Below are 54,288 nucleotides of genomic sequence, written 5' to 3'. Positions count from 1 at the left end.
ACCAATCATTTTCGACGAGCTTATTCTCAAAATCTACTTTGCGAGAGCTCATATCGTTTAGTGCCAAATCATTTACAGCGTTGAAGTCGGAGATTAGTTCCTTACTGAACTTATCTTTGGGCTGCGCCAGCGCTTGCCTGAAGGGGGAGCTATTGGCAGCCTTTAGTTTTGAGTAATACTCCCAAATCACTGCCCTGTAGGATAATAAAAAGCATTGCTGAGGGCTTCCGGTAAATTCCTTATCCTCCAAAGGAGAAAACACTGATTTATCATGATGAGCGCAAAATCCTGGAAACGTTGACGCCGTTTTCCAACCAGTTAAATGGGGCTCGATCCGACCGCCCTGCGCTTGCAGGTTTTGCACGCTTACCTTGAAAGAATAAACGTGTCCATTTTTTTCAATTAAACCTAAACTACCGCTCCGAGAAACTGTATGGGAGGATATTATTTTTCCTCGACATTCTAATTTAAGAGAATTCGGCACCAAGCAAACCGGATTAGGAGCCAATTTTCTCATTCTCGAATCGAGCGCACCCGGATTTTCAACGGGAACTGGATCAGTCCCACCGTGACAGCGCTTATATTTCTTCCCTGACCCACAAGGACATAAATCATTAACCCCAATTTTACTTTTTTTAAATTTCATGACCTGATAATTTCAATATAAATCGACGTAGTTAAATAATCTATTTACATACTAATTTTTCGACGAGTAGCACATCCGCCGTAAAACCGACTTTCGATGCAAAATTTATTTTTAGGCACTCTTCTAAGCTTTGGGTACGTCGGAAGTAATTGTCGCAATCCCTAACTAGCCTCACCTCGTTATACACAAGTCCCCGGTTGGCCACGTTGACGTAGCAGCCGCATAGTTTTTACCGCGACATGGACATCCTTCAGCCCAAGCCAGATTGTTTTGACGCCTGGTTCACCATCGCTCTTGCGGGCCAGGAAACCGCCGACGCAGGCGATCTGTCGCAGGACATCGTTGAGGCGCGGCTGAGCAGGCGGCGTCTTTTCTCGCAGCATATAGGCAGCCTCGATCTCGTCCGGATCGAAGAACAGCACGGCATCGAGGTCGGGACAGGTCCGGCCAAGCCGCATCAAATGGGCGATGCGCCACGCCACCACGAGGTACAGTGCCAAGGCGCGTTCAATGCGTTCGATGGCGCCCAGTTGCAGCGCCTCGACCCGGCACGCATTTTTGAGTACGTCAAACAAAATCTCGATTTCCCACCGTGCGCGGTACCAGTCGATCAGCTCGGCGACGTCCGCGGCCGTGTCGGCGCGGCGATTGGTCAGCAGTCGCCATTCGATGGGTTTCACACCAGCCGGGGCGTCGTATTCGCGTGCCACGATGCAGGTCGCGCTCACGCTCTTGCCTCTCCCCGCCGGCAGTTCGACGCGGCGCGCCCACAACTGCTGGCGCACCGTGCGCGCCTGTACGCCTGGCCTGGCCGACAACGCGAACTCGATCTGGCCCACGGGGTCTGCGGCGCAGGTATGCGCCCACAACTGGTTGCCGTCCGGCAGGCAGCGATTATGAGCGGCGCGCACCAGCCAATCGGCCGGACTGCCCAGCGCCTGAGCGTCTGCCATCAGCGGCAGCATGTCGGCCTCGCGGTCGGCCACGTACACCAGTCGCGTGGCGGGCAGTTGCGGCGCCAACTCGGCCACCCGATCATAGCCTTCAATCCAACGCAGGCTTTCCTTCGGCCCATCGCGTTTGCCCGAGACATCCTTTTTCTCGCGCGCCCACATCCAGCAATCGAGGATGCCCAGCGGCTCGCGCTCAGGCGTAACGGCATAGGTCGGATGCAGATACATGCCACGCCGGACCTCGAAGGTCAGCGGCCCCAAGCCGCGCGCCTGCTGGCCGTTGAAATCCAATTCGGTCGTGTCCTGCAGGCACAGCACAATTTGCTCTACGCCCATGCGCTGTTGCGTTTGCTGCCAGTGCGGCTCCAGGATGTCACGCCAGTCCACGCCCGCGTTGTCGAAAAAGCAGTAGGCCGCCACCGTCTCGCCCCAGCCGTTACACGCCTTGGGCACGCTTGCCGTCGGATCGGCCGCCAATCGTTCCATCAATATCCTCGCTCGCTTGTTCAGGCGCGCATCGCCCAGATCAAGTTGCTCGAATTCCGTCTCCGCCCAGCCTGCCGATCTGTTTGCCAATTGCGCCATGCAAAAGATGAGAGTAAACGCGATTTCGTCTCAGTTTACAAGGGCTTGCCTAACTCATTGAATGTAAACGGGAATTTTCGGGGCCATCAGCTTGCTGTCAGACTTGTGTATAACGAGGTGAACTAGCCTACAGACTCAACGATATCAATTTTTTCACCTTGAAAGCTCACGCATTATCACTGGAAAATTTTTTGGTGCCCTCCCCCGCCCCACTTGAGGCCGAGGACAAAGTCGTTGCTAGGCATTTTTCCCGGTTTTACAGTGGCAACACCATCTGGGAGCGCCGGTGCTTCGTTGCTAGGGCGGCCTTGCTGGAGCTGCTGCCTGGGAGTCGTCCATCTGGCTGCCCCCACCGAGGGATCAGCTGCGGAACTTGCAGCGTGGGTACGAGCGTGGGTAGATTTTGAATGGACGAAAAAAACCCTTGAAATCAAGGGCTTACATCATTTATTGGCGGAAGCGGTGAGATTCGAACTCACGAACGGCGCAAACCGTCGGCAGTTTTCAAGTCTTTCGATTTATCAAAATAAATCAAGCACATACTTCAAAATTCCTTCCGCAACACTCGAAAAAATCTTCTCTTAAGCACTTGTTTCGACTGCAAATTTTCAATGGTTGCGGAAATCATTTCATAGCGTCCGCCAGTTAGCACGCGCACAATCTTTTCCTGTGTAGATTGTTTCCACAAAGCATCTATGTATCATAAAAGCAACAAATAGACTTATTTACTTATGTTTAAGGATATACATATTGATATCCATTGGGAAATAGACGATGCTCTACGTTGCTCTAAGCGACTTTTAAAAGAAGAAATTTTTATGGTCAAAAATTAACCGGGAAAAGATATGGCACTTTACAAATACCCTCAGGCTCTACAACAAAATCAACACGCCAATTTTGATAAAATTTACCCTGTTGGTTCCTCTACTCCGGATCCTGGTATTTATCGCTGCACCTCCTGCGGTGACGAAATAGGGATTGCGAAGGGGCACGTTCTTCCGCCTCAGAATCATCACCAGCATGCCGCCGGATCTGGACCAATCCAATGGCAACTTATCGTTTGCGCCGTATCAAAATAACAATTCGTTAAAAATCTGTGGTTTGTTTCATGTAGCTCTCTCCTCCTTAGGACAAGGCAAAACGGCCTTGATGGAGCCGCCGCTACGCAGAAAGGGAGAGAATGAAGGTATTCATGAGTTGGTCTGGTGCTAGAAGCAAGGCGGCCTCAGAGCTGTTATTTGAATGGACAAAATGCGTCATCCAAGCGGCCCGTCCTTGGATATCTACGAGAGGAATTGGGCGTGGGTCAGTATGGTTTACCGAAATCAATAATGAGTTGCGGGATACCAGTGTGGGAATTATCTGTTTGACCCATGAAAATAAAATTAGCCCGTGGATATTATTCGAGGCTGGGGCGTTAGCGAAGGGATTACCTACAAATAAGGTATGCACCTTTTTAGTCGATCTTGCTCCTCACGATATAAAGGATCCACTTGCCCAGTTTAACCATACAATGCCGACAAGAGATGGGCTTATGAGTTTAGCGGAAACGCTCAATTCCTCTCTCGAGGTACCACTAGACTCCGCTATATTAAATGCAGTTTTCGAAGCGTTTTGGCCCAAGTTTGAGAAAGATTTCGCGAAGATTCTGGAGGATTATCCTCAAGAAGCAGTGATCGAGGCCCGCACCGAGAGCAGCATGCTCGAAGAAGTTTTAGCGATCACCAGAGGATTGAGTCAGCGTGTAAGAATGATCGAAGAACTAAAAGAGGTATCCCCATCCAATAGCGTTGTACCTGCGATTGCAATCGCACTCGCAGCAGCGAGGAGAGCTTCACGCAAACCCGGTGAGTTACCCGGACCAGGAGCAGAGCGGGATGCCCAGCGAATAAAAAATTTGCTCGCTGACGGCCTAAATTTGAATGAGACGATTTTAAAAGTAGCTCAGTCTATCGGCAGAGAACGCGTAACAGCAGCGCTTGAACTTTTGGGCCCGGAGGATCGACTAGGGGGGCTTTAAGGCGAGCAGCAGCTTAGAAGTCAGATAGTCGCTTTAGACTTTGGACTTGAAAATCATAGACTTGCGGAGCAAACACTGGGTTATTCATTATAGAATGCCTGCTCTGTAAGTCGTTGATTTTGCTATGCTTGGCTTACCTCAATAACCCACGTCAGCGGGTCAGAAAAGACCGGCGGGCTCAGCGTCCCTATCCCAACTGTAGATGATAAGCTCGCTGCGCTCTGCGCCCTTCCCACCCCCGACCGTGTAATTGATGCCGGTGGCGTCCATCTGAAAGGCCGCGAACACACGGCGGATGTCAGGATGATCATTCAGGCTAAGAATGGCCTTGCCCTTCAGACGTGACATTAAATCAGCCATTTTTTCGTACTGGTCGAATTCGAAGTCCACACCGTAGCCTGCTGTCTGCCAATAAGGCGGATCGAGATAGAAAAGCGTATGGGGCCGATCGTAGCGCTCCATGCACTCATACCAGTCCAGATTCTCGATATACGCGCTTGCCAGGCGAAGGTGCGCAGCGGATAAGTTCTCTTCGATGCGCAGCAGGTTCACCGGTGGCGCGGTCGTCGCTGTGCCCCAGCTCTGCCCCTCAACCTTCCCGCCGAACGCCTGCTGCTGCAGGTAGAAGAAGCGCGCCGCGCGCTGGATGTCGGTGAGAGTATGCGGCGGCGTGGCCTGCAACCACTTGAACACATCCCTGCTCGACAAAGCGTATTTAAACTGCCGAACGAACTCTTCCAGGTGGTTCTTCACTACTCGATATAGATTAACCAAGTCGCCGTTGACGTCGTTGATTACTTCCACATCTGCCGGCGGCCGCATGAAGTATAAGGCGGCGCCGCCGGCGAAGACTTCGACGTAGCAACTGTGCTTAGGAAATTGCGGGACGATTCGATCAGCCAGACGACGCTTGCCGCCGATCCATGGAATTATTGGCATTGCCATGAGTTATCCTAAATACTGTATGAGCATACAGTATAACAAGGAGCTGACCACCCGCGCGCCTCTGCACCGTGCGTTGACCAAAATCAAGTATCGCAAACGAGGCGAGTCTAAAATTTCCTAATGATGGTATTTTCCGAACGACGCTCACGCCCCGATCGTGCCACCGCCCATACCGTAATGGTGGGCCTGATCTTAGCAGAACAGGATGGCCGCCCCGCCGCTGCCGCCTTCATGGATCGCGCGGGCGTGCCGTTCCGCGTCATCGTCCGCGTGCTGTCGGAACCACTCGATCAGCGACGGTCACCGCCCCCTTGAAGCCCCTTCTGCACAGAGCGCACATAGGCCACCTGCTCAGGCGTTTTGATGTCGAAATCGATTAGCCAACCCTGGCGCAGTAGCCGGGCCGGATCATCGCCGTAGGCGTCGTAGTGCTGGAACCCGGACAACTGGAATCGCTCCTCGCTCATCCATTCGAGCTCACAGTCGAGCAGCGTGCCGACGTGCCGGCTGGCATTGGTGAATTCCGCCCGCGTGGCGTTGCGGCCAAGGCGCTCGTCCATGGCGCCACCAATCCTCAGCTTTCCTTCGCTGACATAGGATGGTCGATCCATAAGCTGGCGGCGCGGTAGCTCCAGGCCACGATCGTAGATGCCGCGCATGCGGTACCCGACCACGTGGAGCGGCTCGTCGAGCTTGCACATCCAGGACTGGGCCGCGTGGACCGGGCCGCGCTCGTTGGCGATGATGTCCACGCCATGCAGCACGAACTCAAATCCTTTCAGCCACAGCAGCTGCACGCTGGCCAGCTCTGCCACGATGCTCTTCGTGCCGGGCGCATAGAGGCGCGCGACCTTCGACGGCCTGCGCTTGCCCTGATCCGTGACCTCGACCACCAGCAGCTCGAACGGCGCAGGCGTGCAGCCCACCCGGAGCGGTTCCGGCAGATAGGCACCGCCCTCTCGCCTGCGCAAGATCCGCACACGCATTTCACCCTCCAATAATACTGTATATGCGTACAGTATAGCGAATTCAGGGTGCTGCGTTTAGACCGGCAAAGACTTCGAGATGCAGTAATGTGACAGCAATCCAGGGCGTGGCGAAGACGACTCCTATCATAAGATCAATAAAATATTATATCCGCGAGGCAACATTAGAGCAAAAAGAAGTACAATGTTTCCGTACGAACACAACATGGATATTTTATGAAACTTATCTCGACAATTCTGGCCCTTTTCAGCATCGCGGCTTCCTCCTCGGTCCAAGCCCAAGCTGAATCCCAACTTGCTAGCACCCGAATAGTTTATAACTGCGGGGCAAGTGGCTGCGTCGTCAATTGCGCTAGCCCCTCCGGTGCATGGTACCAACTCGATCGCGCCTATAACAAAGTGTTCATGGACACTTACTCGAACGGCAATGTTCAATATGTCTTCGAGGATGGCGCCCGTGGCGTGCGCGCAGCGATGCTGTCTCCGGCCAGCCTACCCTGCAAGATAAGTGGCTTGTCGGGCTAATTCGGCATTTCTATTTCACCGGCAGCCAGCCATTGCCGCCTCCACCAACCCCTCATATTTCCGTCCGACTGTCCAGTCGCGAGCCAGCGCCAGAACCTTGGCGCCAGACGGCGCATCCTTCGGCAACTTGTCGAACTCGTACACCGGCGCCACTGGCACGTCCTTCAAACACGGCGTGTGCACCGGCACGTAGACGGTCTGCGTCGCCGGTGGCGCGGTGCCGCAGCCGGCCAGCAGCGCGGTAAAGCTCAAACTTGCGAAATTTCGATATATCGCAAGTTTCTGGTTCATTCGCGTCATCGAACATCCTCCAGCAGCTGGTTCACGAACGGCATGGCCTCGTCGCAGGTGGTGGCGCGCGCTCCGGCCAGTTTGGCCTGGGCGCCATCGTAGCGCCGGCCGGCGGCAACAGCCAGCACCTCAGCGGCACGCCGGCGCTTGTCGGCCGCAATGGTCGCGTCGTGCATCGACTTGACGGCACTGTTCTGGACACCGATCGAGGCGCGAAGCTCGGCACTAGCGCCCTGCTCCGCCACCAGCCTGGCCAGCGCCTGGTCGCGCGCTGCTGCCGCCAGCCACCAGCCCGTGCCGGCGCCAGTGGTCACCACCAGCAGCAGGACGGCCAGTACCACCGCCGCGACTTTCCAGATGCCGGCGACGACAGCGCCGCCGGCCAGCTCGATCGCGCTCACGGCACGCCCGTCAGGCAAAGGCTGCGCTCAGCGGCGCGGCGCTTGGTCAGGCCCGGCAGCGCCACCATGGTACCCAGCACGCGCGCCTTGTCCCAGCGCGGCAACTGGTTGCAGGCGCCGACCAGGTCGCCGGTGTACAGCATGCGTGCCGCTGTCGAGCTGGCGCGCGCGCACGCGATGATCGGGCCCAGGTTGAACACCGCGTCTGCGAACGCGGCCAGCACCGGTACCGGCAGGCCAGGCACGCAGCGCTCGACGTGGGCGACGGCCTGCTGCATGTCGGCGGTCAGCAGCGCGCGGCACTCGTCCATCGAGTACTGGCGCTTGGCCACCACGTCGGCGCCGGTGTGGCCGTAGCACACGGTCAGAATCCCGGGCGGGTCGTAGTAGGCGAACTGGCGAATGCCCTCGGCGGGGATCGCGATGACGGTGGCCAGCGCGGCAGCGGCGGCCGCCCGTTGTTTAGGCGTTGCCATTGGCGCCTCCCGACAGTTCACGTTGAGCGACCAGGCGCGCGATCGCGGCGGACATCGACACCACCGAAGCGATGCCGGCGAACACGCCACCCGGGATGCCGGCCGGCTGCACGAATTGGACGCCCACCTCCAGGCCGCCGAGGATGGCAGCCAGGGTGCTGAATTTCATCGACCATGCCCGCGTGAGCACAGCCCGCCAGTCTTCGATCAGTTCAAGTTTCATATCAGCCTTTCAGTTTGAAAATCCCATACAGCGCGCCGACGGCGCCCGCGATCGCAATAACCCACCGCGCCGGCCGCTCGAGCCAGCCCAGCACGCGCACGCCCCCGCGCATGCTGTTCATGTATTCCGCGATGTCTTTCAGAGACGGAATGTCCAGCTGGGCCAACTGGCCCAGCTGCTGCTTGATGGCCTCGATACCCTCGGCCGCCTCGCGGCTAAAGGACGTGTTCGCAGCCAGGTTGCCCTTCATGGTGTGCACGTCGGCGGCCAGCTTGCCGACGACCTCCTCCACGCGTCCGATGCGCTGCTCCATCTCCGCCATCCGATCCTGGTTGGCGCTATGGCGCGCGGCATCTACTGTTTCATCTGCTGGCATGTTTGCCTTTCTGTGGGCGTAAAAAAACCCGCCGTAGCGGGTCGTGGTGATGCGGGTGATGCTTATGCGACCTTGACGATGATCCGCGCGCGGCCGTCGTCCTCGATAGCGATCACGCGGCCGAGGGCGCGCATGTATTGGCGCAGGGTGATATCGGCCTCGTCGATGGCCAGACCAGCAATGCCGTCGCCATCCTGCACCGGCACGATGAACTGGCCGGGCGTGGCGCCCTGCAGGTTGACCGGCACTTGGCCAGCGAACGCGATGCGGTCCACCGTCTGGCGGACAGCCTCCAGGTCCGCGTCGTATCTTGTAACGTCAGCCTGATACACGGCCTCGGCAATCGTGTAGTCGGCCGTAGCCGCCTGATGTGACTGCACGGCCGCAGCGTAAGTTTCGAGGCGCTGCGCCCACGCCTCATCCGAATCGCCCTCCAGGACAGCTGTGACCGCTGTCCGAACAGGCGGTGCGGACAGCGGTTCAACCAGCACGGGCGCCTCCGGACGCGGTCCCAGGTGGCTCGACCAGACGTCGCCGCCAACCATGCAAGGATTGGTCGATTTAACGGCGAACGCGACGGCCATGCCCCACCTATCGGTGAGGCGGCCATCGGCATCGATGCCAACAATCTGGCCTGCTTTCACTTCGCTACAATCGGACCGCTTGACCATGTACTCGGCGTAATCGGCGCCGCTCGCGTTGAGCGTGCCTGAGAAATTGGCGGATCGGGACGTAGAGCTATTTTTACCTACGTAGAGCACTGAGCCGGCTATACCCCATCCGCCCTGACCATCGGAACCGTTCATGGCAATACATGGAGAGGGTTGCCCCTGGCGGCCCACCCATAGGATTTCGGTGCTCATGCCCCCTACCTTGTACATGCCGTGGCGCGGCGCACCTGCGTTCCCCGCCTGAACCAGACCACCTACATGAAGGTTTCCAGCTACCCCAACCTGTCCGCCCCCATCGATACTGAGTAGTGAGCCTGTAAATTGCGCAGTCTCGCTATCGTAGGCTCTGATGGCGAGGCGGTAACCGTCCTTGTATGACGATCCGTACCCCTGGCTCGTCTGGAAGCTCCAGAACCCTGGCCAGTTCGACGGAGTCTGCGACACGCCCAAGCGAAAGGGCTCAAACATGGCTCCAGCAACGGCATTTGACATCTCAGGCGCCGGGTTCAGGAAGCTCGACGAAATCCCGCTACCAACAAACAAGGTTCCAATCACTCGACCGCCAGCAAGAGAAAGTGCGTTATACGGGCCAACCACGAACGCATCCCACATTTGATTGAGCACCTCAACAAAATTGGTCATGCCCGCCTTGAATTTGTTTGCCATTTTTTAATACCCTTCGATTTGGAGTGGAGCGGAATAGATGTCGAAACTCGACGCGCTGATGGCGTCGATGTTGGCAATGCGGCCGTAGAGCATGTGCTGCTGCTCCAGCACCGGATCAGCGTGTTCGGGGAACAGGCTGCAAAGCAGTGGGCGCACTGTTCCGCATTCGTCTACGATGCGAGCCAGGCGCGCCCGGTCGGGGCGCGTCAGGAATTCCAGGTTGATGTTGAGCAGCCGGTGCCGGGTACCGACGTTCGTTTTAGCGGCGCCGGCGGCAGTTCGGTATCCCTCGCTGGTGTCCACAGCCGTCAGGCTGGCACCGTAGCTGGGGTTGTATTCCGGCGCCCAGTACATGCCGGCGACCAGCCGCGAGACCTCGATATAGCCGTCCGGGTTGTCGATCGACGAAATTTCGATCACCAGCTGGCGCACGCTGACCGGCTCGAACCAGGCTACGCCGTCCGAACCGCCTCCGCGCGCCCATGTGTTGACCCCGCCCCACTTGTAGCCGTTCCAGCCCAGCGGCAGGTAGCCGAACGGCGACGCGCCCAATGGCGCTTCAGGGCACGGCACGATCACACCGGTGTCGAATACTGGGGCGGCGTCACCGAGGCGCTCGTAGCCGCGCACGCGCATGCGCGCCGAGCTATTCATGTTGGTGCGGATCGGCGCCACGCAGGCGATCAATTCCGGCATTAGCCAAGTAGCCGTGATCGTCACGTTGATGCCGACCGCACGGAGCACCGCCGACCGCTCATCGCGCTGCAGGTTGGCCGGGCCCAGAGCACCGGCCTGGCTTGATGCCGTCAGCACCGCCCGGTCGATGGCGTTATCGTGCAAAATTCGTAAATTGTTCATTGGCTCTAGTAATTGGTGACGTCGATAATCGCGTGCAGCCCGATACTCGCGCTGGCCTGCGGTGGCGGAAGAGGTGGCGGTGGCCCGACGGGCGATGAGACTGTTCCCGAATAGGCGTATTCGAATTCTTGCGAGATTTTGATGCCACCGCTGATGCTGGTGATTCGCGAGCGGGCCATGCTGAGTCTCTGGAAATATCGGCCACCACCGACCGCCGCAGTGTCGCTATCAACTTCGTAAAACTGATTCATCGCGATGGCGGCATACGTCCTACTGCCGTCGTAAGTGAAAGAGCCGCTCCCCGCCGGGAAGCCCACGAACCGCAAAGGCTTTTTCGCCGCGCAGAAAACTAGATCGCCTGTTGTCTCGTTGAAAATCTGTAGCCCATATGTCGCGCTCGAAGTTGTAATCGGCGCGAAGAAGTAGCAGGTTATCTCGGTACCGACGCCACCTATGGCGCTTACGACTAAAGCTCCCGGACCAACGCTTATCATGGCGCATGGCGCATAGCTTCTGATCGCGACTATCTCGCCAGGGTTCATGGGCGTGGAGCCGCGACTTGTTTGGACGCCCACGTTGTTTCCAGTAGTCGTGACAACCACCACCGTGCGCACGAGGACGAAGCACTTGAACACCCCGTCGATTTGGAATGTTCCAGCATCATTGGTGACCTGCATCCCTGCCGCCATTACCGCACCCCCAGTATCAATTGGCACGCCGGCGCGCCGCCGCTGGCCGGAGTCTGCCGCGTCCAACTCACAGAATTGCCGGAGAAGTTCACCTGCGGCATCGATACCGTCGCGTACGTCTGTACACCGGTGCCCACATCTAAAATGGGAATGGCAAACGGAATGCCTTGGTCCAGTCCAGGCACCGTAGCGGTACCTGACATAGCACTCGCGTCAATACTGGCGATCAACCGCCCCATAAACGTTGACGTGTCGATGATGAGATTGCCGGCCTCGTCCCATACCTGCAGCCCGGCCGGCATTACCAGAGCCCCAATCGCACGACACGCCCCTGCACTGGATTTCCAGTGTTTGGCCCAAATACCTGTAGACCGGCGGTACCCGTATGCTCAGTGGTGCCGGTCAGTTCAACGCGAGGCCCCGTAGCCGAGCTACGAAGCAGCGCAATCGTGCCAGTCGCCGCCCGAAGTTCCCCGGCAAAGCTACCGCTTGCCGCCTCCAGCTCGCCAGCGAACTTGGCCTTGCCACCAATGCTGGAGAGCTGCGGTGTACGGATATCTCCATTCGACTCGAATTGCGCGTATTTTCCACTAGCGTAATTTCCCAACAGAAGGCCCTCAGGACCGAGGTAATACCCTGTGCCGCCGTTGTCCGGCCAGTCATAGCCGGTGTACGCGCCACCGGCGATATTGCCGCGCAGGCGCACGCTGTTGGCATAGAAATCCCCGCTACGCTGCAGATACCAGCCGCTGCCATTGGCGCCTGGCGCCCAGTTGCTCGACCAGATGTCGCCGCCAATTTTCGCGTTGGTGATCGAAGCGTTCTGGATGAAGGCGTCGGCGATGTAGGTGCCGATCGGGATGGTGACGCCACCGATCACCGTTTCCGTGGTACGCACAATGAACGGCACCGACGGCGCCACCGGGCCACCAGCAGGACCAGCGATGAAAAACGACGTGGCGCGCCAGCCAGCATCAATACGACCGCCGCCGCCTATCAGCTCAAATCCCCCGGCCACGCCATCAGTGTCGAGCTGCACGGCATACCGCGCCCGCGCACCATCGAGCGCGCTGGCCGTGGCGTCGGCGAGAATCTTCACGGCCGCGTATTTATCGACCAGCCCTGTGATCGGGTCGTTGAGGATCGCTTGCGCCTGCTGGACAAAGCTGGCAGCCGCCTGCGCACTGCCGGCGGCGTTGCTGGCTGCGCTCGATGCCGACTGGCTGCTCACCACCGCAGCTTCGGCGCTCTGCCCTGCAGCGTTGCGAGCCTGGGTAGCGACGCCTGCAGCGGTATTCGCTGCCGATGCCGATCCGCTGGCATTGGTGGCTGACTGGGCGGACTCGGTAGCCCGAGTCGCCGCGCTTGATGCGGACGTCTGCGCGCTTGTCGCCGACTGGGCGGCACCAGTCTTATATTCACCAGCCTCACCGGCAGCGGCCGCAGCAGCGGCACGCGCCAGTTCAGCAGCGGCCGCCGATGCAGCAGCTGACGCTGTGTCGCCGTACATATCTGACAGGTCTGTGATCAAGTCGATCTTCGCGCCCAGATCAGCGTAAAGCTGACCCTCCCGGATTTGTCCGGTCAGCACCTGCAGCAGATGCTCAACCTCGGCGGCTGACGCGCCGACCGTGCCGGTGCTGTTATTGAACGGCCCCGGGATCGCGGCGCGCGAGACGTACCGGATCCAGTAGTAGAGGGTTTTGCCCGGGCCGACCGGATCGGTGAATTCGCGCCCATCCGCGCGCCCTACCGGCACCGCTTGGGCGATGTTGTTGACCGCCGCACGCCAGACCTCGGTGTAGTCGAGATTGACGTAATTGGCCGGGGGTGCACTCCAGTTCAGGCGAATCGCGGCCGGCTGGCCGGTAGTGGCCAGGACGGTCGGTGCCGGCGGCGGACGCAGATCGAGCGCCTGCTGCTTGGCGACCGTCTGGCGGGCGATGTAAGTCAGGCCATCAATGACCGTGCTGGCCGTCACTGTCACGATGCTGGAGGTCATATCCTCGAATTTCAGCACTGCGTTGCCGTTGGCCACGGTCAGCGGTGTCGTCGGATCAGCCGAGAATGCGATCTCGCCCACGGCGCCCAGCATCAGCGCCGAGAACGTGATCACCGCCGGCGTCGGCGCGCCAGTGATCGACACTTCGAACATCGTGGCGCTGGGCGTGAGTAGCAGCGCGCGGTCGATGGGCACGGCGTAGCGCGGCACGGTGCTCATGATCAGGGTGTCGCGTTCGCCTACGATTGCCGTCATACCATTACTCCTACAGTTACACGGCCGGTCAGCCAGTTTCGTTGCATCATCACCACCACACCCGGCGCGCCGGCGGCCAGGCCCCAGCGATCGTCGCGCAGCACCACCGGAGCGCCCAGCTCGAGCACCGCCAGCTCAGGCTCGCCGTCAAGTTCGTAGATCGTGCGGGGCACCCTGCGCAGTGCCAAGCGACGCTCGGCCTCGGCCCGCGCATCGGCCCGTGTTTTCAGGCACGTTTCGATTTGTACCGGGTCATCCGTCAACCGGTACCGCGCCTGCACGGCCTCGTCCACCACCGTCTCGGTCAGCCACTCCGTGGCGTACAGATCGGCGTGCTCGGGCGGGATGCTGGTGGTCAGGTTGGCCTGCACGGTGTAGTTGCGGTCGAACGCGATTTTTACTGCGGCTACCACCGGCAGACGCTCGGCCGGGCGCAGCGAGTTCGCCAGCATTTGGTCGGGGCCGATCTCCACTGGCGTGCCGGCAGCCGGCAGCGCGATCTGCACCAGGCGCAGCTGGCCGGTGGCCGACATGATCGCCTGCGCGCCAACGCTGGCGGCCAGTTGCTGGATGGCCAGCGCCTGGTTTGTCCGGTCGGCCACGAACAGTCCCACCGGCTGCTGGTGCGCGGCATCGAACGCGGCCAGATTGGCGACGTCGATATCGGCATCGGTGAAGCGGTCGGAGGCCTTGCCGTACGCGGTGGCGATGCGGCGCACCAGAGGCGCGATGCGCGGGGCGTAGCCGCCGCCGCTGTCGCCCTGCACGCTGGCCGTAATCACCGTCGAGAACGGATCACTGGTCAACTTGAACCGGCCGGGCTGGCTGCCGGGCGTCACGGCCAGCGGCTTGCCGTTCGTCCGCACCTCGATCACCGATTCCACCGCGCCGAGGAATCCATACTCCAACGTCACCGGGTCGGTCAGCAGTGGCGCCACGTTGTGGCATTCGCCGAACGGGATCGGCAGCACCGCGTCCTTGTTGGGCGATGTGCCGCCCAACTTGGCCTCGCTGATCGGCGTATTCAGGCGCTGCAGCTTGTCGCGCAGCACCAGGTTGACGGTGTCCCGGCTCGAGCTGCCCACATCATCGACGATGCCGTCGAACACGAGGCGGAACTCAGCGCGTGGCCAGGCTGGATCACCGGACCAAGCGCGAATGCGGCGATTGCGCCACACGTCGCCCAGCCAGCTGTCGAGGGCGCCATCACCATTATCCAACTCCATATCGCCGCTCGAAAGTGAGGCCTCACCGGTCAGGCTGACCTGCTCGGTGAAAGCCAGGCCTCCCTTGGCGAGCGGCAGATACACCGTGTTGGCTGGCACGTCGGCCGGGCCGGTGACGTACTCCCGAGAGGCGATATAGCGCGTCGTCTCGGCGCCGTCCAAATTCACCTCCGCCTCGATCAGCACCATGCGCACTGCGGCTGGGTTTTTCAGCCAGACCATGAATTGCTCATCGGTCATGCGTACTCTCCTTTCACAGTAGACGACCAGGCCGAAGCCTGGGCTGATTTCTCGACACCGCTGACCACCTTGTCGGCGGCCTTGGCGTTGGCCTGCTCGTTCGACTGGATCATCGCGCCGGTTTGTTTTGCCTGGTCGGCACGCAGCCCCTTCACCTCTTCGCGCAACGCCTTGATCTCGGCCGCCATCGCATCCGAGCCGGCATTCGACCCAGCCTGGTATCGGCTGAAATCGATCGCCGGCGCGGCAGCTACTGCCATCGCCGTGACGGCCGGGGCGTTCGTGAATTTCACGCCCATGCTGTCGGTGACGCCCATCGCGGTTTGCAGGTTGGCGATGGCCTGGGCTACCGTCAACACGCTGTCGTTGATGGTGATGAGGCTCTTGACCTGCGCTTCGAGCGCGTCGTAGCTGGCCTGCTGCAGGTCCACCTGCTGGCTCGCCCACTTCGCCGCCTCCTGGTTGGCTGCGATCACGCGTGCGTAGTCCGCCGCATATTTGGCATCCGACGCGTTGACCACCTGCGAGGCCGTGAGGAATGCCTGCTCCGCCGCCGACAGCCCGGATTGCGCCGTCGTGTCGCCGGCATTGGCGGCGGCGAGCGTTTTCTCGAACTGCGCCCGCGCCTCGGCGTATTTCTGCTCCGGCGTGAGAGTGGACTGGTTGCCCAGCGCCAGATTGGCGTTGAGGCCGTTGAGCGTGGTGACCCACGCTTTCGAGCGATCGAGCGCGGTCTTGGCCGCCGACGATTCGCGGTCGTAAGCCGCAGACAGTGCATCCTTGGCCGATACCACAGCTTTGGCTGCCTGTACCTGATCGAACAGCGCCTTGTTCACGTCGGCGATGCCGGCGCGCTGGATGGCCAGCAGCTCCGCTTCGCTTTTCGTGATCTCGTCGAGTTGCTGCAGCAGGTCCTTGCGCTCGTCTGCGATTTCCTGCTCGCTCTTCGTCAGGTCCTCCGTGGCCGCGTGCGTTTTTGCGAACGCGTCGGCTAGGGCCAGCAGCGCGGTGTATTGGGCGGCGCCGGCCTCGGTTGCCAGCGCGCCCGAGTTGGCCAGGCCCAGCACCACGTCTTTGAACTTGTCGCGGGTATCGATGCCTTGCAGCCCCATGGCCGCCAGCTGGTCGGTGACATATTTCTGTACCGGCGCCAGCCGCTCGGCTTCGGTCAGGAAGTTGTCGTTGAAACTCGCCTGTGCGCTGGCCAGCTCATCGATGCCGCCAGCCAGCGCAATCAGGCGCTCCCGCGCCGCGATGCTGGACATGCCAACCTGGCCGAACGACGTGCTGCTCGACGCCAGGATGGAATCGAGATTTGCGTAGTTCGACGCGATGCGGGTCAGGGTCTCGAAGTACCCCTCGCCGACCTGCTGGAATTGATCCAGCCCGGCCACGCCGAACTTGGCCATGTCGTCGCCAAGTTTCGAGAACACGGCTTCCAGCTGCTTCTGGATCTCATCACCCGACAAGTTCTTGAGGCTGATCTTGCCGATGTCGATCACAAAGGTGTTCAGACGCTGAGTGAAGGCGTCGCCGCCGACGCCCAACAGCTTTGCCGCCTCAGATACGCTCGTTCCAAGCCCGGAAATCACTTTCGCAAACTGCGCGTTAGCCTCGCCGCCCAAGCTAGATTTATCGGTGCTCGTCTTGTCGCTGTGGAACATCCCTCCATCTTTCTTGATGTCCGCGTACTGGAACGATGAGACATTTCCCGCCAAGGCAGCAGCCAGCGTTGTACGATCGATAGTGAAGCCAGTGTCTTGGACAGTCTTTTTCCCACCGAACACGGCATTGCTAATTGACGCGGTCCACTTGCTAATGGTTCCGCCGAGCAACTTATCCGCCGCCATCACCAGTGGTGCAAACATCCCGGTGAGCAACACAGTCCCAGCCGTCGAGGTGAGGAAATTTGCAGCGCTACCCTGGCTGCCGCTGGCCATTTCGCCGGTCAGTCCTGAATTGCGAATGAGCAGATTGCCCAGGCCGGACAGCGACGACTCGATGCCGCGCAACGACAACAGCATGCCGCGCGTGTACGTCAACTCGATGCTGCTGTTGTCGGACATCAGCTCAAGCGCGCGTTTGATCGAATCCGATTTCGCGGTGCTGTCGCCGAACACCGTGCCGGTGCCCTGGGTCTCCTGGCGCTGCTGCGAGATGGGTTTTCCGCCACCACCGCCACCACCGATAGCCACTCCCAGGCCGGCAACGATCGCCGCCATGGCAGCCATGCGCGCGAAAGCCGAGTACGGGTCGCCCTGACCTTGGCTCAGCACCGCGCTGATCCCCTTCGGCACCAGCTCGGCCAGCGTCATCGCCAGCTCGGCTGCATGGAACACCTGGGACACGGTGGTCAGAACCTTGTAGCCCTTGCTCTGTTCGCCGAAGAAGCCTGCAGCAGCGCCGGCCATGTCGCCATAGCCCTTCAACTGCTCATGCGCCTGCATTTTGTTCAGCTTGGTAATGTCACGGGTATATTCCGCTTCATCTTTTTGACCGTTGAGGTAGAGTTCGGCCGCATTAGCACGCTGTTTAGCGAAGTCCTTCTGACCTTTGGCGAAGGACTGGAAGGTAGTGCTCAACTTCACCAGCGCGCTACCAGCGCCGCCGAATGCATCGCGCAGGGCATCCCCGAAAGTTTGGGCCTTGTTCGGGTCAAGGAAGTCGGCCAAGTCTTTTTTCATAGCCCCCAGCTGCTGGGCCTCGAACAACTCCCGCATGGCGGCGGCGCTGCGCTTCAATGCCTCAGCCTCGGCAGCGCGACTTGGAATATTAGCCAGCAATGCAGCATCGACCTCCTTGCGCAAAGCAGCCTCCTCAACCAGTTTGCGGTTGTATGCCACGGCCTGCTCGGCGGTCATACCGATAACTGCATTGGCGTCACGTTGTGCTTGGATCTGGGATTCCAGAGACTGGACCTCTGCAAATCGAGCCTCGCTCAATTTATCTAACGCGTCCAGCGCAGCGCGGCTGTCGGCGATTTCCAGACCAAACACTTCTTTCGATAACTCGGCGCGGCGCGTGAGGATCTCCTGATCGGCCTTTGCGACCTGTCCACGCAAGGCGGCAAGCTTCTCCTGCTGGGCGCCCTGCTGGTCTGCTGATACGGTCTCCGTGGCGGTGATCGCCAAGCGCTGTTGCGCGCGCGTCTTCTCGCGCTGGATGGCTTGTTCATCCATCTTCGCTACTGCTTCGGCATAGGCAATACGCTTGTCCAGCGTCTGCAAGCCACCGCTCTGTTGCTGCATGTCAAGGTTGATTCGGGCGCGCTTGGCCACCTCCTCTTGCACTTCGCCAAGCCGCTGCACGGCGCCAATCTGCGAGGCAATGCCGGCATTATTTACGTCGGCATATTGACCCCGAATGCCCGCAATAGAAGCCTGGAACTTCTTCTCGTAATCCTGCGCCGCCTTTATCGACTCTTCATCGTACCCAGCAATTGGCCGCCCCTTATTTGCCAGGGCAGTAATCTTATCAATTTCCAGCAGCATCTTTTCTCTACGGGTCAGATACTTTTCTGCCTGCTCCGAGAACTCAATTGCTGCCCTGTTGCGGCGCTGGTCAGCACCTTCTTGCTCAGCCTTGAGGGCGGCTACCTTGCGCTGATTCAGCAAGCTGTCGCGATCCCGCTCAGCAGAATCTAGTTCAGCTTGCTTTTGGGCATTGCTACCAGCAAATGAGAAAAATGCCAGCTTTGCCTTCTTCACGCGCTCTTCGGCCTTTTCCAGCTTTTCGTCCAGGCTATCCTGCCGGCCCACGTCCAGCATGGCATCCCACGCTGACTTGGCGCCGCTGACGACACTATTCCAGGCGCGCGACAGCGTGCCGAGCGATGCCTCAACATCCTTGCTCTTTTTGAGCATGGCGTCACCGTAGGCTGCTTGCGCGACCTTGGCGGCGTCGAGCGTGCGGCCTTGATTCTCAAGCGCCTTGATCTGCTGGTACGTGGACAGCGTGAGATAACCGTACTGCTCGCTCAACTTGAGCGTGGCCTTGAGCGGATCGGCGCCCAGGTCGGCGTATGCCTTGACGGTATTCTCGACCTCGATTCCGAGGAACTTCTGGGACCGAACGGCCGCGACCGACGCCGCCACCAGTTGGTCAGCGCCCACCTTGCCGGTACCAACCAACTGTGCGAGTACCTCGGCGTTCTTGCCCTGCGTGCCGGCGGCCTCGGATGCTGCCTTGGCCATGCCGCCCATCTGGCCAGCGGTCACGCCGGCCACATTGCCCGTCATGGCGATCGACATGGCAAACGCCTTGGCCTCAGCCTGCCCTTGGTAATACGCAACGCCGAGAGCAACAGCAGCTGCCGCCGCGAGGGTGTACGGGTTGATCAGGCCGATGACATAGCCGCCCAGGGCCTTCACCGCATTGCCGGCGCCACCGAACATATCCTTCAACTGCCCGCCCTGTTGCAGCAGCACGGTCAGCGGCGCCTGGCCGCCTTGCAAGCTGACGATGATGTCGGTGAATTGCGCTGGCACGCCGCGCAGCGCAGCTGCGTTGGCGCGCGCCGACATGCCAGCGTTGTTGAGCCCCTGCTCGGCCTCACGGAGCCGCTGGATAAACGGTGCAGATTGCGCGGTCACGCCCATTTGGGCAGCCTGGAGTTCGAGCAGTTCGACACGGGTCTTGCCGATGGCAGCGGCCTGCTGCTGCAAACTGGCGACGAAGTTGTCCTTACCGGCCTGGGCCTGCGCGGCTTGGCGCTGCGCCTCGGCCGAAGAGCGGGCAGCAGCGGTGACAGCGTCCTGCGCCAACTTGACACTTTGCAGCTGCGCCAGCAGCGGAGCGGCGACACCAGCCAGGCCAAGCTGGGCGGCACGGTACCGCAGCACCTCTTCCGCCGATTTCCCGTACAGGGCCGCTTGCTCCCGGAGATTAGCGAGAAATGCCTCGCCGGTGGCCTGTGTCTGGGCGGCCTGCTGGCGAGCAGCAGCAAGCGCCCGGGCGGCCTCGGTGGCAGCTTCCTGCCCAGCCTTGACGCGCTGGAGTTGCTGAATTAGCGGCTCGGCATCGGCACTGGTGCCGGCGAGCGCCGCACGATAGCGCAGCACCTCTTCAACGGTCTTGCCCTGCAGGGCAATCTGCTCGCGCAGGTTCGCCAGCATGGCGTCACCAGAGGCACGGCGCTGGGCCGCCTGCTGCTGCGAGGCGTTGGCGGCCTCCTGGGCATCACGAAGCTGGCGCAGTTCAAGGATGAGCGGCTCGGCGGCTCCGGCCAAGCCGGCTTGCGCCGCCCTGTACCGTGCGACCTCGTCGGCACTCTTGCCAAAGAGTTGGATTTGTTCACGCAAGCCGGCGAGAAAATTCTCCCGTACGTTTTGCGCTTGCGCGGCTTCGCGAAGAGCCGTAGCCTGGGTGCGGGCCGCCTCAGCTGCTGCAACTTGCGCAGCAGTGGTAGCGTCGGTTGCAGCCTTGGCGCGCGCCTGAGCCGCTTCGGTTTCGCGCAGTTGCGCGATGAGGGGTGCTAGCTTCAGCAAGTCGGCACCGCGGCTGCGGGCCAGTTCCTCGAAATAGTCGCTGCTCGATTTCTTGCCGGCCACCAGCGCAGCGTTGGCGCGCTCGACGGCACCGGCGATGTTGCGCGTCGCTGCGTCGACGCGGCTCGCTGCCGCGTCTGCACCGCTGCCGACGCGGTTCAGGTTTTCGGCACCCCGCCCGCCCAGGTTATCCAGGTTCCGCCCAGTGCGCGCAATCGAGCTGTCGATGCGGTTCATGCCCGCTTCGACGCCGGCCGAATTAACGCCTACCTCGATAGTTGCGCTGCCAAGAGTTTCGGACATGGGTTACCCAAATAAAAATGCCACCTCATGGGTGGCGGACTATCAACGGACAGGTGTTGTCTATTTTTTTTCGTGGATGCAGGCCAGAGCGGTCCGCTCCATCACCATCACATCCGCCTCAAGCTGGTCGTATTCCTCGGCTGACAGATTCATGCGCCCCATCTTCTGGTACATGACGCCGTAATCGAGGCCAGTGGGCCCGGACATTCCGGTGCGCCACTGGGTGCCCATGAAATTGAACAGCTCGAAAGCTTGTACATGCTCGGGCCAGATATCGACCGGCTCCGCCGCCACGTCCTCGATGGTCATGCCAAACGCCGCCAGCTCCTTTTCGTCTGGAGCGCGCTCGTACATTCGCGTGGCGACGGCGATCAGTTTTTTGCGCGGGCGCCCGACATTTCGACCATATAGGCCTGGTAGATGGCCAGCGCCGAGCCGGGGTAGTTTTGAACCAGCTTTTCCAGGGATTCGGCATCGAATGGGTCATCGATGTCCCAGCCAGTGACCAGATCCTGGAGCAGCTCCAAATCTTCCTTTTCCTTCATTTCGTCGATGAAATCTTTCAGAGCATCCTTGCTTCGATGCTTGAAGGTGAACTCGATGTCGGCCGACTTACCGCCAGCGACAGGAATCGCCACTTTTGCTTTGAAGGTTGGGCTCGGGTTCAGGTTGAATTTTGGCTTTGCCATTTTGTACTTTCAGGGTAGAGAAAAAAACCCGACAAGGTGCGACCGAGCGGGCATAAAAAAGCCCGCGAGGTGCGGGCTGGATAACGCGGGCTATGCCTTGATCAGGCGGAGTAGCGGACCGGCGGCGCACGCAGGCTGAAGGTGGCGGTCACGGCCATGACTTCGTTTTTGGTCAGCGTCGGGGTTTCGTTCAGCGACACGTAGGCGTTGTAGATGATCTCCGAGCCGGTCGGAAGCGTGCAGATCAGCGCACGGATTGCGCGGGCATCCGCAGCAGCCTTGACGGCCTTGTAGCCGGGCAGCGAGGGATCGTCGGCGAGCGACAAGGCGATCGACTGCGCGCTAGCCTGGGTTGGCAGCTGGAAGCTATCGCTTTCTTCCAGGAAGCTGACCTCGGCAAAGGCCATTTCGCCGCCCGAACTGGTGCTGGAGATCACCTGGGTGATCTGCTCTTTCGTTGCGATCTTGCGCACACTGATATTGGCGCGCCCGGCGGGGAACAATTTCAGATCGGTGGTGTCCGTGCTTTCCAGTTCGAAAGTGCCTGCAGCCGACGTGGTCACGCGGAATACGCGGTTATTCAGCTTGCCCCAGTTGGAACTGACTTCCACGTAGTCGCCATTGACGAGGCCATGCGCTGCAGCGGACAGCACAGCCGGCGCAGCATTCGAAGCAGCGGTGACGGCGATCGCTGCGCCGTAGGTAACTGCGAGCGCCAGTTTGGCGCCGTTGGGGAGGGAGACTGCCATGGTGATTCCTTTCCGGTCGCTCTGGACCGATGTTGTGAGCCCATGCGGGCGTAAAAAAGGCCAGCGGATTAGGCTGGCCAGGTATTCGGGTGGATCCCTAAATCAGTACCAGACCGAGAAGGCCTGGCGTGCTCCACGCAGCTTAGTGTCCTCTTCGTAGATCGACACCCGGGCGCCAAGTACTTTAGCCTGCAAGCTCGCAGCCAGCCGAAGGGCATCCTCCGCCTGCTCACTCAATTCGGACGCCGCGAGCCGGGTATCGGCCCATGCATTGACCTGGATACGCGCATTACGCTTTCCGGGAATCCCGCCTTCCAAATAGTTCAGCGCATCCCCGCCTGTCTGCTGATAAGTGAGGTATGGACGCAGGGTGCCCTCCGGAGCTACATCCGGATAAACCCGGTCGCCCACCAAGGATGCAAGGACGGATTTAATTTGCACATCAACCTTCATGACCTTCCTTTAATTTGCGCCAGCTTCGCCGCCATCCGGGCGTTGCCAGCAGTAATCGCGTCATCCATCCGCGCGAGTGCTGGCTGCATGAACGGATGGGCTGGTGCGCGGGAGGTGCCGAATTCCACCATTGCACCGTGCGGCGCCTTGGTGTGGTTCCAACTGATGCGATACAGCTTGTACGTGGGGGTCGATCGCTCAGGCGAGAACACCCGGTAAATCGCTGCCTTCAACGTGCCAGGCTGGATGAGGTATCGGACGCCCGTTCTTTTCGAATTCCGGCCGTAAAAATAATGGGGCTTGATGGATACCGGCACGTTGGAGCGCGCGTCTTCATAAATTACCAGCGCCATACTGGCGGCGCCCTCAATAGCCACCTCGTCCTTGATGGCGTCGCCAAATTTGCTCACAGCCTCCCGTAGACCGGTGAACTGGGACAGATCGATGCTGAAGCTCACGCCATGCCTCTCGAGCACATCAGCGCCAAAGTCCGACGGTCCTGCCCGAGCACCGCCTCAATGCCATATACATCCGCGCCATGCAACACGCGCATCTTCGGCAGCACGCCGGCGCGGTAACGGATAGTGATCGTGGTAAGCACCTCATTCTGCGTGGCGCCAGCGGCCACGAATTCGCGGCCGGAGACGTCGCGGAGTTCGGCGCCGACCGTGCCGTCAGGCGTATCAGTGACGAAGTTTGCCCACGTCTCGATTGGCTGGCCAGCCCCATCCTGCCCAGCCGCGAGCACCTGCAGCGTGATTCGATTACGGCTTAATCGGGCAGCGAGGCTCATGCGTAGGTCCTGAGATCATCGACCAGCCCATTAAGGTAGTCGGATTGAACGGTGTTGCGTTCGAGCCGGGTTATTGGATCGAACTGCTCGACGAGCTTTGCGAGAATAAATAGCTGGGCGGTTTCCGGCGTCGCATCCGGGGTCGTGCCGTAGCCGCACTTCACCTCAACAAACACTGCCGATGGCAGATCCTCTGGATCGGCGGATGGATCAACGTAGGTGGCCGGCCAGCTAGCGCCGCGCGCTGGCCGCAGGATGGACCTGTAGGCTTCAACCTCCAACCGATACTCATTGTTATCCATGGTCTTCTCTATGCCGTCGGCATCGATGTATTTTACCGAGTTGACGCCGATAACTGGGTGGGGCAATTGGACCGTCTTGGTGAATGCAGGCAGCGCCACACGCCATGTTTGCTCCATCAAGCATTGCCCGATATCGTGCTCCAGCTGCGCGATCACGCCACGCGCCCACCCTTTGACAATATCGTCCATGTAGTCGCCGTCGATGACCATGTTTTTCTTGATCAGCGCCAGGTCCACGGCCAGCACGGTGGGGGCGATGGTGCGGACCATAGTCATGGCCACACCGCCACGATGGCATGGATGTCAACTTCCGGCAGGCCGGCGCCGGTTTCGATGATGAGAGGCATCCGATCTCCTTACGTCGGGTTGACCAGCGTTGCCCGCATCAGCGTGTTGCCGGAGCCGCCGACGCTATGCCGGCAGGTCGCCACGATCCGGCCGTTGGCGAACGGGCCGAACACGCGGCCAAATCCGTAGCCGGTAATGTTGGGGGACTGCACCGGGATATCGTAGTCCAGGCGCGACCACGCAGATTGCCCTGGGTGGAGCATTGGGATCTGGACCTTGCGGCTGCCGGTTTGAGTCTGCACAACGGTGCCGCCTACGAACACCGGCTTGTCGATGCCGACGCCAGTACGTTGCATGTAGCCATTCACACCGCCGTAATAGATCGTTGTGCTGATGTGCGCTACGCCCAGTTGCCGGTACCCGGCGCGCGGGTACATCACAGCAGCGGCGGGCTGGTTGACGTCAGGACTGAACAGCACGCAGGTCTCCAGAGGCGCCACGCCGATGTACTGGATGGTCGTTGCCGAACCGGGCGCGCTCGTGTCGAATTTTGACGGGTTGGGTAGGCGGTTCCAAGTAGCGCCACGGTCATCGCTGTACACGACCTGTGCATAGCCAAGACCCGCCACGTCTTTTCCCTGCCCCGTATTGTCGCCGTAGATCTGGTAGATGCGGTCATCTACCTCGTCGTAGCAGCTACCGTGGGTGTGCAGACCGGCCGCATATGGAAAGCCCCGAGAGGTAGCATACGCCACCAGGTCGAAGACCTTGGTCCAGGTCTTGCCGAAATCGGTGGAGAGCATACCGAAACCGCCGCGCGTTGCGTCGGTGGCCGCATTTGCCTCGCCGCCCAGCGTTTGCGCTGAGTTGGAGTCGATCAGGTACACGACGCCGTTGGTGCCGGAGCAGAAGTCGCTGAGCGAATATTGAGGGCTGAACACGCCGTTGGTGGCAGTCAGCACCTTCGTCCACGTGGCCGTGGCAGGGTTTGCGGCCCAGCCCGACGAAACGTAGAGTGCCGAGAAGCCGCTGCCGTTGGTGCATGGAACCAACACTTCGCCGTTGAACATCTCGTGAATGCCGCCTACCGTGTGGTTGGCTCCGCCCTCCGCAGTGAAGTCGTGAACGTTGGTCCACGTAGGCGTAGCAGCCGTGGCCAAGTCGAGGCACATTTTGAGAATGTTGCCCGTCGAGCCGTAGAATCGTGCACCGTTTTTGGAGATGCCAATCACGGCTGCGCCCGGTGCGATGTATTCGACACCGGTCATCGTGTACGGAAGATTGGCGCGAGCGGTAGCTGCGCGGACGGAGCGGGTCATAACGTAATCACTTTCTCGATTTCCACATATTGGCCGGACACTGCGGTAGCAGCGTTCTGGCGTGCGAAGTATTGCAGCTGGTCATTGTCGCTAAACATCTCCTCGCCAGGGTTGATGAGAATGGGCGCGCTGAAATCGGGATTGGGATTGTTCAGGTTGTCCGCATCACGGTAACCCAGCGCGATCTGTGCCGTGTTGCCGGCGGGACTGCGGATGATCAGGCTGGTGCGCCCCAGTTCGGCTACCGCTACGCGGTTGAACGTGTTGGTGTTGTTGCCGTTGACATCGAATGTTTCAAACGTGCGCAGCGTGGCCGGGGCGGCCGTTGGCGTCACTGTATCCGCCTGCACCGAAGCTGGCCCTGCGCCCTGTGCGTTCAGCGTAGTCACGGTGCCGGTGTACGGCGTGCCGGCGGGAGCAGTGATGATCTGCGGATTCGTGGTCAGTTGCGTCACTTTACCGTTGACGTCGGTCCAGATGTTGCTGGTGGTCGCGGTGCTGCCGGCAGCGCCTGGCGTCCAGGCCAGGCTCACGGCGCCGGCCATCGCCGTCAATACGGGCCTGGCAGGCTGCCCCGGCTTGGTAGCCGTCGAGCCGCCAATTGCGATGATCGAGTTGTTGGGGCCAGCCAATCCCAGCACGTTACCGGCCGGGTCGATGACTAAGTTCGCGGCACGGATCTGGTTCGGCTGAACGGGTGGGACGTAGACGGTCCCGCCGGCGGTGTTCGTCGATGCCCTCTTGGCAGCCACCAGGCCAGCCTCGGTCCCAGTATCAAGCGTGACGATGGCATTTACAGGATAGATCGAATAAGCACACAGCAGGCGGATGGTCATGGTCAGGCTTTCAGGGACAGGGCGTATTCGACTGCAGCGGGGGTGGTATCGACCAGATCGGCCAACGACGGCGCCAGCTCGGCGTCGAGCTCCACTACATCGTCCGGCTCGCCCAGGTAACAATGCACCAGCACGCGGCCAGCAACGACCTGACCTGCCCTTTCGGCTTGATCGCCGCCCTGATCATCGTTTTTGATAATTTTTGCCATATCGTTCTCACTATGAGTGGTCACGACGGCGGCCGCAGCCGCCGCCTGGGTTTAGGTCGCCGAGTTCTGGTAGTACTTGATGGCGCCACCGATATCGATCATGTTGGCGCCGGAGCGTGCGAACGCAACGAAGCCAACCTGCCCCTTCAAGGTGAAGGCGCTGTCGGTCATGCGGAACAGCGTCGTGTCCATCACGTCGCGGATCAGGTATTTCGAGAAGTCACCGAACAAAATCGACTTGGCGTTGGCGCCCATCACCGGCATGTGCTGGTTGATGACGATCTCGCGACCCATCAGGCGGTCCGGTGCACCGCCGGGGTTGCCCTGCTCGTAACCGGGCACGAAGATCGGACGGCCATTGCCGTCTTTCAGCTTGCGAAGCACCTTGAGCGTGTCGTCGTGCATCATCCACTTACCAGCAGCGCGGTAGTACGGATCCACCGAGTGCTCCAGATCAACCAGGTCGTCGTAGGTGACGGTGACGGTCTGGCCGGTGGCGCCAACCTTGCCGGCGGTCGCTGCGCTCACGATGCCGCGCGGCTGGTTGATGCTGGTACCCACGGTATGGTGGCGGTTGTGGATGCGGCCGATGCGCAGCTGCAGCAGGTTCGAGATGTAAGTCTCGATGCCGAACATCGAGTCCTGGATCAACTCGAACGGCAGCGCGATCGCCTTCGAGGAGTACTTGTAGACATCCATCGATGCTTGACCGAAGACGGTTTCACCGGTGGTAACCGGCTGATTCTGGCCCACGATCTCGCCTTCTTCGCTCGTCGAGTCGGTGGTCGTAAACTGCATCTGCGCACCGGTCGCGGTCTGAATGTTGCTGGCAACGCTGCGCACCGCATAGGCCGCCTTCATCGCCTGGAACAGCGTCTTGTTGAATTCGGTAGCCACGGTGTAGCCGCCCTCGGCGCCGGTCGTGGTGGACATGGCGGCACGAATGTCCGGATTGACGCGCGCAGCCATGGCCGAGCGCTGCTCTTGCGTCAGGGCCATCAGGCCGCCGGTCAGCATGGCGCGCAGGGCCGCACCTTCGTCGGTCTGCGCACCACCCGGGCGAGTGGCAGCGGCCAGCGCGATCTGGTGCTGGGTTTCGGGGTTGTCGCCGGCCAGCTGAGCCAGGCGCTGCTCACGCGCGATTTCGGCATCGATGCCCTCAACCTCGGCGAGGATGGCGTCGAGCTGCTGCGCCTCGGCGGCCGGCATGCGCTGGTCAGCGGGATACTTGTTATTGAGGTCGTGCGCTTTTTTGGCGACGGCGTCGCGCTGGGCGCGCAGTTGGGCGAGCTTCGACATGAATTTCCTTTCGTGGTGGTCCGCTCTCGCGGCCGGGATGGGCGAAAAAAAACCGCCCGGAGGCGGTTTGGGTAGTGGCGCGAGAGCGTCAGCTATTGGTAATGCGGGCCAGCATGCCGATGCGCTGCTTCTGGCGTGCACGGTGTTCGTCGGTCGCGACATCCTCGATGCGAGGAGCCTTGGCCGAAATCTTTGGCGCCTTGGCATAGGCGCTCATGTTCCAGCTCGCCTCGGCCTTCTTGCCCACGGCGATGCGATCGACCAGGCCGGCATCGACCGCTTCATCAGCGGTGTACCAGGTCTCCGCATCCATCGCAGACTTGATGTCGTCTACCGACATGCCGCTCTTGGCGGCGTACTGCTTGGCCAGGGTGCTGTCGATCTTCGACAACAGCGTCACGGTCGCCGTCAGGTCGGCAGCGTTGCCCATCGCCCAGGTCCAGGCGTTGTGGATCATGTAGAAGCCGCCCTCGGAGATCTCGACCTCGTCGGCAGCCGTCGCGATGACCGTGGCCGCGCTGGCGGCGTAACCGTCGATGTGAGCGATCACGCGGGCGCCGGTGTCGCGGATAGCCTGACAGATGGTCTGCGCGGCGAACACGTCGCCGCCGGGGCTGTTGATGCGCAGATGCACCGTGCCTGCCTTGATCTCGCGGATTTGCGGTACCAGCGCCTCAGCGGAAACACCACCCCACCAGTAAGCCGTTTCCTCGTCGGCCACGATGGAGTCGTAAATGTAGATCGTGGTCTCGCCGCCCTCGGCGACAATCCGCGATTGCGGCAAGCGGTCAGGACGCGTCTTGTTGCTCACCAGGAGCTGGGTCAGGCTGTTCGGCACTCTTGCCTCCATTCATTTTAAGTTTTGCATTCGGGGGCATGTTTTCCAGCCGCCGGACTTCATCCGTGTCCATAAACGGCATCTCACCTGCGCGGCCCAGCGCCGTTCGGTAGGCGTCGTAGCGCGCCTTCAGGTCGCCTCGCTCAAGTGCTGCCGTAACGTATTCCACAAAGAAGCGCTGACGCACCGGCCAGAGCTTGCTGTTCAGCTCTTGCTGAATGGGGGTCAGGTGCCGCTGCAGGGTATAGCGCACGAAACCCATACCCTGCTGCGCCACACCAGTGCCCCAGTTCGAGACCGCACCGCCGTGGCCGACCATCGTCGGCGGCACGCCGAAGATGCGGCAAATTTCTTCCACAGTGAACAGGCGCGTGGCCAAGATTTCAGCATCCTTAGAATTCACGCTCAACTGGGCTGGCTCCAGGCCGCCCGACAGGATCAGCGGGCCGCGCCCGCCGTTCTGCGCGCGGGCGATCAGCGAAGCCTTGAGCTGCTCCAGTTGCGGCTTATCCAGCTTCGACGCGGTCCTGAGCGCGTAGTCAAAATTGCCGCCGCCAGCGAGAAAGCGGCCCGTATATTCCTGGGCAGCCAGCGCGGTACCGATCGCTTCAAGCGCCGCGTATGTCAGCGGACTCGGGCTGGTCAGCCCATCGAATCCGAGGCTCGGCAGATGAATGATGTCCGCTCGGTCAAGCACGTAGGCCGGCCTATCGCCCGGACTGATCCGGTACCGCACCACGTCGCCGTCTTTGAACGGGGACACGGTGTGACGCGGCAGCGGCTTCCAACCGATCACTCGATTGCTGTAAAAACTCGGGCGAATCCACTCGCCAAAACCATCGCCATGCGACAGCTTCGACAAGATGATCGCCTCCCAGGCAGCGGCCGACGTCCAGCCATCGCTGGCCAGCTCATTGAGCATCCACCAGTACTCATGATCGGCCGAGTCGCGGTCGTTACCCTTGCGCTCGAAGATGCCCAACGGCAGAGTGGCGATGGCGCCGGCGATCAGCGACATGCAACCGTAGGCGGCCGACACCCTCATTCCGGTTTCCGCTGTCACGGCGGAACCCGACGATGAGCGGTGGGCTGCGCCGAGCAGGTTGGTAAGCTCACCCATGGTGAGCGATGAACTGGAATTTTCACCAAGGGCAGCCACTCCGATACGCTCAGCGGCACCTTCCCGACCAGCAATCCACGAGCCCAGTACACGGGACTCGTGCCGGCCGGCTTCCAGGTTCATCAAGATTCCGGTCATTAAAAGTCCAATACGAAAATTTCAGGGGCCGACCGCGCTTCAGGGTTTTGCCCCATCAGCACCACTGCATCAAACAGCGCCATGAGCGGGTCGATCTTGGCCGTGCCCGATATCTGTTTGTTGATGCTGATCGCCGAGCGCCCTTGCTCGACCCGAGCATTGCCGACGCACCAGGCCATCATCGCGCTGGCGCCATGAACGAACTGTTCGCCAGCGACCAGGCGCTCGGTGTCCTTGATTGCACCGTTCAGCCGCCAGCCCTGCCCGATCGCGATGATGTCGCCGCCAGCTTCTGTCGAGAACTCGTGCTCACTCAATTCCTTGATCACGGCACCGATGCCGGCGCCATCGACCCCGATGCCATGCTTTTCTGGCAGCAGGCCGGCATCCCGCAGCCTGACTGCGATGGCGGCCACTTCGGTTACGTCGCGGCCTGGCCGCTCGACCAGCGTCAAATCACCATCGGCCTTAAAATCCTGGAGCCGAGGGGCGATTTCGGCTCGGCGTTTCAGCACGATCTCGTGCGCCCAGGCGTGGCCCCAATGCAGCCACCGGCCCGTCTCGCGTTCGCGCCCGACGACCGCCAAGCCCAGCAAGTCGTCCAGGCCGCCACCGTCGATACCGATGACGGCTACCTCGCTGCGCACCATCAGCGCGTCCAGTGTCAGCGCGGCATCACCGGCATCGAGCCAGAAGTCCGCGCCGGCCCAACGGTCGGACCGCAGGTTCAGGCCGATCTCGACATTCAGGTGTTTTGCCAGGAACGTCTGGTAGGAGCCGTCCGTTTTCCCCTGGTTGTCCCGCAGGGTGTCGGCCAACCACTCCGCATTCACCGAGCGCCCGATGTTCGGATTCGTCACATAGAAGTTCGCGGGGTCGAGGTATGCCTTCGACTCGATCATGTGATCGGGGAATTCATACAACACACCTAACTTTTTGCGGTCATCGACGCGGCCGTCGCGGATGTTGCGGTACTGCTGCAACTTTTCTTTAAATACGCCCGCCGGCGGTTCGTCGCTTTGGGTGGTGAGGTAGATTACCCAGCCTTCGTCCCGGGACACTTGGCCGCCAGTGGCCTCCTGGAACATCGTGCTGGCATTGGCGCGTTTGCCGAACAGCCAGTGCTCGTCTACCAGCACACGTCCGGCCTTCTTGCCCGAGACGGTATCGGTATCTGCCGCCACCACCTTGAGCGATGAACGGGTGGTGCGATCAGTGATGATGCGAACATGGTCCTGCACGTGAAGCAGCGCAAGCAGCTCATCGTCGGCGCGCACCATGGCGGCAGCCGGCTTGAAACTGTTGTCGGCAACCTCCTTCGTGGGCGCCAGGATCAGGTGCTCCTCTTCCTCCCGCCAACACATCAGCAACGCGGTCAGCATGATCGCCGCCGCAATCGTCGACTTCGTGTTCTTTTTGCTGATCAGCAGGTAAAACTCGCGGATCAGCTGGTTGCCGCTCTCCGCGTCATACGCGCCGAAGATGGCGGCAACGAAATCAAAGACCCACTGCTCACTGCATTCGCCAAAGGTCGGCTTTCCTGGCAGATCGACTACGCGCAGTTGCTTGAAGATCGCCAGCGCCGCCTCGGCCTGGTCGGGGAAAATCGGGGGCGGGATGATGCTTCTACCCTCTACCAGCCGCTTTCCCCAGTCAGGGCACGCTGTCGTCCACTTCATCAGTTCACTTTCTTACCGCCGGCTGCTGCCAGCTTTGGGGGCGCAGGCCGGGCGAATCGGGACGCGGCTTTTTCCGCATCAGCTTGTTGTTGCTCTTTTTTACCGCCCTCGCCTTTCCGCGTGTGCACGAAAGGCAACAGCGCCTTAGCTGCCTCGACCCGCAGTTTTGGCGCGGCTGCCGGGTCGTTCATGGCAGCCTTGAGAAACAGCATCGGATCGGAAAACGTGAGCGCCGCAGCGATATCGAATTTCGGCCGCTCCGGTTCAGCCGGTGGCGGGGGCGGTGGTACTGCATCCTTTTTTGAATACTTCTCGATGAACGCGGCCACGGCAGGATGCTTCGCCAGCCTCGATCCGGCCGGCCCGGCTGTCTTCTCGCTGTACCCCGCTGCGATTGCGGCATCCTTGTTGGACTTCCCGGCAAGGACAGCGTCGGCGAAAGCCCTGTGCTTGCCTGTTAATTCCATTAACACCCCACCTCCAGGGGGGAAATTTTCTGTGCGTGAGGTACCATGCGGTCTAGACCGAGGGGCGGCCAGACTTTGACCCCTCCCCCTCCCATCCACAGCCCCGTGGCGCAACGAACGCGCCAGCGCCGACCTCACGTACCATTCGATTCTTCGCGCTGCTTGTCGCGGCTGTGGTGCGTTGCGCACAACGACTGCCAATTCGACTTATCCCAGAACAGCTTCATGTCGCCCCGATGCGGCACGCGGTGATCGACCACGGTAGCGAACGGCGAACCAAGGCCAGCCTTCATACATTGGCTGCCGATCTTGACCGCATCCTGGTCGTAGCTGATGCCAGCCTCGCGTAGGCAGTAGGCGCAGTACGGATGGGTCAGCAGGTAGCCGGCGCGGGCCTGCTGCCACTTGTAGCTGTAGCCGCGCGCGGTGCTGCTCTTCTTCTCACTGCGCCAGCTACCCGCTGTGATAGTCGCCAGCTTGTTTGGCATAGTTGCCAGGCATGACTTCATTGTCTGCAGGCGGACCATCAGCGAGGTCCTCTCCACATCTCCATGACAAGCCCGTAGATGCAGGCCCCCAACCAACCGCAATGCCACTCGTGGCCGGGCGAGCACTGAGCAGCAAAAATGCTCAGCAAGCAGATGGCCGTGCCGACAGTCAACGTTGTTATGTGTCGCATGATCAGTCCGACAAAATAAATTGGCCTTGGAAGTAGCTCAGTGCCAGCTCTTCGGCAGTAGCGTCGGTCTTGCACGCCGTGATCCAGAAAAACAGGTGCTTGGAAAGAGCGCCATCGCCGTCCTGATAAAGATGGCGCCAGCCGTTGTAATCGAAATGTGCAATACACATTATCGAGCCGTGTTCGATGTGCTCGATCTGGAAAACCTTGACCGGCCGGAGCATGGCCAGCCCGATCAACGTTTCACTCTCGGGAACCTCGCGAGTGAACTGCTCTTCGTCTTGATTGGAGCCGGTTACCATAACAACCTCAGGATGGTGTTTGAATAAAAAAGCGGCCAGCGCAGTGATGCGGCAGGCGGCGAAGGTACAACTTGAGAATCAGGCGCTCAGGCTTGCGCAAGCAGGCGGTGAATAAATGAAGCGGTTGCGGCGTCAGGCACCTGCGCAGCGGTAGTGCTGGCGCTCATGCCGCTGGTGCCGTAGCTCCTGACAAATTCGAACCAATTTTGAGGGACCACAAGCTTGAGCTTAGAGTTTCGATTACGTTGCCGATCAGACGCCGACAGCAAATTCAGTCTTAAATTACGTTTATGCTATTATCATTTCCTGTATGAACTTAATATAATCCTGTCAACCTATAAGGTCACCATCATGAGTGGTAACAAGCTTGTATTCATCAGCCACATAACTGAAGAAGCTGAACTAGCACGAATTTTTTCAGAGGAGATAAAATCCGCTTATTTAGGCCTGCTTGACACATTCGTCTCTTCCGATGGAGAGAGTCTTCCGGCCGGTGGGAGGTGGCTTGACAAAATTGATCAGGCATTGTCTGACTCTGCAATTCAGATTTCATTGTGCAGCCCAGAGTCCGTTAAACGCCCATGGATCAACTTCGAGGCGGGCGCGTCTTGGATACGGCGTATCCCGGTAGTTCCTATCTGTCACTCGGGTTTATCTAAATCTGGTTTGCCAGTTCCTCTGTCGATGCTTCAGGCAGCCGACGCCACAAACGAAACCGACTTAAGGATAATGTTCAGCGAATTATCTAAAGTCTTGGGCGCGAAAATTTCTCCCAATGTTGACTACACGGGACTGATTCAAAAGGTTAGTGCGTTTATTCAGAACTACTCTTACTACGGGAAGATACGGGAGGCGGTGTACACCGCTTGCAACGCTGAGCCTGCACTGAAAGAACTTTTTCTTTCCGGCTCGATCCAAAGCATGCGGGTGGAAGTAGCTGATTACTTGTTCGTCACAGTCGCTCCAGCGCTCATCAAACTCAGAGATTTAGGGTTGGTGAATTTCGAATTTCCGGGAACTAAAATGACCCCCGACGGAGTGTTCAGAGTTGGTAACATTACAATTACCCCAAAGTATTTAACGGAAGCGCTACCGCGAATGAATAAGCCATAAATACCGAGTCGCACCCGTGCCAGAAATGAAAAAAGCCCGCGACCGAAATGGTGGCAGGCTTGTTTCCGGGCGCGCGTATCCCCCGGTGCACGCACTATATCAGAAAAAATTCCGGGTGCACTCGTTTTTTTTGAGCTTCACCAGCAGTTCCGCGCGAGCTGCCATAGCGGTATCGGCCAAGTCGGCATTGGGGAAACGCCAAGCTGTCGCAATGCTGCAACTGGCGTAGATGGCCCATACATGGATGCGCTCTAGGCTGTCGATCATCGCATCCGTGGCCGCGCCCACCTGCATATCGTGGCTGTGCTGCGCCTCGTGCAGATCGTGGCCGTGCCCGTCGGCGTCGCCGACTAAGCCGCCCATCACCAGCGAGCCGGCGCTGCGGCAGCCGCCCTGCTTCATCCAGTCCTTCCACAGCGCGAGGCAGTACTCCAGCGGATCCGGGCGGTCCCATTTGGCGGCTTGAGCTTGTTGTTTTTTCACTCGTTGTAACATTTTGATCCCTCGTTTTGCGGTTGGTTCTTGTGTCTTTGCCAGCGCTTTCTCGGTGCGCGGCTGGGGTGTTTCTGATGATCCTCAATAATCATGAGGTTGAGTCTCTATAAGGCTTACTTTCGATTGCTTCGCCATTTTCTCGCCATGTTAAACCCACTTTTTCGGCTATTTTTCCTTGAGCCGTTATGATTAAATCCATGTTCTTTTCGAGGTACGCCATGGTGGTTCTGACGTCCTTGTGACGCAGGTAGGCCTGGATCGTTTGCATCGGCGCGCCGGCTTCGCTCATCATCGTGGCGATGGTCCCGCGAAGGCGGTGGGGCGTGATCCCCTTGGTGGCGCATTGGGCATTGGCTGCCCGGATGGCGCTGCGGGCAAAGCCTGGGCCGAATGGCTGGCCGTCCGGCTGGCTGATGATCAGGCCCTCGGCGCGGCGCAGCGGTGCGAGATGGTCGGTCAGGTAGTCGAACATGCGCAGGGCGTCGGCTTCCTTGCCCTTGGTCTTGCCAGGAGTGTAGGTGTGACGCTCCCAATCGATCCATTCCCAGCGCGCGCTGATGGCTTCGGACTCGCGCAGGCCCAGCCACAGCATCAGCCGCACCGCCACGCCGATGCTGGGCGCGCGCGTGGATGCTGCATCCACCGCAGCGAACCAGCTCAGGGCGGCGGACAGGGGAAGGATGGTGCGCGGGCGCTTCTGCACGGACAGCATGGCCACCGACCACGGCAGGCGCGCCAGGATGCCACGGCGCACGGCCCAGTTCACCAGCAGCTTGAGGATGCGCAGCCAGTGGTTGGCCGACGCATGGTTGTGGGTTTGCAGGTGGATGCTACGGGCGCGCTCGACGGTGTACGTGTCGATATCGCTGATCAGCAGCTGGGCCATGCCGTGCATGTGCAGCCGGCCGAACGTTTCAACGCTGCGCACGTGGTGAGCACTGGAGTGGGCGGCGCGCACGGCCTGCCAATCAGCCAGGAGCGCGGCCAGCGTGGGGATCGGGTTGCCGCCGTTCGCGCGCGTGATGGCTTCGGTGTAGGCGCGCTCGGCGACCGCGATGGCCTTGCTTTTGTCGGTGAGCCTGGTGCTGCGCTGGACGCGGCCAAACGGACGGACCTGGAACCGGTAGTGGTACACGCGGCCCACCCTGAAAACGTCGATGCTCAATCCTGCCCCTTGTCAAAAGCCGTTCGTGCTGGGTTCGCGCAGGCCCAAGGCCTCCTTCGCGACGTTGATCTGGTACTGGAGCAGCGTCTTGTCGCCCTTCTCCGCTCGCTCAAGGATGCGGCGCGCCCACCTCTTTCCATCTACAGCATTGCCTGCGCCCACGCCAGCAGCGCCGGCCTCGCGCACGAACTGCTCGGCACGCTCTTTCGACATCGCGGTCTTACCCGGCGCTGGCAGTTGCGCGCGCGGCGGTGGGATCTCCTCCCAGGTGGCTCGCGCCAGTTGCAAGCGCAGCGCCGCTGCCCAGCGGTCTTTCACTTGGCCGAAGGTCTGTTCCGTCAAATCGCGCGCGAGGCTGCTGGCAGCCCAAAACACAGCCGGGTGCGACCACACCCCCAGCTCACCTTTTCCGCGCGCCAGGAGGCCCGCCACGGCCTCGTGGTACGCCGCTGCCGGGTCACTGAACGGCTTGCAAGCCTGAATGAACTCGGCGCACGATGGCGGCCAGGTGAAACGGCGGCGGCACTCCTTGAGGCCGACGCGCACGTCGCCGGGGGTGATGCCCTCCTCCTCAAACGCCTCAACCCAGCTCTCGCACCAGTTGTCAATGGACTGCTGGCTTGCGAAGTTCTGGCGCCACTTCTGCGGGTACGCGCCGTCGAGGCGGTTCCACAGGTGGTCCATCAACGAAATGCCGAGTTCCTCGTGGACGTCGAACCAGTGCGAGTACGGCCTGGTGCTGGGAGCAGCCTGCGCGCCAGCGGCGCCGTGGATGGTGGTAAGCGGAGCGGTCATTGCTGCCTCGGGCGGTTACGGTTGACGTGCGCGGTGGGATCGAAGCGTTGGGCGGCGCTTTGAGCAGGTGCAGCTGCGCGCAGCACCCACTCGGCTTCGAACCCGGTCCAGCCACGCGAGCAGCACAGCGACAGCACGGCCCCGAGCGCCATGCCTGCCTTGTTCGCCTCGCGGCAGAACGTTTCCACCACGGTCTGCGTGACGGTCGCCCGCTTCGCCTTGCGCAGGGCCAACCAGTCCAGCGCGGTTTGCTCAGCGACACCCTGGTCGAGCAACGCCTGCATCGGTTGGAACGCCGGCGCGGCTTCGGCGCGCTGCTTTTGTTTCCTTGATGGTTCTACTGATGGTTCCTTGATGGTTATGGGTGCACCAGTTGCGGGGGTGGGGTGCACAGTTTGCGGGGGTGGGGGTGCACCAGTTGCGGGGGTGGGGTGCACAGTTTGCGGGGGTGCACAGTTTGCGGGGGTGCACAGTTTGCGGGGGTTGATCTGGTAAACGGTGCTGCGACCGGTGCGGTATGCGCGCTTGATGATTCCGGCGGCTTCCATGTCCGAAATGTGCTTCTGCACGCTGCGTTCTGCCATGCTGCACTTTTCCGCCAACATGGAAACCGATGGATAGCACTCACCCTGGTCGTTGGCGTTATCGCACAGTGCCAGCAGCACCATCTTCGGGGCTGTGGAAATTTCCATCTTCCAAGCGAGTGTCATTAATGCAATGCTCATGCAAACATCCTTTGCTGCGCGGCCTGCTGCTGAAGCGCTGTAGCGCAAGCCGGGTTGATCCATACCATCTCGTCGCGGATGGCGCTGCCTCGGCCGGCGGAAATGCGGGATTTGGTGGTGTGGCATTCCCAGCCTGGCAACGAGTCGCTGTAAAGCTGCGATCCGTAGCCGCTCAGCACCACGTAACCGTCTAGCTCGAGCAGCGTGTCGAGCAGCAGCTGGTGATCGTCGTCGCCCAGCTCGTGCTTGTAGGTGCGGCGGTTGCCGGTCATGACGCGGGTAGAATGGACGTACGGTGGATCGACGAAATGCAAGGTCGAGGCGCTGTCGTGCTGTTTCATGACGTCGATCGCCGGGCGGTTCTCGATCAGCACGCCGCACATGCGCTCGCCGGCGGCTGCAACGGCGGCCGGGTACGTGGCCCACAAGTGCTGCGCGGTACCGTACTCGCGCTTCGTATCGATGCGGAAGCCGGTATGCCCCTTTGTGGCGCCGGCGGAGCCGAAGCCCATCTGCGCACGAATGCACAGCCGGCGCGCCAGCTCGATCGGGTCGTCGGTTTCGCCCCAGGCTCCCTCGAATTCTTCGCGAGCATACGGCGTGGCCACCAGGGCCGCCAGCAGCTTTTCGCGATCGACCGGATCACGCAGCACGCGGAAGAAGTTCACGACGTTGCCATCGAGGTCGTTGTAGACCTCGGCATAGACGCGCTCTTTCTGCAGCAGCACGCCGGCGGCGCCGCCGAACGATTCGACGTAGCAGGTATGCTCGGGAAAGAACTGCATCACCCAAGCAGCCAGGCGGAACTTCGCGCCGTGGTAGCGCAGCGCCGGCGCGGTGACGGGCGTCACGCCACCACCCGCGACGATGTGACGGTGGCGCCGCCAAACAATGCAGCGACCAGCGGGTCGCGCTGGAACGTGCCCAGCTGGCGTGCCTTCGTGACCAGCGGTGCCATGCGTTCGGCGCGCGCAGCGAACTCTTCCGCGCCCAGCGACCAGGCGCGCACCGCGCGGCCCGGCAGCGCGGCGTGGCGAACCTCACCCATTTCGCGCAGGTCCATCAGACGCGCTTGTGCCTGGGATGGCGACAGGCCGACGGCGTCGGCAATCTCGCGAGTGGTGGCGATCGAACGCGCGCGCAGCGTCTGCTCGATGGCATCCCAGATGGCCGCAGTGTGTTGCATGCGCGCGGCGTGCGGCATGGCTGCGGGAAGTACGGAAGTCGATTGTGCTAACATTGAAACCTCTTGAAGTTGTTGTATCTAAGGCCCGCCTCCACGCGGGCCTTTCCTATTTCTGGCCAGCCGCTTTGCGGACCAGGTCTTCGTACTGCTTCCGGGGCATCACGTGGCCCGGCTCAATCGGCGTCTCGTCCTGTGCGGACTGGGGTGCCTGATCTTTCTTTTGCTCGACAGCGCTCATGCAGCGGCCTTGTCGATCATGGCGAGGATGAGGTATGCGTAGGTATTCATGACTGCCTTCCTTTATCAATAAAGCAACTTGAGAGGGTGAGGGTTTCCAGATGCGCTAATATTTCCGTTCCCCAACTTCAACACCAACGCAAAAGGAACCCTCATGGAAATTAACGAATTTTTGATCGCCGAACGGGTCGCAAAGGAGGCGAACAAACGGCATCTAAAAGAGCTCAACGACGTGGCAAACCAGTTCGAAGAGCAATTCCCTGATGACTGGTCGGAACGCTTAGAAAAATGGGATCTGGAGAACCCGTTCAGCAGCTTTGTCAGGGCGGTTTATCTGGAGTACGTTGAGGTCGCGAGGCTGATACGAGATCTCGAATCACCACCTCCCGCGCGCGCACCCGAGACGCCTCTAGGCGCATAGCATCAAGGCGATCCCTTTCGCGGCTGTCCGCAGCAACAACACAATCAAGTATCTGAGCCAGGATGCTGGTTTGCTTGCGCATCTCCTCAATGATCGCCATTTCCCCCATTGGAGGAGCAACTTTCAACTGATCGGCCGCGCTCACGCCGGAGCCTTCCCGATCAGGTAATTGATCTCGTGGATGCTGATTTCCATCTTTTCGAGGATGCGGATTTTCAGCGAGTCGCCGATGGCCAGCCGGCTGTGGCGGATCTTGCTGATGACCGGCGGCGCCACATTGAGCGCGCGCGACAAGGCGGCGTCGCTTTTGGCGCCAAGGCGTTCCTTTACGTGGTTCAGCAGCCGGCTCGGATCAAGCGGCAGGGATTCGGTGCTCATGGGTTCTCCTGGTGGTGGGTAAATCATTTTTCAGCCATGCCTTCGAGACGGCGCAGCAACTCGTTCATTGCCTTGTTGGTGTGGTAGACCTTTGCCTTAACTCGCTCGAGCTCATGCGCCTCCACGATGCCGTCGGCCAGCGCGGCATACACCTCGGCGCCGACGTCGCTGCTCGCCGACCACGCTTTGGCAACCAGCTCGAGCACGGCCATGTCGGAAGGCGCGGATTCAATGTCCATGCGCAGGCACACGTGGCCGTGGTTTTGCGCCAGCGCATGGAGCACGGCGTAGTCGCCAGTAAGCTCCATGAGTGCATCAAGCTCGAGCGGGCTGAGGTAGTTCGTCGCGCTGTTCGGGTTGGCTTTGTTGCGGAGGATCTGCACGCGCAGTCCCATGCGGACGGCCAAAGCCTCGACACCGCCGGCGGCGCGGTGAACGGTTTGATAAATGGCGTCGCGGATGTTCATGTGTTGACCTAAAAACAAATGAGTAAGTTTCTAAAAAACAATGTAATAATTAAATAATTATTTCGCACCAACAGAACAACAAATCCCTAGGGGAAACAATATGGACGTGACGAAGCACATTAGGTTTCTTGCTGTAAATTATTTGGTGGGAGGTGCTGCCGGGCGTTCTGGTTGGTCGAACGCTTCCGGCCGTGCCAACTTGAGGTACATCAAGCGCGCCGGAGGGATGCCATTTACGATCCACTGGGAGACCGCTGCTGGCGTTACTTGACAAAGGGCAGCTACCTTCGCTCCTCCGCCCAGTCGTTTAATCGTTGTCCGTGTATCCATGGGCAAATATTAAGACAACTTCACTTCATTGTAAAGCCATCTTTATGATTTGCTTGTTAAGCTAGCTAAATGAATTCAAACCTGTTATCTGAACGACTGCGCTGGGCGATCGAGCGCAAATTGGCTGGTAGTCCAGACCTCAAAAAAATCCCTCAGTCGCAAATCGCTAAAGCCGCTGGGGTGTCCCCTTCTGCGGCTGGTTATTGGTTTGCCGACACCAACGGCATAAACGCTGAGCAGGCCCGAAAGGTTGGGGACTTCCTTGGTGTCGATCCCATATGGCTGGAAAAAGGGGAAGGCTCAGCATTGCCGATCGAATCAGTACTTGAAATGTTCCCTGGCTCGAGGCGGGTGGTAGCAGTTGACGATGACAGCTCGGACACATATCGAATCCCATTTGTAAAGTTGAAGCTTAGAGCTGGCATGACAGGATTTCAGGCGGAGCCAGAAATGGCTGACGGAGGCACGATTGGACTCGCTAAAACATGGGTAGACCGCCGGGGTTTTACGCCATCCCAGCTCATTTCTATGGAGGTCAAAGGTGAAAGTATGGAGCCGACCTTTTACGAGGGCGACACCATCGTCATTAACCTTGCGGACAAAAAGCCTACAGATAATGGAGTGTTCGCTGTGAACTACGATGGCGAATCGGTTGTTAAGCGTCTTTCTCGAGACGCAGGTCAGTGGTGGCTTATGTCGGACAACGCCGATCAGCGGCGCTTTTATCGCCGCCAATGCAGGGGAACAGAGTGCATCATAATTGGCCGAGTCGTTCGTCGCGAAGGCGACCACTTTTAAGGAGTTTACGTGGCGTTGATATCGTGCAAAGAATGCGGTAACGAGGTGGCGGCTTCTGCAAAAGCCTGCATGAAATGCGGTGCAAAAGTTCCTAGAACAAGGTGGTGGATTGTGATACCCCTCGTTCTCGTAGCTGCGTTTTTTGCCCTGCCCTATATAGCGTCATCCCCGGCAGAGCGGGCGGCCATTTCGGCTCGTGCGGACTGCGAGCGCGTATTCCCAGGCGAGCGAGGCCGAGGATGCGACACCGTTTACGGCGACACACTGATGAAAAAGTCCAAATGAAGTTACGAATTTGCAACAACAGGCGTATAGCCTGAATTTCACAACATAAATAAATTAAGTTATCTTGATTTTTATGTGAAGCTAACTTAATATTCCTCCATCGACACCTACCGATGGAGGAATGGATGAACACCGCAACAGCAACAGTCTCAGCACCACCCCACCCGCACGTTTTACCTCAGCCCGATTACGTCGGTGCCCTCAAAACTGCGCTCGCAATGTTCGGAGATCCGGCCACGGAAGACCGCAGCATGGTGCGCGCTTCCTGTTTCGTCGCCTGCTTGGCCGGCGCCCTTCGCGGCGCTGGTGATGAAGCACTGGGCGCCGCGATCTACGCCATCGTCCAGCCGCCCCAACCTGCCGCAGCAGGTGCCGCATGACCTACCTCATCACTGAGCGCACCGCCACCGGCGCGCGCACTTACACCGAGACCGGTGACCTCGGCCAAATCCTTGATGCCGCCTACACCGGCGAGGTCCTGGGCGTGACCGCGATGGTGCAGCCATGAAGAGCCTCATCACCGGCTTCACCACTACGCGGAACATCCGCGCTGCCGCGCGCGCCTACCGCCGCAGCACACAACGCACCGCTCGGCTCGATCGCGAGCTGGCGGCGGCCCTGCACGCCGAGGCCGCAGCTGCCGCACGCATGGAGCGGCTTCTCAACACCACCACGTAGGAGACGCAATGTCCTGGTTCAAAAACCTGCAGGTGTACCGCCTGCCCGCCCCATGGGCAAAGACTGCCGACGAGCTCAACGCTGCGCTGGCGCCCCACTCCTTCGTGCCGGCCGCCAGCAATGAGCTGTTGCGCCAGGGATGGGATCAGCCGCGCCCGGGCAGCGACCTGGTCCACGTCGTCAACCGCCAGTTCCTGCTGATGCTCACGACCGAGAAGAAGCTGCTGCCGGCCAGCGTGATCAACCAAGTGGCGAAGGCGCGCGCCGCCGAAATGGAAGAGGCCCAGGGATTCGCGCCGGGCAAGAAGGCCATGAAGGACTTGAAGGAGCGCGTGGCAAACGAGCTGCTGCCGCGCGCGTTCTCGACGAAGACAAGCACCTGGGTGTGGATCGATCCGGTGAATGGCTGGCTGGTGGTGGATACGTCCTCGCCGAGCCGCGCCGACGAAGTGCTCAAGCTGCTGCTCAAGGCCGTCGATAAGCTGCCGGTGGAGAGCCTGCGCGTGCAGCGTTCCCCGGTGGGCGTGATGACCTCGTGGCTCGAAGCCGACGAGGCGCCGGCCGGCTTCACCGTGGACATGGACGCGACGCTGCGCGCGGCCGGCGAGAGCAAGGCGCAGGTGGCCTACAAACGCCATACGCTCGAACCTGCCGACGTGGGCCGCCACATCGAGGCCGGCAAGCAGTGCACGCGCCTGGCGCTGACTTGGGACAGCAAGATTTCGTTCGTGCTGGACGAGAAGCTGGCGATCAAGTCGGTGAAGCCGCTCGACGTGCTGCAGGAAAAGGAGTCGAGCATCCGCAACGGCGACGAGCGCTTCGACGGCGACATGATGCTGATGACCGCCGAGCTGGCGAAGATGCTGGCCGACGTGGTCGAGGCCCTGGGCGGGGAGGCAAAGGCATGAGCACCAACAGGAAAATTTTCGAGGCGATCGCCGGTGATGACTTCGGCGCGCAGCTTGCCGCCGACAAATGGCTGCGCGATCGCGGCTTCTCGTTTGGCCCATCCCAGGCTGACGGGCCGCAAGCGATCTGGTTCGGTGACCACTCCGTATCGAAGTGGCGGAACTTGAGCGCCAAGGAGCGGCTGGCCGCGCACGGCATTATGGAAGGTCGGCGCGCCGGAGCAGTTCACATCACGCTGCGCGCGCACGCGCCGGCGGAAGCGGTTGCCGCATTCAACCAACCGGACACGGCGACGCCATGAGCCGGCGCGCCAAGATCGCCGCCGAGCTGGCCTACTACGCCGCCCTGGTGGTCCTGATCATCCACAGCTGGAACTAGGCCATGGGCAGTTGCGACGAAGCGCCCAGCGTGGCGCTCAGCAAGCTGGAGGCAGCAGCGCGCCACAACCGGGTGCTGCTGCACGCGCTGCAGACCTGCCACCCGGTGATGCACAACGATCGTAAGGGTTTCATTCACACGATCACGTTTAGCCTGTCGGGCGGCAGCGTCGATGCCGTCGTGTACTTGGCCGGAAGCCCTGACCCATTGGCGCCTGCCGCGGTATCGCTGGCGCCGGAAATTACTTGAAAAGATGCGCCGCGCGGCGCTGGAGAGCACGATGAACAAAGCACAAAATAGCACCACGCCCCCCACCCAAATGGTAGCAATCCCACTGGTCAAATTGGAAAACCTGATTGCTGCAGTTGAGCAGCTGAAAGCGGGGAAGCTACGCCCCTTCATGTACGCCATTCAAGGCCCTGACGGCGAGGCGCACATCGATGAGAACTGCGTTGCCGGCGACCCGGCCGCGCTGGCTGTTGAGGTCAACGGCCTCAACGATTCCCCTGACACCGGCTACCGGATTGTGCCCGTCTATCTCGCCGATCATCTTCCGGCCAACGCCACTCAGATCGAAGAATAGAGAGCTCACCATGACCGCAATATTCGAAGTGCCAATTCAATCGGAGACCCTGTCTCCGGACGAACTCGGTGAGATCTCAGGCTGCGCACGCAAGAGCGACCAGGTAGACTGGCTTACGAGTAATCGCTGGGTGTTTTTCAAGAACCGCGCCGGCACACCAGTGGTTGGCCGGTTGTACGCCCGCATGCGACTGGCAGGCATCAACCCCTCGACGCTGGCCGGCGCGGCTGACGGATGGCAGCTCGATGTTTCGAAGGTCCGATAAACGATGCGACCGAAAACTACCGGAATGAAGCTGCCCCCGCGCATGCTGGCACGGCGCCGCAAACTGGCGTCGGGCAAGGTGTGGGTCGGCTACTACTACAACGGCCGCAACGCCACGGGCGAGCGCCAGGAGATCCCGCTCGGCACCGACCTTCAGGCAGCGAAGCGCAAATGGGCAGAGCTCGAGGGCACGCCGCCGCCGGCCGATGCTACGCTCGTGGGCTATGCCATCGATCAGTACGTCAAGCAGGTGCTGCCCGGACTAGGAGTCCGCACGCAGGCTGAATACATGAAGTGCATCAAGCAGCTGCGCGGCGCCTTCGCTAACGCCCCTATCAGCGCCATCAAGCCGTCCGACATCGCCCGGTACCGCGATGCGCGTACCGCTAAGATCCGCGCCAACCGCGAGATTGCCGTGCTGTCGGCGATTTACAACCTGGCGCGAGAATGGGGTTATACGACCAACGAAAATCCCTGCACTGGCATTCGCAAAAACAAAGAGGTCCCGCGCGACTATTACGCCGAGACCGACGTTTGGGATGCCGTCTACGATGCCGGCGTCATTGAGCTGCAGGATGCGATGGACCTGAACTACCTGACTGGCCAGCGGCCGGCTGACGTTATCAAGATGGGCAAGGAGCACGTACGCGGCGACGAGTTGATGGTGACACAAGGCAAGCGCGGCCAGAAGCTGCGCATCCAACTACGCAATGCTGCCGGCCTTACGGATCTCGGCCTGTTCATCGAAAAGTTGAAGGATCGGCCGGTGCAATGCATGAGCGGCCACCTGGTGTGCACGCCGAACGGCACGCACGTCACTGCAAAGATGCTGCGCGATAGGTTCGAGAAAGCGCGAGCTACGGCATCCGCTGAGGCCGAAGCGGCGGGCGCACCGGACCTGGCCAAGCGCATTAAGGCCTTCCAGTTCCGCGACATCAGGCCGAAAGCAGCCAGCGAAATCGAAAGCTTGGATGACGCCAGCAAGCTGCTGGGGCACACAAATACGAATATCACGAAGCGGGTATATCGCAGAGTTGGCGAACGAGTAAAGCCCACCAGATGATCGGCGAAAAAGATACGGTCACAAGGTCGGGAATATACTTTGTAGTTTTTTAATGCTATCTTGAATTTCTCACTACAAAATCGAATTTAAATAGGATTATAAAATGAGTACATTTGACGACGACTTCCTCAGGAAATATGGCCCCCAACTGAAATCAGTATATGAACTAATGCACCCGAAGCCGAGTGCTTTTCTCAACGCTCAGAAAGAAGTTGAACGAATGGAAGCATTGTTGCGGCCATACGGGGGCTTGAAGGCGGTGCATGAAGCCATCGAAGCAGAAAAATTTCGCAGTCAACTTATGCTTAACTCGCCCACCGCATTGTCGTCAATGAGAGAAGAGTTAGCGCGTATTCAAAATTTAACGCCTGCAATCAAAGATTTACCAGTACCGCCGATTCCGCAGGACGACATATTGGTACTTCAACGTAGAATTCATAGTGCTGAGAAGAGCGAAGATATCGAAGAATTGAAGGAAGAAATTATTAGCTTGAAAGCGCTTGTCCGCAAGTTGATCTCTCGTAACGACGATAGTGAATAAAGGAATCTATCGGGCACGGCCCCTCTAAATCACGATCCAAAGTCCGAGCACAACTCGTTCAGCTTTTTTGCCTCTCTGATTAAGCAGTTGCGGAAACCGTTTCCGCAAGTTGTAAAATATTTGTGAAATTGACCTGCAATAATATGCTTGACGCATACCCGTAAAAACGAAAAAGCCCTTGAAGATCAAGGGCTTATTCATTTCATCTGGCGGAAACGGTGAGATTCGAACTCACGAACGGCGCAAACCGTCGGCAGTTTTCAAGACTGCTGCCTTCAACCACTCGGCCACGCTTCCTAGTGCGGGGCATTATACAGATTTCGTCCCGCTTTGGCGACGAAACCGCCCCACGCCCTACGTACCGACCGCAATTGCGAATGGTTCTCATTTTCTATACCATGTGCGTTTTATCTTGCCACCCACAAAACCACCATGACGCCGATCCTCCGCCCCCGCTACTTCATGCTCACCTACGCCCTGCCCCTGGCCTGCCTGCCCGGCCTCGCGATGGCGCAAGCGCAACCGGACGACATGCAGGTGTTGCAGGCGGTGCAGATTACCGGCGCCCGCGCCGACGGCTTGCTGCCGACCACTACCGAGGCCGGCAGCTTTCGCGGTTCGAACATCATGGACGTGCCTTCCACCGTCAACGTGGTCACGCGCGAGCTGATCGAATTGCAGGCGATGGGCGGCTTGTACGATGCGGTGCGCAACACGGCTGGCGTCACGCGCCAGCAAAACGGTGGCGACACCTGGGACCAACTGGTCATTCGCGGCATCGCGGTGGAAAACCGTACCAATTACCGCCTGAACGGCTCCATGCCCGTCATGAACTTCTCTCAGGTGCCGATGGAAAACAAGGAGCGAGTGGAAGTACTCAAGGGCGCGTCCGCCCTGTACTACGGCTTTACGTCGCCGGCCGGCGTGGTCAACTTTGTCACCAAGCGCGCGGGCGGTACGCCGGTGACCAGCGTGGGCGTGACGGTGGACCAGAACGGTACGGCGGTAGCCAATGCCGATATGGGCCGCCGCTTTGGCGATCAGCAGCAGTTTGGCGTGCGCATCAATGCTGCCGGTGGCACGCTGGGCTCATACCTGCGCGATGTGGGCAATGGCAATCGCAAGTTCGTCTCGGCCGCGCTGGACTGGCGCGTGACCAACCGCCTGCTGCTCAAGGCCGATCTCGAACATGACCAGCGCCGCGTGACCGAGCAGGCGGGCGTGGCGCTGCCTGCCGCTGTCAATGGCGTGATCACGTTGCCGCGCGCGGTCGATCCGAAGGCGCTCATCGGTCCGGACTGGGCGCGCTTCGAAGCCACGACCAACAATGCCCAGTTGCGCGCCGACTATGCGCTGGCCGACGGCTGGGCCATGACCGTGGAGGCCGGCTACTCGCAAACCGCGCGCGACCGCACGCTGCCGATCTTCCGTTTGAATAACGCTGCTGCACTGGCCACCGGCGCCGGCCGCATTACCGGCAATATGCAGCACAGCGTCACCGGGTCCGACCTGCTGCGCGCCGAGGTGGTGGGCAATCTCCGGACCGGTCCGCTCAAGCACGAGCTGACGGTGGGCGTTGCCCGCACCGAAAAAACCCAGGACCCCATCTACCAGAGCAACTACACGATCGCGTCGCAAAACCTGTACAACCCGGTGGCGATTCCGCTCTCGAGCGTGGTGTTCGGCGCCAGGCCCGCCACGCCCACCACGGCTGCGCTGAAAACGCGCGACCAGGGTATCTATGCGCTCGACCGTATCGAGTTCTCGCCGCAATGGCAAAGCGTGCTGGGCGTGCGTCACTCGTCGTACCGGAGCGACCAGGGCGCCACCCACTACGACGTGAGCAAGACCACGCCGATGGTGTCGCTGATCTACAAACTGTCGCCGCAGCTGTCGTTCTATGCGTCCGCCGCGCGCGGCCTGGAGGAAGGCGAAACGGGGCCTACCGGCACCGTCAACCAGAGCGTCAAGATGGCGCCCGGTGTGAGCAAGCAGAAGGAGCTCGGTACGCGCTGGCTGACCGCCAACGGCACGCTGGTGTCGGCCGCGCTGTTCGATATCAGCCGCCCCGGCTATTACACCAACGCCGCCAACTATTTTGTGGCCGACGGCGAGCAGCATTACCAGGGCCTGGAAATTTCCACCCAGGGCAAGCTCACGCGCCAGCTGTCGTGGCAGACGTCGGGCCAGCTGCTCAACCCGCAGTTCGAACACACGACCGCCGACTACAACGGCAAGGCGCCGGAAAATGCGTCCAAGCGCACGGCCAGCACCTTCCTGTCGTATGCGTTCGATGCCGTGCCCGGCCTGTCGGTCAATGGCGGCGCGTATTACTACAGTGCGCGCCCGGTCAACGATTTGAACCAGGCATTCCTGGGCGGCGTCACGCTGTTCAGCGCGGGTGCGCGTTATGTCAACCAGGTGATGGGCCGGCAGACCACGTGGCAGGTCAACGTGGAAAACCTGGGCGACAAACAGTACTGGGCCGGCGCCGGTACCCGGCTGGCCGCCGGCGCGCCGCGCCTGATCAAGCTGAGCATGAAGGTGGACCTGTAACGAAGGCGCGCAACAAGGTTATCTGTCGCCAGCGCTGCCGACCCGGTGGCGCAGCGCTGTCAGCGCGACGCCGGTTCAGGCGGCGCGCGTGGCGTGCCCCGGCGCCCAGTTCTCGCGCAGCGCCTGCTCAAAGGCGTCCGCCTCCAGCGGCTTGGCGAACAGATAGCCCTGCACTTCGTCGCAGCCGCTGTTTTTCAGGAAGGCCAGTTGCTCCACCGTTTCCACGCCTTCGGCAATCACCTTGTGCTTGAGCTGCTGGGCGATGCTGATGATGGTGTTGGCGATGGCGCAGTCGTTGGCGTCGCTCGGCAGGCCGATGGTGAACGACCGGTCGATTTTCAGGGTGTCGATCGGGAAGCGCTTCAGGTACGACAGGCTCGAGTAGCCGGTGCCGAAGTCGTCGAGCGAGAGCGTGACGCCAATGGCGGTGATGCGGTCCATGATGCCGATCACGCGGTCGATGTTGTGCATCAGCGTGCTTTCGGTGATCTCCAGTTCCAGCCAGGTAGGCTCGAGGCCGTAGCGGTCCAGCGTGTCCTGCACCCGGCCCGGCAACGATGACGTGAATTCGCGGGCGGAGACATTGACTGCCAGCCGGATCGGCGGCAGGCCGGCGTCTTTCCATTGCTTGGCCTGGGCACAGGCCGCTTCCAGTACCCACTCCCCCACTTGCACCACCAGGCCGGTCGATTCGGCCAGCGGAATGAATTCGGACGGCGGTACCAGGCCGCGCACCGGGTGGCGCCAGCGCACCAGTGCTTCGGCGCCGATGATCCTGCCGTTCTCGATGCAGAACTTGGGCTGGTAGTGCAGCAGCAGCTCGCCGTTGCCGAGCGCGGCGCGCAAGCCGGATTCGATGCGCATGCGTTCCTGCATGCCCTGGTTCATGTCCTGGCTGTAGAAGGCCACGTGGTCGCCGTCGCTGCCGCCCTCCTGCTTGGCGCGGTACATGGCGATGTCGGCCAGGCGCAGCAGGGTTTCGGCGTCGTCGCCGTCCTGCGGATAAACGCTAATGCCCACGCTGCCGCCCACGCGCAGGTCGTGGCCGTCGATGATGATCGGGCTGTTGAGCGTGGCCAGCAGCTTTTGCGCCACCATGCTCGCTTCGAAATGCTGGCCGATGTCGAACAGGCCCACGGCAAATTCGTCGCCGCCCAGGCGGGCCACCAGGTCCTGGTCGCGCAGCACGGTGCGGAAGCGGCGCGCCACTTCGCACAGCAGCGCGTCGCCGATCCTGCGGCCGAGCGTGTCGTTGATCAGCTTAAAACGGTTGAGGTCGATGAACAGCACGCAGCCGTGCAAGCGGCCGCGCTGGGCCACCATCAGCGCCTGGTCCACCAGCTTGGTCAGCAAGGTGCGGTTGGGCAGATTGGTCAGCGCGTCGTAATAGGCAAGGTGGTGGATGCGTTCTTCCGCCATCTTGCGTTCGGTGATGTCGGTCAGGTACGCGATCAGGCCCACCGAGCGGCTGTTGGCATCGCACAGCGGCGACAGCGACAGGCTGGCCCAGAAAATTTCCCCCGATTTCTTTTTGCGGCGCACTTCCATCAGGCGCCCGCCCTGCTCCACGAACGGGTCGTCGAAGCCCATGTCTTCGTCTTCGTACAGGAACAGGATGTTGCGGCCCACCGCTTCCACGGCGGTGTAGCCGAACAGCCGTTCGGCGCCCTTGTTCCAGCTGAGGATGAACCCGCTCATGTCCATCGTCACCACCGATTCGTGGATGTGGTCGAGGATTTGCGCCTGGTGCTGCAACTTCGCTTCCACCTGGCTGTACGCGTGGGTGCTGCGCTGGGCAAGCGAGTGCACTTGCAGCACGCTGCCGGTCAGCGTGGCCAGGCTGGCCAGGTGCTGGCGGTCGAGGTCGCTGTAGTCGAGGCGGCCCGAGACGGTGAAGCGGCCGAAGTATTTGCTGTCGAACCAGATATCCTGGGTGAGCGTGGGTACCGGCGCGTCGTTGGCGGCGTGGATTTCCGGCGCCGGCAGCTTGGCCAGCAGCGACGCAGCGTCGGCCGGTAAATATTCGCCGAGCGGACTGCCGGTCACGCTGCGCACGATGCGGCCCAGTTCCTCCACCAGCGCGTGGCCACGCAGTCGCAGCACGGCGTCGCAGAGGGCGGCGCTGTTGGCGATGAAATCCGTGACGGGGTGGCTGCGCATGGTCGTTACAGGCTCCGGCTGACCTGCAGCGCCCACTGGTGGGCTTCCAGCTGGGTCTGCCAGTATGTTTCGGCATCGATGCCGGCCTGGGCCAGCGCGGCGCGGTCGTGGCCTTCCACCAGCTTGAGCAGTTCGCCCAGCGGGCCGGCGCGGTCGAGCAAGGCCATCACCACGTCCAGGTCCAGGCTAAGGGCGGCGACGATTTCGGTCATCTCCATGCCGAGCAAGCGGTCCAGCAGCGAAAACACGCCGGCCACGAACGCCATGTCCTGCCGGTCGCGGTCGCCGCCCTGGGCGCGCACCAGCGCTTCCATTTGCGCGGCGCGCACGGCGGCCAGCGGCAGCAGCGGGTTGGGCAGGCCGTCGTCCTGCTGGCGCGCGTACAGCAGCAGTTGCAGCCAGCGCTGCAACTGGCGCCGGCCCAGCACGTTGATGGCCTGGCTGAAGCTGTGCACGGGCGAACTGAGCGCAAACGCGGCCGAGTTGACCAGTTTTAACAGGTGGTACGACAGCGACGGGTCCTGCTTGAGCAGCACTTCGAGCTCGCGCGTATCGGCATCGCGCGCCAGCAAGCCCAGCAGCGCCAGCAGGCGCTTGCGCGAGGTGCCGTCGCCAGCGTTGTCGTGGTCCGGGTTGCTGGCAAAGTCGCCCATGAACCAGCTGAAACCGGCCTCGGCGCAAGCCACAATGCGCGCTTCGCTGGGCATATTGGTGGCCAGGTGCGGGCCGGGCTGGCCGATCAGGGCCACCACCGGCGGCAAGTCCACGGAAGCATCGACCATCAGCGAACGGGCGCTGCACAGGGTGGCGGCCGAGCCCGGCGCCACGCCGTCGGTCATGGTGCGGTAGCCGGCGTCGGCCAGGGTGGCCAGTTTTTTCTGTATCGCCGGATCGACGCAGGCAGCGGCCGGCACCCGCAGGATCACGCGGTTAGGCGGCAAGGTGGACAGTTGCGACAGTTCCAGCCGGGCTGGTGCGGCCACCGGCACGATCACGTCGAGCGGCGCCAGCAGGTCGAACACCGCCGGGGTTTTGAGCAGGGTCAGTGCGTCCTGGAACGGGTCGGTAACTTCGGCACCGTCGTGCCCGGCAGGGGTGAGCACCAGCGCCACCCAGGCATAGCGGGCGTCGGAGACTGCCTGGAGTTCCGCGAGCGGGAATGGTTTATTTTCAGGCGCAGACATCAAGTTCTCTTTGAAGGTTCGGCGCGCGTTGTTCGGACCCTGTGCGATGTGCCATATGACGAGTAGTGAGCCAACTTACAGGATGGGAAACATTTTATATTTTTACACAATTGCTCTTTTCCAAGCAGTCCGAATATAGCAGATATTGCCCCAGAAACACGGAATATTAGAAAGAGCTTAATACTATTAGGAAAGTGACTCTAAAGTGTTGCATACATACAAATCCAAGACACTATTGCGCGTGCTGCACCGCAAAGCGTATCAGTTCGGCCTGCCCTTCGATGCCCAGCTTGCGCTTGATGTTGAGGCGGTGGGTTTCCACCGTGCGCACCGACAAGTCGAGTGCGCGGGCGATCTGCTTGTTCGATTCGCCATTGGCGATGTGGCGCAGCACTTCGTGCTCACGCGAGGTCAGCTGATTGTCCTGGTTCTGCGGCTGGGCCAGCTGGCGCGCCAGCGCGGCACTGTAATAAATCCCGCCCGACATCACGGTTTCGATCGCCACCACGATGTCCTTGCCCGGCGCATCTTTCAGTACATAGCCGCGCGCGCCGGCCTGGATCGCCTGCGACACGTACTCGAGCTTGTCGTGCATGGACAGGATCAGCACGGCAATGCGGGGAAACGCCTGCTTGAACTGCGCGGTCGCTTCGATGCCGTTGGCGCCGCGCATATTGATGTCCATGAGGACCAGGTCGATGGCGTGGCGGCCCGCCTGCTCCAGCGCTTCGGCAGCGCCGCCGGCTTCGGCCACCACCTCGAATTGCGGCATCGCTTCCAGGCGGGCGCGCAGGCCGTCGCGTACCAGGGGGTGGTCGTCGACCAGCAGGATTTTGATAGGTGTTGTCATAGTCATTCAGCTGTTATAGGCGGCGTAAGCCGTGAGGACGGTGCCGTCGGTGGACGACACGATCTCGAAACGGCCGCCGATGGCGTCCATCCGTTCCATCATATTGCGCAGGCCGATGCCGTGCTTGGGATGCAGTGCGATGCTTTCCGCATCAAAACCGTTGCCGTCGTCGCTGATGCGCAAGGTCACCCCGGCGGCGGTGCCGGTCAGGCGGATGCCGATGTGCCTGGCGCCGGCGTGGCGTTCGATGTTGGTGAGCGCTTCCTGCGCCACCCGGAACAGCACGGTATTGGCCACGTCCGACAGGGCATCGACCGCGCCCGTGGTATCGAAGTGTACCGGGGTTCCCGAACTGAGCGTGTACTCCTGGCCCAGGTGGTGCAGCGCGGCGGCCAGGCCCAGGTCGTCCAGAATGGCCGGGCGCAGGTTGTGCGAAATGCGGCGCACCTCGCCCATCACGTTGCTCAATTGGTCGGCCGCGTGCTCGAACACGGCGGTGGCGGCCTGGCGCTGCTCGGGTTTCGGCGACGCCAGGCGGATCATGCCGGCCTCGATCTGCAGCTTGATCGACACCAGCCACTGGCTGATGCCATCGTGCAGGTCGCGTGACAGCCGGGCCCGCTCTTCTTCCTGCGACTCCACCACGCGCTGCGCCAGCACCTTGAGTTTGGCGTCGGCCACCCGGTGTTCGCTGACGTTCAGGGCCAGGCCGGCGCCGGCCACCACCAGCGCGGCGGCAATTGCGATCAGGGCGATCCACAGCATGGTGTTGTGGATATTGCCGGACTGCTGGGTGTCGATCTGCGCCAGCGCGCGATCGACGTCGTCGAGATAAATGCCGGTGCCCATCATCCAGCCCCAGTTTGGCATGGCGATCACGTAGCCGAGCTTGGCCACCGCTTTCTGGGTCGAGGGCTTGACCCACATGTAGCGCTCCAGACCGCCACCTTTGCGCGCGCGCTGCAGCAGGTTCTGGATCGTCGGGCGGCCCAGCGCATCGCGCATCTCGAACAGGTTTTTACCCACCAGGTCGGGCTGGCGCGGATGCATCAGGGTGTTGCCCTGCATATCGTAGAGGAAGAAATAGCCATCGTCGCCATAGCTGAGCGATTCGAGGATGCGCTTGGCTTCGTTGCGGGTGGCCTCGTCGTTGCGGCCCGAGTTGTACAGGTGCGAGATCGAATGGGTGGCCAGCGCCACGTAGTGCTTGAGTTCGGCCTCCTTGCTGCTCAGGTAGGCTTGCTGGATGGTGTCGCGCTGCTGCTGCGCCAGCAAGGCGGACTGGTGCTGCACCGCCAGTGCGATGGCGCACAGGGCGAAGATCAACGGCGTAATGGCCAGGAAGATGACTTTTTGCCGCAACTTCATGAGGGTAGTCCCATCGAATTTTGTATAGCCGAGATTTTACGCCTCCCCGCGCCCTCACCCCTACGTAGAAATACGCAACACAGCTGCGTAATCCTGCGCTTGCTTCAATTATGTAATTCGTGAATACTCGCCATAAGCTGCCGCGATGCCGAATTGGCAAGAGCAGCCCCCATCCTTGGAGGAAGCATGACACCTGTTCCAACCGCACCCCAGACACTCAGCGCCAAGCTGGGCTGGGCCGTCGTCGCCTTGCTTGGCGCTTCCGCACTGGGCTTTATTGCCTTGAAGCGCGGCGAGTCGATCAGCGCCATCTGGATCGTGATTGCCGCCGTGTGCGTCTATCTGATCGCCTATCGTTATTACAGCCTGTACATCG

The 54,288-nt window shown here is 60.6% G+C and carries 63 protein-coding genes and 1 tRNA gene (2 of these 64 only partly in view); 18 read left to right on the top strand and 46 right to left on the bottom strand.

Going from position 1 to position 54,288, the window contains the following annotated elements; genetic code table 11:
• Together ASF04_RS26595 and ASF04_RS06985 are read right to left on the bottom strand one after the other, a co-directional pair.
• Window positions 1–646, bottom strand: the 5' portion of a protein-coding gene (locus tag ASF04_RS26595) for a YecA family protein (RefSeq protein WP_082488603.1). 461 nt of this gene lie to the left of the window's left edge; the window shows 646 of its 1,107 coding nt (coding positions 1–646); the start codon lies at window positions 644–646; its stop codon lies off the left edge, out of view.
• Between the two features lie 179 nt (window positions 647–825).
• Window positions 826–2,184 carry an IS4 family transposase gene (locus tag ASF04_RS06985; RefSeq protein WP_056139386.1) on the bottom strand — a complete coding sequence of 453 codons (1,359 nt, stop codon included), beginning with the start codon at window positions 2,182–2,184 and terminating at the stop codon, window positions 826–828.
• A 1,180-nt stretch (window positions 2,185–3,364) separates the two neighbouring features.
• On the opposite strand from ASF04_RS06985, the gene ASF04_RS26585 reads away from it, so the two are divergent.
• A complete protein-coding gene (locus tag ASF04_RS26585; RefSeq protein ID WP_082488601.1) occupies window positions 3,365–4,204 on the top strand; it encodes a TIR domain-containing protein in 840 nt (279 codons plus the stop codon).
• A gap of 159 nt (window positions 4,205–4,363) precedes the next feature.
• Here ASF04_RS26585 and ASF04_RS06980 read toward each other — a convergent pair whose 3' ends face one another.
• Window positions 4,364–5,149 carry a DNA adenine methylase gene (locus ASF04_RS06980; RefSeq protein ID WP_056139385.1) on the bottom strand — a complete coding sequence of 262 codons (786 nt, stop codon included), beginning with the start codon at window positions 5,147–5,149 and terminating at the stop codon, window positions 4,364–4,366.
• Window positions 5,150–5,439: 290 nt separating this feature from the next.
• Complete coding sequence (locus ASF04_RS06975) at window positions 5,440–6,135, bottom strand: hypothetical protein (protein ID WP_056139382.1); 696 nt, start codon at window positions 6,133–6,135, stop codon at window positions 5,440–5,442.
• Between the two features lie 216 nt (window positions 6,136–6,351).
• Here ASF04_RS06975 and ASF04_RS06970 point away from each other — a divergent pair, with 216 nt between their 5' ends.
• Complete coding sequence (locus ASF04_RS06970; protein ID WP_056139381.1) at window positions 6,352–6,660, top strand: hypothetical protein; 309 nt, start codon at window positions 6,352–6,354, stop codon at window positions 6,658–6,660.
• A gap of 15 nt (window positions 6,661–6,675) precedes the next feature.
• Here ASF04_RS06970 and ASF04_RS06965 read toward each other — a convergent pair whose 3' ends face one another.
• The 29 genes from ASF04_RS06965 to ASF04_RS06825 all read right to left on the bottom strand — a co-directional run bounded on the left by ASF04_RS06965 (window position 6,676) and on the right by ASF04_RS06825 (window position 32,983).
• On the bottom strand, window positions 6,676–6,951 hold the full coding sequence (locus ASF04_RS06965) for a hypothetical protein (RefSeq protein WP_056139408.1): 276 nt from the start codon (window positions 6,949–6,951) through the stop codon (window positions 6,676–6,678).
• A 5-nt stretch (window positions 6,952–6,956) separates the two neighbouring features.
• Complete coding sequence (locus tag ASF04_RS06960; RefSeq protein WP_056139378.1) at window positions 6,957–7,352, bottom strand: hypothetical protein; 396 nt, start codon at window positions 7,350–7,352, stop codon at window positions 6,957–6,959.
• Window positions 7,349–7,828: a lysozyme gene (locus ASF04_RS06955; RefSeq protein ID WP_056139376.1), complete on the bottom strand. Its 480-nt coding sequence runs from the start codon at window positions 7,826–7,828 to the stop codon at window positions 7,349–7,351. Before ASF04_RS06955 ends, ASF04_RS06960 begins: the two co-directional genes overlap by 4 nt.
• A complete protein-coding gene (locus ASF04_RS06950; RefSeq protein WP_056139374.1) occupies window positions 7,815–8,051 on the bottom strand; it encodes a hypothetical protein in 237 nt (78 codons plus the stop codon). Before ASF04_RS06950 ends, ASF04_RS06955 begins: the two co-directional genes overlap by 14 nt.
• A gap of 1 nt (window position 8,052) precedes the next feature.
• On the bottom strand, window positions 8,053–8,427 hold the full coding sequence (locus tag ASF04_RS06945) for a hypothetical protein (protein WP_156368561.1): 375 nt from the start codon (window positions 8,425–8,427) through the stop codon (window positions 8,053–8,055).
• Between the two features lie 62 nt (window positions 8,428–8,489).
• Window positions 8,490–9,764 carry a hypothetical protein gene (locus ASF04_RS06940; RefSeq protein ID WP_156368560.1) on the bottom strand — a complete coding sequence of 425 codons (1,275 nt, stop codon included), beginning with the start codon at window positions 9,762–9,764 and terminating at the stop codon, window positions 8,490–8,492.
• A 3-nt stretch (window positions 9,765–9,767) separates the two neighbouring features.
• Window positions 9,768–10,622 (bottom strand): hypothetical protein, encoded by an 855-nt coding sequence (locus ASF04_RS06935; RefSeq protein ID WP_156368559.1) that lies wholly within the window; start codon window positions 10,620–10,622, stop codon window positions 9,768–9,770.
• A 5-nt stretch (window positions 10,623–10,627) separates the two neighbouring features.
• Complete coding sequence (locus ASF04_RS06930) at window positions 10,628–11,299, bottom strand: hypothetical protein (RefSeq protein ID WP_156368558.1); 672 nt, start codon at window positions 11,297–11,299, stop codon at window positions 10,628–10,630.
• Between the two features lie 11 nt (window positions 11,300–11,310).
• On the bottom strand, window positions 11,311–11,613 hold the full coding sequence (locus ASF04_RS06925; protein WP_056139365.1) for a hypothetical protein: 303 nt from the start codon (window positions 11,611–11,613) through the stop codon (window positions 11,311–11,313).
• On the bottom strand, window positions 11,613–13,568 hold the full coding sequence (locus tag ASF04_RS06920) for a hypothetical protein (protein ID WP_056139363.1): 1,956 nt from the start codon (window positions 13,566–13,568) through the stop codon (window positions 11,613–11,615). Before ASF04_RS06920 ends, ASF04_RS06925 begins: the two co-directional genes overlap by 1 nt.
• Complete coding sequence (locus tag ASF04_RS06915; RefSeq protein ID WP_056139361.1) at window positions 13,565–15,034, bottom strand: hypothetical protein; 1,470 nt, start codon at window positions 15,032–15,034, stop codon at window positions 13,565–13,567. Before ASF04_RS06915 ends, ASF04_RS06920 begins: the two co-directional genes overlap by 4 nt.
• The gene (locus ASF04_RS06910; RefSeq protein WP_056139358.1) at window positions 15,031–20,757 is read right to left on the bottom strand and encodes a phage tail length tape measure family protein; all 5,727 of its coding nucleotides are present in this window, start codon (window positions 20,755–20,757) and stop codon (window positions 15,031–15,033) included. Before ASF04_RS06910 ends, ASF04_RS06915 begins: the two co-directional genes overlap by 4 nt.
• Before the next feature lie 126 nt (window positions 20,758–20,883).
• Entirely contained in the window at window positions 20,884–21,132 is a 249-nt protein-coding gene (locus ASF04_RS06905) for a DUF1799 domain-containing protein (RefSeq protein WP_056139406.1), read from the bottom strand.
• Between the two features lie 62 nt (window positions 21,133–21,194).
• Window positions 21,195–21,512 carry a phage tail assembly chaperone gene (locus ASF04_RS06900; RefSeq protein ID WP_056139357.1) on the bottom strand — a complete coding sequence of 106 codons (318 nt, stop codon included), beginning with the start codon at window positions 21,510–21,512 and terminating at the stop codon, window positions 21,195–21,197.
• A 101-nt stretch (window positions 21,513–21,613) separates the two neighbouring features.
• Window positions 21,614–22,261 (bottom strand): phage tail protein, encoded by a 648-nt coding sequence (locus ASF04_RS06895; RefSeq protein WP_056139355.1) that lies wholly within the window; start codon window positions 22,259–22,261, stop codon window positions 21,614–21,616.
• A 102-nt stretch (window positions 22,262–22,363) separates the two neighbouring features.
• Window positions 22,364–22,714 (bottom strand): DUF3168 domain-containing protein, encoded by a 351-nt coding sequence (locus ASF04_RS06890; RefSeq protein ID WP_056139353.1) that lies wholly within the window; start codon window positions 22,712–22,714, stop codon window positions 22,364–22,366.
• Window positions 22,711–23,172 (bottom strand): HK97-gp10 family putative phage morphogenesis protein, encoded by a 462-nt coding sequence (locus ASF04_RS06885; RefSeq protein ID WP_162241423.1) that lies wholly within the window; start codon window positions 23,170–23,172, stop codon window positions 22,711–22,713. The genes ASF04_RS06890 and ASF04_RS06885 overlap by 4 nt, the downstream gene beginning before the upstream one ends.
• Window positions 23,169–23,507: a phage head closure protein gene (locus ASF04_RS06880; RefSeq protein WP_056139349.1), complete on the bottom strand. Its 339-nt coding sequence runs from the start codon at window positions 23,505–23,507 to the stop codon at window positions 23,169–23,171. The genes ASF04_RS06885 and ASF04_RS06880 overlap by 4 nt, the downstream gene beginning before the upstream one ends.
• Window positions 23,504–24,085: a hypothetical protein gene (locus ASF04_RS06875; protein WP_056139347.1), complete on the bottom strand. Its 582-nt coding sequence runs from the start codon at window positions 24,083–24,085 to the stop codon at window positions 23,504–23,506. The genes ASF04_RS06880 and ASF04_RS06875 overlap by 4 nt, the downstream gene beginning before the upstream one ends.
• 80 nt (window positions 24,086–24,165) lie before the next feature.
• On the bottom strand, window positions 24,166–25,416 hold the full coding sequence (locus ASF04_RS06870; RefSeq protein ID WP_156368557.1) for a sialidase family protein: 1,251 nt from the start codon (window positions 25,414–25,416) through the stop codon (window positions 24,166–24,168).
• Window positions 25,413–26,252: a hypothetical protein gene (locus ASF04_RS06865; protein ID WP_056139342.1), complete on the bottom strand. Its 840-nt coding sequence runs from the start codon at window positions 26,250–26,252 to the stop codon at window positions 25,413–25,415. Before ASF04_RS06865 ends, ASF04_RS06870 begins: the two co-directional genes overlap by 4 nt.
• A 2-nt stretch (window positions 26,253–26,254) precedes the next feature.
• Window positions 26,255–26,461, bottom strand: a complete 207-nt coding sequence (locus tag ASF04_RS06860; RefSeq protein WP_056139340.1) for a hypothetical protein — start codon at window positions 26,459–26,461, stop codon at window positions 26,255–26,257.
• Window positions 26,462–26,512: 51 nt separating this feature from the next.
• Entirely contained in the window at window positions 26,513–27,760 is a 1,248-nt protein-coding gene (locus tag ASF04_RS06855; RefSeq protein WP_056139338.1) for a phage major capsid protein, read from the bottom strand.
• An 88-nt stretch (window positions 27,761–27,848) separates the two neighbouring features.
• A complete protein-coding gene (locus ASF04_RS06850; RefSeq protein ID WP_162241422.1) occupies window positions 27,849–28,571 on the bottom strand; it encodes a head maturation protease, ClpP-related in 723 nt (240 codons plus the stop codon).
• Window positions 28,549–29,841 (bottom strand): phage portal protein, encoded by a 1,293-nt coding sequence (locus tag ASF04_RS06845; RefSeq protein ID WP_156368556.1) that lies wholly within the window; start codon window positions 29,839–29,841, stop codon window positions 28,549–28,551. The genes ASF04_RS06850 and ASF04_RS06845 overlap by 23 nt, the downstream gene beginning before the upstream one ends.
• 14 nt (window positions 29,842–29,855) lie before the next feature.
• Window positions 29,856–31,535 carry a terminase large subunit gene (locus ASF04_RS06840; RefSeq protein ID WP_056139332.1) on the bottom strand — a complete coding sequence of 560 codons (1,680 nt, stop codon included), beginning with the start codon at window positions 31,533–31,535 and terminating at the stop codon, window positions 29,856–29,858.
• Entirely contained in the window at window positions 31,535–32,002 is a 468-nt protein-coding gene (locus tag ASF04_RS06835) for a terminase small subunit (RefSeq protein ID WP_056139330.1), read from the bottom strand. Before ASF04_RS06835 ends, ASF04_RS06840 begins: the two co-directional genes overlap by 1 nt.
• A 134-nt stretch (window positions 32,003–32,136) precedes the next feature.
• Entirely contained in the window at window positions 32,137–32,529 is a 393-nt protein-coding gene (locus ASF04_RS06830; protein ID WP_056139328.1) for an HNH endonuclease signature motif containing protein, read from the bottom strand.
• Between the two features lie 154 nt (window positions 32,530–32,683).
• Window positions 32,684–32,983 carry a hypothetical protein gene (locus tag ASF04_RS06825; protein WP_056139326.1) on the bottom strand — a complete coding sequence of 100 codons (300 nt, stop codon included), beginning with the start codon at window positions 32,981–32,983 and terminating at the stop codon, window positions 32,684–32,686.
• Between the two features lie 351 nt (window positions 32,984–33,334).
• Between ASF04_RS06825 and ASF04_RS26575 the strand changes: the two genes are divergently transcribed.
• A complete protein-coding gene (locus ASF04_RS26575) occupies window positions 33,335–34,096 on the top strand; it encodes a toll/interleukin-1 receptor domain-containing protein (RefSeq protein WP_082488598.1) in 762 nt (253 codons plus the stop codon).
• A 99-nt stretch (window positions 34,097–34,195) separates the two neighbouring features.
• On the opposite strand, the gene ASF04_RS06815 is transcribed toward ASF04_RS26575, so the two are convergent.
• From ASF04_RS06815 to ASF04_RS06790, 6 genes are all read right to left on the bottom strand, one after another.
• Window positions 34,196–34,591: a hypothetical protein gene (locus ASF04_RS06815; protein ID WP_156368555.1), complete on the bottom strand. Its 396-nt coding sequence runs from the start codon at window positions 34,589–34,591 to the stop codon at window positions 34,196–34,198.
• 88 nt (window positions 34,592–34,679) lie between these two features.
• Complete coding sequence (locus tag ASF04_RS06810; protein WP_156368554.1) at window positions 34,680–35,756, bottom strand: site-specific integrase; 1,077 nt, start codon at window positions 35,754–35,756, stop codon at window positions 34,680–34,682.
• Between the two features lie 12 nt (window positions 35,757–35,768).
• Window positions 35,769–36,551, bottom strand: coding sequence for a replication protein P (locus ASF04_RS06805; RefSeq protein ID WP_056139318.1), 783 nt, complete (start codon window positions 36,549–36,551; stop codon window positions 35,769–35,771).
• Window positions 36,548–37,276, bottom strand: a complete 729-nt coding sequence (locus ASF04_RS26570) for a helix-turn-helix domain-containing protein (protein ID WP_162241421.1) — start codon at window positions 37,274–37,276, stop codon at window positions 36,548–36,550. Before ASF04_RS26570 ends, ASF04_RS06805 begins: the two co-directional genes overlap by 4 nt.
• A complete protein-coding gene (locus tag ASF04_RS06795; RefSeq protein WP_056139315.1) occupies window positions 37,273–38,127 on the bottom strand; it encodes a DNA adenine methylase in 855 nt (284 codons plus the stop codon). Before ASF04_RS06795 ends, ASF04_RS26570 begins: the two co-directional genes overlap by 4 nt.
• Entirely contained in the window at window positions 38,124–38,516 is a 393-nt protein-coding gene (locus ASF04_RS06790; RefSeq protein ID WP_082488596.1) for a FaeA/PapI family transcriptional regulator, read from the bottom strand. Before ASF04_RS06790 ends, ASF04_RS06795 begins: the two co-directional genes overlap by 4 nt.
• A 337-nt stretch (window positions 38,517–38,853) precedes the next feature.
• Here ASF04_RS06790 and ASF04_RS06785 point away from each other — a divergent pair, with 337 nt between their 5' ends.
• Window positions 38,854–39,120 (top strand): hypothetical protein, encoded by a 267-nt coding sequence (locus tag ASF04_RS06785; protein ID WP_056139310.1) that lies wholly within the window; start codon window positions 38,854–38,856, stop codon window positions 39,118–39,120.
• Window positions 39,121–39,261: 141 nt separating this feature from the next.
• On the opposite strand, the gene ASF04_RS06780 is transcribed toward ASF04_RS06785, so the two are convergent.
• Both ASF04_RS06780 and ASF04_RS06775 read right to left on the bottom strand, forming a co-directional pair.
• Entirely contained in the window at window positions 39,262–39,498 is a 237-nt protein-coding gene (locus tag ASF04_RS06780) for a hypothetical protein (RefSeq protein ID WP_156368553.1), read from the bottom strand.
• Between the two features lie 23 nt (window positions 39,499–39,521).
• On the bottom strand, window positions 39,522–39,965 hold the full coding sequence (locus tag ASF04_RS06775) for a phage regulatory CII family protein (protein WP_056139308.1): 444 nt from the start codon (window positions 39,963–39,965) through the stop codon (window positions 39,522–39,524).
• A gap of 399 nt (window positions 39,966–40,364) precedes the next feature.
• Here ASF04_RS06775 and ASF04_RS06770 point away from each other — a divergent pair, with 399 nt between their 5' ends.
• The 12 genes from ASF04_RS06770 (at window position 40,365) to ASF04_RS06735 (ending at window position 45,794) form a co-directional block, all read left to right on the top strand.
• Entirely contained in the window at window positions 40,365–41,093 is a 729-nt protein-coding gene (locus ASF04_RS06770; RefSeq protein WP_082488594.1) for a S24 family peptidase, read from the top strand.
• 9 nt (window positions 41,094–41,102) lie between these two features.
• The gene (locus ASF04_RS28680) at window positions 41,103–41,378 is read left to right on the top strand and encodes a zinc-ribbon domain-containing protein (RefSeq protein WP_156368552.1); all 276 of its coding nucleotides are present in this window, start codon (window positions 41,103–41,105) and stop codon (window positions 41,376–41,378) included.
• Between the two features lie 125 nt (window positions 41,379–41,503).
• Window positions 41,504–41,758, top strand: a complete 255-nt coding sequence (locus tag ASF04_RS27360; RefSeq protein WP_156368551.1) for a hypothetical protein — start codon at window positions 41,504–41,506, stop codon at window positions 41,756–41,758.
• Window positions 41,755–41,886: a hypothetical protein gene (locus ASF04_RS28455; protein ID WP_255360904.1), complete on the top strand. Its 132-nt coding sequence runs from the start codon at window positions 41,755–41,757 to the stop codon at window positions 41,884–41,886. The genes ASF04_RS27360 and ASF04_RS28455 overlap by 4 nt, the downstream gene beginning before the upstream one ends.
• Window positions 41,883–42,056: a hypothetical protein gene (locus ASF04_RS27355; protein WP_156368550.1), complete on the top strand. Its 174-nt coding sequence runs from the start codon at window positions 41,883–41,885 to the stop codon at window positions 42,054–42,056. Before ASF04_RS28455 ends, ASF04_RS27355 begins: the two co-directional genes overlap by 4 nt.
• Window positions 42,057–42,064: 8 nt before the next feature.
• Complete coding sequence (locus ASF04_RS06765; protein ID WP_056139303.1) at window positions 42,065–42,964, top strand: recombination-associated protein RdgC; 900 nt, start codon at window positions 42,065–42,067, stop codon at window positions 42,962–42,964.
• The gene (locus ASF04_RS06760; RefSeq protein WP_056139301.1) at window positions 42,961–43,266 is read left to right on the top strand and encodes a hypothetical protein; all 306 of its coding nucleotides are present in this window, start codon (window positions 42,961–42,963) and stop codon (window positions 43,264–43,266) included. Before ASF04_RS06765 ends, ASF04_RS06760 begins: the two co-directional genes overlap by 4 nt.
• An 80-nt stretch (window positions 43,267–43,346) precedes the next feature.
• Entirely contained in the window at window positions 43,347–43,592 is a 246-nt protein-coding gene (locus ASF04_RS06755; RefSeq protein WP_056139299.1) for a hypothetical protein, read from the top strand.
• Between the two features lie 31 nt (window positions 43,593–43,623).
• A complete protein-coding gene (locus ASF04_RS06750; protein ID WP_156368549.1) occupies window positions 43,624–43,926 on the top strand; it encodes a hypothetical protein in 303 nt (100 codons plus the stop codon).
• A 10-nt stretch (window positions 43,927–43,936) separates the two neighbouring features.
• The gene (locus ASF04_RS06745) at window positions 43,937–44,191 is read left to right on the top strand and encodes a DUF4224 domain-containing protein (RefSeq protein WP_056139295.1); all 255 of its coding nucleotides are present in this window, start codon (window positions 43,937–43,939) and stop codon (window positions 44,189–44,191) included.
• Between the two features lie 24 nt (window positions 44,192–44,215).
• Entirely contained in the window at window positions 44,216–45,253 is a 1,038-nt protein-coding gene (locus ASF04_RS06740; protein WP_200931070.1) for a hypothetical protein, read from the top strand.
• A 103-nt stretch (window positions 45,254–45,356) separates the two neighbouring features.
• Window positions 45,357–45,794, top strand: a complete 438-nt coding sequence (locus ASF04_RS06735; RefSeq protein WP_056139291.1) for a hypothetical protein — start codon at window positions 45,357–45,359, stop codon at window positions 45,792–45,794.
• Between the two features lie 207 nt (window positions 45,795–46,001).
• Here ASF04_RS06735 and ASF04_RS06730 read toward each other — a convergent pair.
• Window positions 46,002–46,091, bottom strand: a tRNA-Ser gene (locus ASF04_RS06730).
• 135 nt (window positions 46,092–46,226) lie between these two features.
• Here ASF04_RS06730 and ASF04_RS06725 point away from each other — a divergent pair.
• Entirely contained in the window at window positions 46,227–48,350 is a 2,124-nt protein-coding gene (locus ASF04_RS06725; RefSeq protein WP_056139290.1) for a TonB-dependent siderophore receptor, read from the top strand.
• Window positions 48,351–48,425: 75 nt separating this feature from the next.
• On the opposite strand, the gene ASF04_RS06720 is transcribed toward ASF04_RS06725, so the two are convergent.
• The 4 genes from ASF04_RS06720 to ASF04_RS06705 form a co-directional block, all read right to left on the bottom strand.
• Window positions 48,426–50,510 carry a bifunctional diguanylate cyclase/phosphodiesterase gene (locus ASF04_RS06720; protein ID WP_056139288.1) on the bottom strand — a complete coding sequence of 695 codons (2,085 nt, stop codon included), beginning with the start codon at window positions 50,508–50,510 and terminating at the stop codon, window positions 48,426–48,428.
• Between the two features lie 5 nt (window positions 50,511–50,515).
• Window positions 50,516–51,694 carry an EAL and HDOD domain-containing protein gene (locus tag ASF04_RS06715; protein WP_056139286.1) on the bottom strand — a complete coding sequence of 393 codons (1,179 nt, stop codon included), beginning with the start codon at window positions 51,692–51,694 and terminating at the stop codon, window positions 50,516–50,518.
• Between the two features lie 232 nt (window positions 51,695–51,926).
• Window positions 51,927–52,544, bottom strand: coding sequence for a response regulator transcription factor (locus ASF04_RS06710; RefSeq protein WP_152881485.1), 618 nt, complete (start codon window positions 52,542–52,544; stop codon window positions 51,927–51,929).
• 6 nt (window positions 52,545–52,550) lie between these two features.
• A complete protein-coding gene (locus ASF04_RS06705) occupies window positions 52,551–53,912 on the bottom strand; it encodes a cache domain-containing protein (protein WP_056139284.1) in 1,362 nt (453 codons plus the stop codon).
• A 186-nt stretch (window positions 53,913–54,098) separates the two neighbouring features.
• On the opposite strand from ASF04_RS06705, the gene ASF04_RS06700 reads away from it, so the two are divergent.
• Window positions 54,099–54,288, top strand: partial view of a carbon starvation CstA family protein gene (locus ASF04_RS06700; RefSeq protein WP_056139282.1) — the 5' portion only. It continues 1,886 nt past the right edge of the window; only the first 190 of its 2,076 coding nucleotides appear in the window; the start codon lies at window positions 54,099–54,101; its stop codon lies off the right edge, out of view.

Source organism: Duganella sp. Leaf61 (assembly GCF_001421905.1).
In the GTDB taxonomy this organism is placed as follows: Bacteria; Pseudomonadota; Gammaproteobacteria; order Burkholderiales; family Burkholderiaceae_D; genus Rugamonas; species Rugamonas zoogloeoides.
This window is presented reverse-complemented; position numbering and strand designations above follow the sequence as displayed.

Excerpts from the sequence above, each read along its gene's own strand:
- ASF04_RS06920 (WP_056139363.1), bottom strand. The coding sequence starts at position 13,568 with ATGACGGCAATCGTAGGCGAACGCGACACCCTGATCATGAGCACCGTG.
- ASF04_RS06825 (WP_056139326.1), bottom strand. The coding sequence starts at position 32,983 with ATGGTAACCGGCTCCAATCAAGACGAAGAGCAGTTCACTCGCGAGGTT.
- ASF04_RS27360 (WP_156368551.1), top strand. The coding sequence starts at position 41,504 with ATGAACACCGCAACAGCAACAGTCTCAGCACCACCCCACCCGCACGTT.
- ASF04_RS06860 (WP_056139340.1), bottom strand. The coding sequence starts at position 26,461 with ATGGCAAAAATTATCAAAAACGATGATCAGGGCGGCGATCAAGCCGAA.
- ASF04_RS27355 (WP_156368550.1), top strand. The coding sequence starts at position 41,883 with ATGAAGAGCCTCATCACCGGCTTCACCACTACGCGGAACATCCGCGCT.
- ASF04_RS06930 (WP_156368558.1), bottom strand. The coding sequence starts at position 11,299 with ATGCAGGTCACCAATGATGCTGGAACATTCCAAATCGACGGGGTGTTC.
- ASF04_RS06880 (WP_056139349.1), bottom strand. The coding sequence starts at position 23,507 with ATGAGCCTCGCTGCCCGATTAAGCCGTAATCGAATCACGCTGCAGGTG.
- ASF04_RS06760 (WP_056139301.1), top strand. The coding sequence starts at position 42,961 with ATGAGCACCAACAGGAAAATTTTCGAGGCGATCGCCGGTGATGACTTC.
- ASF04_RS06945 (WP_156368561.1), bottom strand. The coding sequence starts at position 8,427 with ATGCCAGCAGATGAAACAGTAGATGCCGCGCGCCATAGCGCCAACCAG.
- ASF04_RS06840 (WP_056139332.1), bottom strand. The coding sequence starts at position 31,535 with ATGAAGTGGACGACAGCGTGCCCTGACTGGGGAAAGCGGCTGGTAGAG.
- ASF04_RS06735 (WP_056139291.1), top strand. The coding sequence starts at position 45,357 with ATGAGTACATTTGACGACGACTTCCTCAGGAAATATGGCCCCCAACTG.
- ASF04_RS06775 (WP_056139308.1), bottom strand. The coding sequence starts at position 39,965 with ATGAACATCCGCGACGCCATTTATCAAACCGTTCACCGCGCCGCCGGC.
- ASF04_RS06915 (WP_056139361.1), bottom strand. The coding sequence starts at position 15,034 with ATGACCGATGAGCAATTCATGGTCTGGCTGAAAAACCCAGCCGCAGTG.
- ASF04_RS06805 (WP_056139318.1), bottom strand. The coding sequence starts at position 36,551 with ATGACCGCTCCGCTTACCACCATCCACGGCGCCGCTGGCGCGCAGGCT.
- ASF04_RS06765 (WP_056139303.1), top strand. The coding sequence starts at position 42,065 with ATGTCCTGGTTCAAAAACCTGCAGGTGTACCGCCTGCCCGCCCCATGG.
- ASF04_RS26585 (WP_082488601.1), top strand. The coding sequence starts at position 3,365 with ATGAAGGTATTCATGAGTTGGTCTGGTGCTAGAAGCAAGGCGGCCTCA.
- ASF04_RS06870 (WP_156368557.1), bottom strand. The coding sequence starts at position 25,416 with ATGACCCGCTCCGTCCGCGCAGCTACCGCTCGCGCCAATCTTCCGTAC.
- ASF04_RS06865 (WP_056139342.1), bottom strand. The coding sequence starts at position 26,252 with ATGACCATCCGCCTGCTGTGTGCTTATTCGATCTATCCTGTAAATGCC.
- ASF04_RS06900 (WP_056139357.1), bottom strand. The coding sequence starts at position 21,512 with ATGGCAAAGCCAAAATTCAACCTGAACCCGAGCCCAACCTTCAAAGCA.
- ASF04_RS06970 (WP_056139381.1), top strand. The coding sequence starts at position 6,352 with ATGAAACTTATCTCGACAATTCTGGCCCTTTTCAGCATCGCGGCTTCC.
- ASF04_RS06755 (WP_056139299.1), top strand. The coding sequence starts at position 43,347 with ATGGGCAGTTGCGACGAAGCGCCCAGCGTGGCGCTCAGCAAGCTGGAG.
- ASF04_RS26575 (WP_082488598.1), top strand. The coding sequence starts at position 33,335 with ATGAGTGGTAACAAGCTTGTATTCATCAGCCACATAACTGAAGAAGCT.
- ASF04_RS06845 (WP_156368556.1), bottom strand. The coding sequence starts at position 29,841 with ATGAACCTGGAAGCCGGCCGGCACGAGTCCCGTGTACTGGGCTCGTGG.
- ASF04_RS06780 (WP_156368553.1), bottom strand. The coding sequence starts at position 39,498 with ATGAGCACCGAATCCCTGCCGCTTGATCCGAGCCGGCTGCTGAACCAC.
- ASF04_RS06725 (WP_056139290.1), top strand. The coding sequence starts at position 46,227 with ATGACGCCGATCCTCCGCCCCCGCTACTTCATGCTCACCTACGCCCTG.
- ASF04_RS06815 (WP_156368555.1), bottom strand. The coding sequence starts at position 34,591 with ATGTTACAACGAGTGAAAAAACAACAAGCTCAAGCCGCCAAATGGGAC.
- ASF04_RS06875 (WP_056139347.1), bottom strand. The coding sequence starts at position 24,085 with ATGACTATGGTCCGCACCATCGCCCCCACCGTGCTGGCCGTGGACCTG.
- ASF04_RS06770 (WP_082488594.1), top strand. The coding sequence starts at position 40,365 with ATGAATTCAAACCTGTTATCTGAACGACTGCGCTGGGCGATCGAGCGC.
- ASF04_RS06890 (WP_056139353.1), bottom strand. The coding sequence starts at position 22,714 with ATGAAGGTTGATGTGCAAATTAAATCCGTCCTTGCATCCTTGGTGGGC.
- ASF04_RS06710 (WP_152881485.1), bottom strand. The coding sequence starts at position 52,544 with ATGACAACACCTATCAAAATCCTGCTGGTCGACGACCACCCCCTGGTA.
- ASF04_RS06715 (WP_056139286.1), bottom strand. The coding sequence starts at position 51,694 with ATGTCTGCGCCTGAAAATAAACCATTCCCGCTCGCGGAACTCCAGGCA.
- ASF04_RS06975 (WP_056139382.1), bottom strand. The coding sequence starts at position 6,135 with ATGCGTGTGCGGATCTTGCGCAGGCGAGAGGGCGGTGCCTATCTGCCG.
- ASF04_RS06720 (WP_056139288.1), bottom strand. The coding sequence starts at position 50,510 with ATGCGCAGCCACCCCGTCACGGATTTCATCGCCAACAGCGCCGCCCTC.
- ASF04_RS06965 (WP_056139408.1), bottom strand. The coding sequence starts at position 6,951 with ATGAACCAGAAACTTGCGATATATCGAAATTTCGCAAGTTTGAGCTTT.
- ASF04_RS06705 (WP_056139284.1), bottom strand. The coding sequence starts at position 53,912 with ATGAAGTTGCGGCAAAAAGTCATCTTCCTGGCCATTACGCCGTTGATC.
- ASF04_RS06950 (WP_056139374.1), bottom strand. The coding sequence starts at position 8,051 with ATGAAACTTGAACTGATCGAAGACTGGCGGGCTGTGCTCACGCGGGCA.
- ASF04_RS06955 (WP_056139376.1), bottom strand. The coding sequence starts at position 7,828 with ATGGCAACGCCTAAACAACGGGCGGCCGCCGCTGCCGCGCTGGCCACC.
- ASF04_RS06935 (WP_156368559.1), bottom strand. The coding sequence starts at position 10,622 with ATGAACAATTTACGAATTTTGCACGATAACGCCATCGACCGGGCGGTG.
- ASF04_RS06940 (WP_156368560.1), bottom strand. The coding sequence starts at position 9,764 with ATGGCAAACAAATTCAAGGCGGGCATGACCAATTTTGTTGAGGTGCTC.
- ASF04_RS06750 (WP_156368549.1), top strand. The coding sequence starts at position 43,624 with ATGAACAAAGCACAAAATAGCACCACGCCCCCCACCCAAATGGTAGCA.
- ASF04_RS06925 (WP_056139365.1), bottom strand. The coding sequence starts at position 11,613 with ATGCCGGCCGGGCTGCAGGTATGGGACGAGGCCGGCAATCTCATCATC.
- ASF04_RS06985 (WP_056139386.1), bottom strand. The coding sequence starts at position 2,184 with ATGGCGCAATTGGCAAACAGATCGGCAGGCTGGGCGGAGACGGAATTC.
- ASF04_RS06830 (WP_056139328.1), bottom strand. The coding sequence starts at position 32,529 with ATGGTCCGCCTGCAGACAATGAAGTCATGCCTGGCAACTATGCCAAAC.
- ASF04_RS06980 (WP_056139385.1), bottom strand. The coding sequence starts at position 5,149 with ATGGCAATGCCAATAATTCCATGGATCGGCGGCAAGCGTCGTCTGGCT.
- ASF04_RS26570 (WP_162241421.1), bottom strand. The coding sequence starts at position 37,276 with ATGAGCATTGCATTAATGACACTCGCTTGGAAGATGGAAATTTCCACA.
- ASF04_RS06895 (WP_056139355.1), bottom strand. The coding sequence starts at position 22,261 with ATGGCAGTCTCCCTCCCCAACGGCGCCAAACTGGCGCTCGCAGTTACC.
- ASF04_RS06790 (WP_082488596.1), bottom strand. The coding sequence starts at position 38,516 with ATGTTAGCACAATCGACTTCCGTACTTCCCGCAGCCATGCCGCACGCC.
- ASF04_RS06745 (WP_056139295.1), top strand. The coding sequence starts at position 43,937 with ATGACCGCAATATTCGAAGTGCCAATTCAATCGGAGACCCTGTCTCCG.
- ASF04_RS06785 (WP_056139310.1), top strand. The coding sequence starts at position 38,854 with ATGGAAATTAACGAATTTTTGATCGCCGAACGGGTCGCAAAGGAGGCG.
- ASF04_RS06855 (WP_056139338.1), bottom strand. The coding sequence starts at position 27,760 with ATGTCGAAGCTCGCCCAACTGCGCGCCCAGCGCGACGCCGTCGCCAAA.
- ASF04_RS06835 (WP_056139330.1), bottom strand. The coding sequence starts at position 32,002 with ATGGAATTAACAGGCAAGCACAGGGCTTTCGCCGACGCTGTCCTTGCC.
- ASF04_RS06905 (WP_056139406.1), bottom strand. The coding sequence starts at position 21,132 with ATGACCATCGAGGACGTGGCGGCGGAGCCGGTCGATATCTGGCCCGAG.
- ASF04_RS06910 (WP_056139358.1), bottom strand. The coding sequence starts at position 20,757 with ATGAACCGCATCGACAGCTCGATTGCGCGCACTGGGCGGAACCTGGAT.
- ASF04_RS28455 (WP_255360904.1), top strand. The coding sequence starts at position 41,755 with ATGACCTACCTCATCACTGAGCGCACCGCCACCGGCGCGCGCACTTAC.
- ASF04_RS06740 (WP_200931070.1), top strand. The coding sequence starts at position 44,216 with ATGAAGCTGCCCCCGCGCATGCTGGCACGGCGCCGCAAACTGGCGTCG.